We start from the raw sequence: 57153 nt of genomic DNA, 5'->3' as shown, positions 1-57153 counted from the left end.
GCCTATTCGGTGTGATCGCACACATGACGCTTCAGATTAATGACCTTTCTGATGAAATCGGGATGTCGGGCGCATCGGCGGGCTCTGTGAATATTCGGCGGCAATCTGGTCTGTATCGCAATGTTTTCAAGCGTGCCGTAGACGTCCTGGCAGTACTGTTGTCCGGTGTTGTCGTCGTGCCCGTGGTGTTCATCCTGTCGATCGCCGTTGCGCTGGATGGCTCGTCACCCTTCTACTGGAACGAACGCGTCGGACGCGGCGGGCGGACATTCCGTATGCTGAAACTGCGTACGATGGTTCCTGATGCCGAGCGCATGCTGGAAGAATACCTTTCGAAGAACGCCGAAGCGCGGCTCGAATGGAACTCCACGCAGAAACTCAAATCGGACCCCCGCATCACCCGGATCGGCAAGTTGCTGCGAAAGACCTCGATGGATGAATTGCCGCAACTGTGGAATGTTCTGATCGGCGACATGTCTTTGGTCGGGCCACGCCCGATGATGCCCAGTCAGCGGTCACTTTATTCCGGAACCGCATACTACTCTCTCAGGCCCGGCATCACTGGTCCGTGGCAGGTATCCATACGCAACGAAAGTGAGTTTTCGCAGCGCGTGGCATTTGACACGGCATACGATCAGGAACTTTCCTTCATGACTGATATAAGACTGCTTCTTGCGACCGTCCGCGTGGTGATCAAGGGAACGGGGTATTGATTTGACCGTTTCACACGTTTGTGACGACATGGCGTAAAACCATCCAACAAGGTCTGCTAATGGGTCTTTCCAAGACAATTGCCGTTCTAACTCTGACTGCCGGACTCACGGTTCTGGCGGCATGTGATTCTTCTGAAGAACGCGCAGAAAAGCACTACCAGTCGGGTCTTGCCTATCTTCAGGCTGGTGATGTGGACCGCGCCCTAGTCGAGTTTCGCAATGTTTTTGACCTGAACGGCAACCACACCGAAGCACGCCGTACCTATGCGGAGGTCGAACGGGGCCGTGGCAATCTGCGTCAGGCGTTTTCGCAGTATCTTCGACTCATCGAACAGCAGCCCGAGGATATGGATACAGCCCGAGCGCTTGCCGAGATCGCGGCCGAAGGCAATGACTGGGAAACTGCAGCCCGATTCTCGGCGAAGGCACTGGAAAAGGCGCCGGGCGACGCTGAGTTAACGGCGATCCGGATCGCGGCGGATTACGGACGCGCCATCGTCGACAATAACGTCTCGGTATTGATCAAGGCAGCGGCCGAAGCGCGGGACCTGCGCAAGACCATACCGGACAACCTGCTGTTGCGGCGTGTCGTCATCGACGACCTGATGCGGGCACAGGATTATCAGGACGCACTTGAGGAAATTGACCTTGCCCTCGAAGTCGCGCCGGATGACCGACCGTTGAGGGCGCAGCGATTGCAGGCACTGGCGGCGGTCGGCGACGACGCCGGGGTAGAGGCTGAGCTGCGTGGCCTTGTCGCACGTTTTCCGAACGCGCCGGAAATGGCGACGACTCTCGTCCGCTGGTTTTCCTCTCGCCAGGAGTTGGACAAGGCAGAAGAATTCCTGCGCAGCCGCATCGATCCGGCCAGCCCCGATCAGGAACGTGTCTTAAATCTCGTTCAGTTCCTTGCTGAGCAGCGCGGACAGCCTGCTGCGGTGGCGGAACTAGAAAAGATCATCGTTGGCGACAATGCCGCACCGGCATATCGTGCGACCCATGCTGCATTCATCTTCGACCTCGGGCGGCGGGACGAGGCAATCGCAGCAATGCGGGAGATTCTGACAACTGCATCGCCCTCCGTCGAAACCCGACGCACAAAGATCGGGCTGGCGAAGATGCTGCTGATCACCGGCGACGCGGATGGCGCACATAAACTTGTCGACGAGGTCCTGGCCGACGATGCCGGCGAGGTTGAAGCACTGAAACTCAAGGCCGGGTGGCTCATCCTTGACGATGCTGTCGGGGACGCAATCGCAATACTTCGTAAGGCAGTCGACGAAAATCCGCGCGACGCGGCCATCCTGACCTTGATGGCGCAAGCCTATGAGCGCGACGGAAACCGTGATCTGGTGCGCGAAAGCCTTTCACGGGCGGTCGAGGTAGCCAACCGGGCACCTGACGAATCCCTGCGTTATGCTCAGTTTCTGGCAAACGAGGGCAAGCTTCTTCCAGCCGAAGGTGTTCTCATCGACGCATTGCGCCTGTCGCCCGGCAGTATGAATCTTCTGACGGCTCTGGGTGAGGTGTATTTGCGTGTTCAGGACTACCCGCGTGCGACCGCGGTCGCCAATGCCCTGATGTCGCTGGAATCCCGCGAAGCCAAATTGGCTGCACAAAACATACAAACAGCGGTCGTCACGGGCCAGGAGGATACCGACAAAGCGGTCTCGTATCTGGAAAAACTGGTCGAAGACGGCAGCGGAGGCCTGCCTGCACGCATTGCCATTCTGAGAACCCATCTCGACAACGGCGAGAACGAGAAGGCTAGAGCCTATTCCAGCAAGCTTTTGGAGTCTGAGCCGGATAACAGGAACCTTCGTTTCATCGACGCCTCAGTGAGGACGCTGACCGGAGATGCAGCGGGTGCAGAGGCAATCCTCCGCGATCTGGTCGATGCCGACCAGCAGCTGTTGCCAGCATGGATCTCGCTCATCCGGATTATCGCGTCTGATGATGACCGCCTGAATGAGGCCTCAAAACTTGTCGCCGAGGCGCTAGAGGTTTCGCCTGAATCTGGCGACCTAAAATGGGCGAAAGCGGGCCTGCTTGAGAGGCAGGGCGACATTCCCGCTGCCATCGCGGTCTACGAGGAAATGTACAAGGATAACAGCGCCAATCCGATCATCGCCAATAACCTCGCCAGCCTGCTGTCAAACCATTATTCCGACCCCGACAACATCCAGAGGGCGGAGGTGATCGCCCGCCGCCTGCGCGACAGCACAGTTCCGGCCTATCAGGATACCTACGGTTGGATTGCATTCCTGCGCGGCGACCACGATGCGGCGCTTGCGGATCTGGAAAAAGCCGCCGCCGCGCTGCCTGACGACCCGGCAGTTCAGTACCATCTTGCCATGGTCTACGACGCAACCGGCCGCGCGCCCGACGCACTCGCGCGCTTTCACAAAGTGCTTGAACTCGTCGACGCGGATCAAAAAAGCCCTGTCGGCGAAAAGGCCCGTCAGCAGGTTCAACGACTTGAAGCCGATGGCGTGACAGTCGGGAATTAGCAGGCAGGATTGTTGCCCGACGGGCACTCTTCGCGTCGCTCATGGGCGACGCCGGTCCGGATTTCCAAGTTAACAGTTTGATTCATAACCGATCAGCCGTAAACTTGAATGGAATCGGGGAATTATTGGGTGTCAAGATGTTCAGAATGTTGCTCGGCTTTATCCTGGCCGTTCTTGTTGTTCCGGCTGCGTTCGCGCAAAGCGGGTATCGCATTCAGTCCGGCGACGTACTTCAGATGGAAGTTCTTGAAGACCCAAGTCTGAACAGAAGCCTTCTTGTCCTGCCGGATGGCACTGTTAGCCTTCCGCTGGTCGGAACCGTAAAGGCCTCCGGACGAAGCCTTGACACCATGCGCAGCACGATCGCAGGGGCGCTTGCACCGAACTTCGCCGCGCCCCCGACGATATTTCTGACCGTTGGACAGCTGAACCCAGTCACGAATGCCGTCAACAATGCGGCCGCCCAGGCGGCGGCATCGCAAGTCCGGCCCTACGGGACGATTGCCGTCTATGCAGTCGGTGAGGTTAACACGCCCGGTCGTATGGACGTTGAAACAGGCACGACGTTGCTGCAATTTCTCGCGGAAAGCGGCGGTATGACCAAATTTGCGGCCACCAAGCGCATCCAACTGCGCCGCGCTGATCGCAAGACCGGAACCGAGACAGTCTATCGCTACAACTACAAAGCCGTTCAATCGGGCGCGAAATCGCCGGTGATCGTCCTGCGTGAAGGCGACGTGATCGTGATCCCGGAAAGACGGTTATTCGAATGACGTTCGAACGATAAAAAGGCAGATGCGGTGGGCACGAGCAGAACTAAGATCGCGGTAATCGCGGCGCTGACTACCATTCTTCCAACCGCGGCGCTCTCTCAGCAAGGGGGCGCTGCCGGTGGTTTGCAGGTGGATATCGGCGTTAATTCGCGACTGACGGTTGATGATAATTTCACGTTGCGCCCCGGCTCTACCGGTACGTCGACGATCTTTGACAACAAGCTGACCTTTGGTCTCAGCAGCACTACCGGAACGCAGCAGTTCCGGCTGAACGGCTCAGGCATATTCCGTTACGCGGACATTCCCGGACGGACAATATCGGGATTCGAAGATCCCAATCTGCGCCTGAGGTACAAGATCGAGAATTCGAACAGCCGCCTCACGGTGTCCGGCAACTACCGGAGCGTCGATCGCGAGTTTCTGGACCCGTTTGCAGTCGAACAGGAAGAGGAAGCGTTCAACGCCACTAACAGCCTGATCAACCCCGGCGCGCCCGAACTCGACACAGACGGTGGTACCAGGACCACCCGCAACGCTGCGGTCCGGTACGAGACGGGCCTGAACGCACCTTTGGGTTTCAGCTTCGGCATGTCGCACGACGAACAGGAGTATTCGGGTCTCGTCATCGTCAACCCGCGCCTTTTCGACACCAGGACCGACCGGATCAACGCGACCGCAACAGCCAAGCTGTCGCCCGTCACAACACTCAGATTTAATGCCGGCCTTACCCGGTATGAAGCGGATGACTCGGTTCAGACCGAACGCGAGACAGTCGACTATTCCGTCGGCCTGACACAAGACATCAATCCTGTCCTTGTTCTCGACGCGCAGATTGGGTGGACAGACGTCGATACCGACACGACCGGCGGGAGCAGCAACCGCAGCGGTACCAACGGGTCTTTGAAACTGTCAAAAACTTTGTCGCGCGGATCGATCTTCGCCGCACTCGACTCCAGCCTGAACCAGAACGGTACACGCACCTCATTGCGCTTCGGACGCGATCTGCAACTGCCAAACGGGAACCTGTCGGCCTCACTTGGCCTGACCCGTACACCGCAGGGCAATACCGATTACAATGCGGCGGTCACGTATGACCACACACTGAAATCGAGCAATATCACCGTCGCGCTCAAGCGGGACGTATCAACCAACAACATCGACGAGGAGATCCTCGATACGCGCCTTACGGTTGGCTATGGCTACCAGATCGATGCGGTCTCCAGCCTCAATCTGTCGATGAACTACGGTCGCACCGAAAGCGCCGATGCCCTAAGCGGTATACCCACCAGAACCCGTGCGACACTCAGCGCAGCCTATTCGAGGGCGCTGACGCAGGACTGGAACATGACCGGTGGCGTCACCTGGCGTCGCAAGACGGATGACACGGCCGGCGATGCGACGTCCAATTCGGTTTTCCTTAGCCTCGACAGGAATTTCAGTTTCCGACCATGATCCAATCGGGATGGTGGCGGAGAGTCGTCGCCGTCCCGTTCACCATGGGACCGGTTGACGCCAAGGTGACCGGGCCAATTCTGAATCCTGTCGTATCGCCGCAAAATTTCGCTTAGGTTGCAGACTATTGTAGCCGAGACAGGACATGACGCATTCAACCCGCCCGGACAGATCATTTGGGACCGATAGCCTGAGTGTGAACCCGGTTGGTTTCACACTCTTTGCGCTGCTCCTCGCGGTATCGGTGCCAATCTTCTGGATCGGATTCGTCTCTCTTGCCGAAGCCTGGTCCACGGCTGAGTACAGCCATGGGCCGATCATTCCGCTGGTCTCACTCTACCTTTTCCTGCGCGAGTTGCGCCGGATGCCGAAAACGGTCGATGGGCCTGTGGTCCGTTGGCCTGGCGTTCTGGTGATCGTGCTTGGACTTGTGGTTGCGACCTTGGGGAATCTGATGCGGGTCCCCGATATCGTGACCTATGCGCTGATTATCTGGGTCGGCGGCGTGGTCCTGACGGTCTTCGGCTGGGATCGCGGGCGACGGCACCAGCTTCCGGTCGTGCATCTCGTCTTCATGCTGCCGCTTCCACAAATCCTCTACTGGAAACTCACGATCTTCCTGCAATGGGTGTCTTCGGCAATCGGCGTCTGGTTCGTGAGCCTGATGGGCGTCGCGGTCTATCTGGAAGGCAATGTAATCGATCTGGGCGTTTACAAGCTCCAGGTCGCCGAGGCCTGTTCGGGCTTACGTTACCTTTTCCCGATCCTCAGCTTTTCATATCTTTTTGCGATCCTCTATCGGGGGCCACTCTGGCACAAACTCGTGCTGCTGCTTTCTGCAGCCCCGCTGACGGTGCTGATGAACTCATTCCGCATTGGCGTGATCGGAGTTCTCGTCGACCGCTACGGAATCGAACAGGCCGAAGGGTTCCTGCATTTCTTTGAGGGCTGGGTCATCTTCATCCTCTGCATCGGCATCCTCTTCCTGATGGCCATTGGCCTGCAACGCCTGACGCCCAATCCGATGCCGCTTGCGGATGCGATCGACCTGGATTTCCAAGGGTTCGGCGGAATATTCGCCCGTATCTTTGCAATCCGGTACTCGGCGGGACTTCTGCTTGCTGTCCTTCTAACCGGTGCGGCGTCACTTGCCTGGAACACGCTACCCGCCCCGCCCGCGACCCCCGTCGCACGCGACCCGCTTGTGCTATTCCCGCGCCAGATCAACGACTGGCAAAGCTATACGGTGGCATTGGAATCCGACATTGCCGGTGTGCTGGGCGCTGACGACTACCTGAACGCGTTCTATCAGCGGCCCGGCGGCGACATGGTCAACATGTTTGTCGCCTACTATTCAAAACAGACCGAAGGACAGGGCATCCATTCACCCGAGGTCTGCCTGCCAACCGGCGGCTGGGAGGTCTATTCCTTTGAGGAAGTGCCGGTGGATATGACCGAGGCCGGATATGGCCGCTTTACCGCCGTGCGGGCGGTCATCCAGAAGGGGCTGGCGCGCCAAATCGTCTATTACTGGTTCGAAGGCCGCGGTAAGCGGGTATCGAACGATGTCCGGGCCAAGCTCAGCGTCCTGAACGACAGCCTGACCCTTGGTCGCACGGATGGCGCGCTCGTGCGCTTTGTCACCCCGATTGGCGGAAACGAGAGCGAAAGCCAGGCGGAGGAACGCCTGCTTGGCTTCATGCGCGAAAGCCTGACAACCCTTCCCCGCTTCGTGCCGTTCTGACTGCGCGGGACCCGAGCCCTTGACCGATGCAGGACCAGACGCATGAATCGCAAGACCCAGCCGCCGCGCGGTCCCGCCATTCGGGTTCCCGTCGGCGTGTGGATTCTGGCCGTAGTCATCGTCGTCCCTGAACTGCTGCTGACCGGCGCCGATCTTGGCCTGTGGGGTAGCGCCTACACGCGGTTGAACGCTTTTCAGTACGGCGGATTCTGGGCCGGGCTACTGGATGACTGGCTGCCGAATTATCGCGGTCAGGCCGTGGTCATGTTCGTGACCTATGGGTTCCTGCATGCGGGGCTGTGGCATCTTGCCCTGAACGTGATGGCCTTGCTCACACTCGCCCCGGACCTGTGGGTCCGATACGGAGCACGGAGGTTTTTTCTTCTCTACACCCTTTCGCAGCTCGGCGGCGGCTTGGGTTTTGGCCTGCTCGGACCAGCAGATGTGCCCATGATCGGCGCGTCCGGCGCGCTCTTTGGTCTGGCCGGTGCCTATTTGGCAAACGGTTATGTCCGTCGCACGCGGTCGGGTTTGCCACTCCGGCCGATATTGCGGGCGCTGCTATTGCTTCTGGCCATCAATCTCTTGCTTTGGTGGGCGCTCAACGGTCAACTCGCTTGGGAAACCCATATGGGCGGCTTCATCACCGGTTGGGTCTTTGCTGCAACCGCGTTCAGACGGTGAGGCATTGACCACACGGTGCCACGGCTTACCTTTCGGGCCGGGCAGCGAGAAAGGAATACAATGACGAGTGGAAAGACCGCCAAGCCCAAAACCACCCGTTTCCAGCGGTTTCTGCGACTGCTTCGTTCGGTTCTCGATCCGCGCGCCTATGCACACGGCCTGAAGGTTCTGAACTACTATAACTACACACACGTCGCCGAGTTGCGGCAGACGCAACGCATTGGAACCCAACGCATCAGCCCGACAGCGAGTTTCGCCAACGGCCGCAACATCACGCTGGGGCACGGCGTGACCATCGGCGCCAATACCAGCATCTGGGCCGGTCCCGGCAAGGGCCGTGTCGTAATTGGCGAGGATGTCCTGATTGCGCCGTCCGTCATGATTACCGCCGCAACCTATCGTTACAACGACGGCAGCCCGGTCACCGAACAGGCAATGGATGAGGCCGACATCACGATCGGGCGGGACGTGTGGCTGGGTTATGGTGCTGTTGTACTCGCAGGTGTGACCATCGGCGATTACGCCATCATCGGCGCGGGCGCGGTGGTGCGAAAGGACGTTCCGGCCTGTGCAATCGTGGCTGGCAATCCTGCAAAAGTCGTCGGGCAGCGGCAGATTCACGAAGCCGACACGGGCCACTAACCGCTTTCTCTGGCGAGCTTACCGCTCGCGGCGAAGCAGGGTCCGTATCAGGTAGCCACGCAGATTGGACATCAGTGCCAGAGAGGTGAGCCCACATGCGACGACCAGCCAGAGCGACCCGTGCTGCAATTGTAGGCCGAGATGCGGCTGTGGCGGATAGTTCCAGTCGCTCACAAGTGCGGCGATACAGGTGAGGGCCGCCACTACGGACGGGACGATCAGCGGCGGCAAAGTCAGTTCCGTCCGCTTTACGACCAGATAGACTGAAACGAGGTATCCCAAAACCTCGGCAGCCATGGCGATATAAATCACCGTCATGACCTCTCCCGTCTGGATCAGTGCGACCCAGGACAGCGGCAACGAGATGACGCGGAACAGGTTCGATATTGCCGAGTTGCCGGACATCTTCTTGGCCAGAGCCACCGTCGAACTGCCCGATTTCATCACTCGGATCGCCTGAACGACCGCAATCGGAACCAGGATATTCAGGATCGGCAGGTATTTGTCCCCGAGCAGCAGATGGACCAGCGGCCCGCCCAAAAGGACAACGCCCAGAATCAACAGAAGACCAATGGCAAGCCCTGCCTCGATCGAGGCAACACCAAGCCAACGGAACGACCCCGGTTTATCGAGAGCGCCAGAAAGTTGTGGCAAAAACAGCGACTGGCAAGCCCCGGCAAGCACCAGCGTCGGCGTCAGTGTCAGTGTCATGGCCATGGAAAAGATCGCAAGCTGACCCATCCCGAGCTCCCGGCCAACGATCAGCCTTTCGCCGTTGAAAACGCCGAACAGTAGTATGCCGTTCAGAAGAAGAGGCCAGCCGAATATCGTCGCACTGCGCATGATCGCGAAATCGAACAGAAGGCGATAGCGCCGTTCAGCCGTAAGGTGCGACAAGACAACCATTGCCACTGCCTGCACCAGCAGTGCCACAAGCATGATCCTGTAGTCGTCGTAGATCAGCGCCAGCGGCCATAGCGCAAGCACCGAAACAAGCGGCGGAACGGCCTGCGCGATGACGGACGGGCCGAACTTCAGATGCCGCTTCAGGCGGTGCATGTCGTAGTGCTGAAGCCCGCTGATCAACGGAATGAACGCGATAACCTGATAGGCCCATGCGACGTGTTCGATATCCATAAACCGCGCATAGGGCACGGCGATCAGGAACAGGACCATACTGGAAAATATTCCGCGCAAAAGCTGGAAGCCCTGCAACGCGTTTTGCATGTGTTCATCGTCGCCATCCTTGTCGACGACAATCATCTGGTTGAGACCGAGATAAGAGAGCATCTCGACCAGAGACATGGAAATCGCAAACGTCGCGGCAATACCGTAGTCCTCGGGGCTGATCAGGCGCGCGACGATCAGATTGCGCAAAAGAAGAAGCGCCGACCCGAAGGCATTGCCCGAAACGAGCATGAGGGCTTTCTTCAGCATCTCAAACGTATTTGTCCCAATTCACTCCGGTCATGATGGTTGTCAGCGCTATTCCGCCAAACCGCAAGCATTCTCACGAGATTTGGCGGGCTTTGATTTACAAACCCCTCCGGAAACTACTTATTCGTCATCGATCTTGCCGCGCAGCGCCTTCACCTGACCCCGCGCCGTCTTCGCCGCAAGCCGCCTCCGCTGGCTTCCCAATGTCGGCTTTGTCGCGATCCGCCTTTTGGGTGCAACCAGTGCCGCACGCACCAGTTCGGCAAGACGCTCACGCGCAATCTCGCGGTTGCGGGCCTGGCTGCGGGTTTCTTCCGCGCGAATTACAATCGCGCCGTCCAATGTCCAACGCCGCCCGGCGAGACGTTTCAGCCGTTTCTTCACCGCGTCGGTCAGATTGGGGCTGCGCTCTGCCTCGAATCTCAGCTCAACTGCGGTCTCGACCTTGTTCACGTTCTGCCCGCCGGGCCCGGAAGAGCGCGAGAAGCTCTCGGTCAGTTCCCAGTCAGCCAGAACGATATCCTCACTGATGCGCAGCATGGTTCCGGTCATAAGCCGGACGGCCGCGGCTGTCCATTTCCGCATGGCCCCAGCGGATCATTCGGGGCCGGATCGCGGCCCCGAACGGCAGTTGTCACGCTACGTCGAACACCAGCGGTTTGACCTGGCTGAACTTGCCGGTGGCCTCAAGCGCGCGCAGCACCTCCGCCTTCGGCGCTTCATCGAGATAGAGAAGCGCGATGGCATCGCCACCCTGCCCTGCACGACCAAGGGTAAAGTTCGCAATGTTCACACCGGCGTCGCCAAGCGTGTGGCCCAGCGTCCCGATGATGCCCGGCACATCCTCGTTCGTCGTATAGAGCATATGCGCCCCGATCTCGGCGTCGATGTTGATGCCCTTGATCTGGATGAAACGCGGCTTGCCGTCGCTGAAGACGGTGCCCGCGATGGAGCGTTCGCGCTTGTCCGTCACCACGGTCAGCTTCATGTAACCGTCAAAGACCCCACCCTTTTCCTGATGCGTTGTGGAGATTTTTACACCCCTTTCCTTGGCGATGATCGGGGCAGAGACCATGTTCACGTCCGGGTTCGTGGCTTTCATGATGCCCGCGATGGCACCGCAATTCAGTGCCTCTAGGTTCATCTTGGCGACGGTACCGTCGTAAAGGATGTTGATCGCCTTCACCGGCTCATCCGTCATCTGGCCCGCGAAGGCGCCGAGATGCTGGGCAAGCTTCAGCCACGGCCCCATGACGGCGGCTTCCTCGGCCGTGACCGAGGGCATGTTGAGCGCGTTCTGCACCGCCCCGGTCAGAAGGTAGTCCGACATCTGCTCGGCCACCTGAAGGGCGACGTTTTCCTGCGCCTCGGTTGTGGCTGCCCCCAGATGCGGGGTGACGACGACATTGGGAAGATGGAAGAGCGGGCTGGCCGTTGCCGGTTCGGTCTCAAACACGTCGAAGGCCGCGCCCGCGACATGGCCCGCTTTCAGCGCCTCGGCCAGAGCCGCCTCATCAACCAGTCCGCCCCGCGCGCAGTTGATGATGCGCACGCCCTTTTTGGTTTTGGCGATGTTGTCCTTCGACAGGATGTTGCGGGTCTTGTCGGTCAGGGGCACGTGCAGCGTGATGAAATCAGCGCGCGCCAGCAGTTCGTCCAGCTCGACCTTGGTCACGCCCATCGCCTTGGCGCGCTCCTCGCTCAGGAACGGGTCATAGGCCACGACCTTCATATGCAGGCCCAGCGCCCGGTCGCAGACGATGCCGCCGATATTGCCCGCACCGATCACGCCCAGCGTCTTGTTGAACAGCTCCACCCCCATGAAGCGGTTCTTTTCCCACTTGCCGTCATGGGTGGAGGTGCTGGCCTCCGGCAGTTGCCGCGCGACCGCGAACATCATCGCGATGGCATGTTCGGCGGTGGTGACCGAGTTGCCGAAAGGCGTGTTCATAACGATCACGCCCTTTTTCGAGGCGGCGGGGATGTCGACATTGTCGACCCCGATCCCGGCGCGGCCGATGACCTTCAGATTGCCGGCGGCAGCGAGGATCTTTTCGGTGACCTTGGTCGCCGAGCGGATCGCAAGGCCGTCATATTGGCCGATCACCTCCAGCAGGCGATCCTTGTCCTTGCCGAGATTGGGGTCGAAATCCACCTCGATCCCCCGGTCGCGGAAGATCTGCACGGCGGTTTCGCTGAGCTTGTCGGAAACGAGTACTTTCGGTGCCATTTTAGCTGTCCTGTCATGCCCGCATCGGCGGGTATCGGTGGAAGGCCCCCGCTTGCGCGGGGGTCACAATTCGATGGGGGTCAGGCCGCGACAGATTGCGCGGCGATCTCGGTCTGGAAGGCCCATTCAATCCAGGGCATGAGCGCCTGAATGTCCGAGGTTTCCACCGTCGAGCCGCACCAGATGCGAAGGCCCGGGGGCGCGTCGCGATAGGCCCCGGCGTCGAGCGCCACGCCTTCCGCTTCCAGCCGTTTCGCGACTGCCTTGGCGAAAGTCGCACCATCGGCGATGCGCTGATCGGTGAACTTGAGGCAGACGCTCGTCGTGGATGCCGTCGCCGGATCGGCTGCCAGATCGGCGATCCAGTCCTTGTCAGCGATAAAGTCGCGCACCGCTTTCGCATTGGCATCGGCCCGCGCGATCAGCGCTTTGCGACCACCGATCGACTGCGCCCATTTCAGCGCGACAAGGTAATCCTCCACACACAGCATCGACGGCGTATTGATCGTCTCGCCCTTGAAGATGCCCTCGATCAGTTTACCGCCCTTGGTCAGGCGGAAGATCTTCGGCAGGGGCCAGGCGGGGGTGTAGCTTTCCAGCCGCTCGACGGCGCGGGGGCTGAGGATCAGCACGCCATGCGCGCCTTCGCCTCCCAGCACTTTCTGCCAGCTGAACGTCACCACATCGAGTTTCTCGAAAGGCAGATCCATCGCGAAGGCGGCAGAGGTTGCGTCGCAGATGGTGAGGCCCTGACGCTCCGCCGGGATCGCATCGCCGTTCGGCAGCCGCACGCCCGAGGTCGTGCCGTTCCAGGTGAAGACCACATCGCGGTCGAAATCGACCGTCGTGAAATCGACGATCTCGCCATACGGGGCTTTCTTCACCACGGCGTCCAGCTTCAACTGCTTGACCACATCGGTAACCCAGCCGTCGCCAAACGATTCCCAGGCCAGCATCTCGACCGGCCTTGCGCCCAGAAGCGACCAGAGTGCCATCTCGACGGCCCCGGTATCCGAGGCGGGTACGATGCCGATGCGATAATCGGCGGGCACGCCCAGCACCTCGCGGGTCAGGTCGATGGCCTCGGCCAGCTTGGCCTTGCCCACGGCAGCACGATGCGAACGGCCCAAGGGCGCATCGCCGAGCATATCAAGGGAGAAACCGGGAATCTTCGTGCAGGGGCCCGAAGAGAAGCGCGGATTGACCGGCCGCGCGGCCGGGATCGTAAGGTCTGTCATGCTATCCTTCCAGATAAGCGCCCCTCGTTGGGGAGGGGTGTCCCGCCGCCAGCGATAGAGCGGCGCGAGGGCTGGCACAAGCGGGAAAAGTGGTCTAGTGCGGCGCTTGAGTGACTAAAACCGACGCCAACAGTCCACTATCGGAAACCTGCCATGTACATCGCCACCCTATTGGCCAACCCCGAACGGGCCGATCTTGACCGTACAACAGTCGAGTCGCTGCGCGACGCCTGGGGCGGGGGTGGGGCGGTCTGGCTCAATCCCGGCATCGCGGCGGAGTTCGCCGTGGCAGAGGTCCCCGCGAACCGCTGGGAGGTATGGCAGGGCTTGCAGGGGATCGGTGTCGATCTGGTGTTGCAGCAGGCCGAGGGGCGGCGGAAGCATATGCTGCTGGCAGATATGGATTCGACCATGATCGGGCAGGAATGCATCGACGAACTGGCCGATATGGCCGGCGTCGGCGCCCGGGTCGCCGATATTACCGCACGGGCGATGAATGGCGAACTGGACTTTGAAGGTGCGCTTTTGGAACGTGTCGGACTTCTCAAGGGTCTGCCCGAAGACGTCATCGGGCAGGTTCTGGCCGAGCGGATCACCTATACGCCGGGTGGGCGCGAGCTGATCGGGACGATGAAGGCCAATGGCGGTTATGCGGCTTTGGTCTCGGGCGGGTTCACGGCGTTTACCTCTGCCGTCGCAGCCCATCTCGGTTTTGACGAAAACCGAGCCAATACGCTTCTGACCGAAGGTGGCCGCCTGACCGGGGACGTCGGACGCCCCATTGTGGGCCGAGAGGCCAAAGTTGCGGCGCTGAAGGAAATCTCCGCTCGGCTGGGCATCACCCACGACGCAGTGATGGCGGTTGGGGACGGCGCCAACGATCTTGGCATGCTATCGCTTGCCGGGGCCGGGGTGGCGCTGCACGCCAAACCATCCGTCGCGGCACAATGCGATATCCGCATCAATCACGGCGACCTGACCGCCCTTCTCTATATTCAGGGTTACGCGGTCAACGATCTCGCCTGATCTGAACGAGTGCGCACAGGCGGGTCAGATCCCCGAGGCACGTTATGCTGCACTGCCAGTCTCAGCCCGTGAATTCGGGGGCGAGCCTTATCTCGGCGGCGGCAATCCTTCGACGATTGAGAATTGGGCCAGTCAGATAGCGGTCGACGATCGGATGGTTGCGGTCGAGCGCACCGGCACGGATCAGCAAAGCGGTGATCGCGGCCTCAGATGCGCGGTCGGCGCCATCCATGATCTTAACCGCGATGCCGCGCTTTTGGTCGGGAAGGATTGCGGTAAACATCGCCTCGGCCCCGGTCTTTACCGCAACACGTCCCCCCATCGCCCGCATCAGATTGGTGCAGGCGCGCCGCTCACCTGCGACCAGTTCGGGATAGGCCTGCATCGCGCCAACGAGCCGCGTGGCCGCCCGGTCCCGCAGGCCATTCCGGCTATAAGCTGTGGCGAAGAACGCCATCGCGCGGGCGAGCCCGTGCATCGTCGTCGCAAAATTCGGTGCGGAACAGCCATCGATGCCGAAGCCGGGTGACAGCAGATCCGTGACCTCCTCGAATGCCGCACGCACAGTGCGCTGCACCGGATGATCCGGGTCGATATATTCGGGACCACCCTTCAGGTGCTTGTTCAGTGTCAGAAAGCCCGTGTGTTTCCCCGAACAGTTGTTATGCAGCTGGCAGGGTTTTTTGTCGGTGCAGATCAGTTTCTTGCGTGCATCGCCGTCATCGGGCATCTGCGGCCCGCAGCGCAGGTCGGCTTCGCCCAGCCCAAGATCGGCCAGCCAACGCGCCACCGGACCGGTATGAATCGCCGCGCCATTGTGGCTGGCGCAGGCAAGCGCGAGTTGGGCGTCACTCAAGCCATATGCCGCTGCCGCGCCGCTTTCGATCAACGGCAGAGCCTGGACCATCTTGCAGGAAGACCGCGGAAAGATGACGGCTTCAGGGTCTCCCCACGCCTCGACGATCCCACCTTTGTCATCGCAGATCACGGCATGCCCGGAATGCATGCTTTCCAGAATACCGCCGCGCCAAAGCTCGACCATCGGAACCGCAGCCATCTTCCTCACCCTTGCGCGATTTTATGCCACCGGGGCTTTCCCAGCCCTTTGTATTTGGGCTAAGACGTCCATATCGAGTTGACGGATGCCCTGCCATTGGAAAACGCCGCGAAGGCAGAACGGCGGACCCCGTGAGAGGCACCAGCAGGAGGCTGCGGAGATGAATTCACCGATGCTGCGCGCCACGGGCGCGGTTCTTTTAACACTGGCACTGGCACCTGCCGCGCAGGCCCAGGTTTCCGCCAACCGCGTTGCGGCGGAAACCGCATGGAGCGTCTTCGTCGACGAGAATCCCAAAGAATGCTGGGCGGTTTCGGCACCGACCGAAACGCTCAACACGAAGGACGGCAGCCCGGTTTCGGTGCGCCGCGGCGATATCCTGCTCTTCGTGACATATCGTCCCGGAAATCCGGTCGAGCTTTCCTTCACCGGCGGGTATCCGTTTGCCGAGGGCTCAACAGTTTCTGTCGATATCGGCGGCACAAAGTTCGAACTCTCGACCTTTACCGACAGCCCGGAATGGGCATGGTCGGGCTCGCCAGACGAGGACGCCAAGATCGTAGCCGCGCTGAAGGCTGGCGCATCGGCTGTCCTTACCGCCCGTTCGTCGCGCGGTACGCAGACGCAGGACACGTTCTCCCTCATCGGTGTCAGCTCGGCGCTGGATCAGGCCGAGAAACGCTGCGCGGGCTGAGCGCGTCACCAGTTAATCAACCGGGAAACCGCCTCTGGGAATCTAATCCACGACCGCGTATTCGAAAGCGCGACGCAGATTGGCGGGGCCGAGGTCCAGCGGCGCCACGGTAACGCCCGATGCGTGGCCGAGATCGCGGGCAAACTGATCCATGCCACCCACCGGCGCGATTAGAATGACCTTTCCGGTCGGAATGCCATCATCCGAGACCATGTAAACGGGCCGATCCGGCGCGATCACAGCGAGATTGCCGAGCACCCAGGTTTGCGCGCAGATGATCGGCAGATCTTCGGGGAGCTGGGCATAGGCCGTTCTGAACTCAGCGTCGCGATAACTTGTCACCATTGTCAGGGCGGCCATCACTGCCAACCACAACACGGCGAAACTAAAGGTCAGGTATTGTCGACCACGCGTCGAGAGCAACGGCCAGAGGGAGACAATAACCAGCGGAACCGACGGCCACAGGAGCGGCATGATCCAGCGGCCCCGGATATTCGTGACGCCACCTACAACGACCAACAGCAGCACGACGATAAAGCCACTGACGACTACGCGGCTGAGATATCGGGCATGGTCGGAATGCCCCAAGCGTATTTGTTTGCGCTTCAGGATGACGGCGGGCGCCAGCCAGAGGATGGCCAGTGCGAAAAACCCAACGAGCATGCCAGCCAGATCCGCGATCCCCTGCAGGCGCGCGCTGAAAAACCCAAGATCGGTCAAGCCGAGCTTCTGCACGCTCCCCGTGGCGCGCTCCGGATGACCAATCACCCAGTAAATATAGGGAAGTACAATCAGGACCGCGATCGCGGCGGATAGTAAAAGGCGCGGCCAGTTCATCGCCGCCCGAAACTCGCGATCGGTTACAACCGCCAGAAGGATTGCGATCCACAGAAGATGGTAATTGTGCTTGGACAACATGCCGAACCCGAGCGTCAGGCCGAGCAGAACGTAACTCGCCCAACGACCGTCCTTCATTACGCGCCGGACGGCGATCAGCGTCAAAGCGGACATGAGAAGCACCAGCGCCGAATGCGTCAGGGCGCGCTGCGCCTCCCACGAAATTTCGGGTAACAGCCCGAGTGACAGGGCCGCCGCCCCGGCGATGGCGGGGGGGCCGAAGGGGCGAAACACCGCGAAAACCGCCATCGAGGTCGCAGCCAGAATGAGGTTTTTCAGAACCGTCAGACCAACGACCGAAGGACCCAAAATTTCAAAGGTGATCCACTGAAGCCAGAAGTAGAGAGGCGGTTGAGCGCCATAGCCCGACGCAAGATCCCGGGAAAACCAAAACGCCTCGGCTTCGTCCAGCTCCAGCGATGGGCCCAGAACCGAGATACGCAAGACGGCCTGAACCGCGAAATAGGCACAGAAAATTCCGAACCACATGCCGCTTGTGATTGTCCCGTCGCGCTGCATACGCTGCTTGTCCTCGACTGCCTCGGCACCATGCTATCAGGACCACCCCACCACCACACGCAACAATGAGCGAAACTGTCCCTATTGTGGGATATCAATCGGAACGTACCCGGCTTACCGTCCGGGTGAAGGTGCTATGGTCAGGAACCAAGAGGTGACGATGGACAGCGAGGAATATCAAAAGCGCGCGACCATCATATCAAGCTGCCTGGAGATGAACCACACCGGGATCAATCAGGGTACGTCCGGCAATATCTCGGTCAGACATGGCGACGGTCTTCTGATCACGCCCACAAGCATGCCCTATGACAGGCTTGAACCTGAGGATATCGTCTTTCTCGCCCCGGACGGTACGCCGCAGGGCCGGAACCGCCCGTCAAGCGAGTGGCGCTTTCATCGCGATATTCTGGCCAACCGTCCCGATGTGAATGCCGTTGTCCACGCCCATCCAACCTATTGCACGACGCTCGCGATCCTTGGGAAAAAGATCCCTCCGCTGCACTACATGGTCGCAGTATGCGGCGGTTCGGACATCCGCTGCGCGCCCTACGCTCTCTTCGGTTCGGCGGAACTCTCGGCCCATGCGCTGACCGCGCTTGAGGATCGCACGGCCTGCCTTTTGCAGCATCACGGTGTGATCGTTGTCGGCTCGTCGCTGGCCACAGCCATGTGGCGCATGGTCGAGGTCGAGACGCTGGCGCGGCAGTATCATGCCTGCCTTGCAACCGGCACCGAGCCGCCGCTTCTCAGTGACAGCCAGATCGCGGACGTCCTTGCCAAGTTCGGTGGATATGGGTTGGACCAACAACACGACGCCTGACTGGCGACGCCGTCGTGGTCAGTGATAGTCGCGGGCACCGAATATGGCCGATCCGACGCGTACATGTGTGGCGCCCGCCGCAACGGCCGCCTCGAAATCGGCGCTCATCCCCATGGACAGGCCGGCAAGACCGTTCCGTTCGGCCATGTCGGCCAGCATCGCGAAATGGGGCGTGCTGTCGGCGTCTTCCGGCGGAATGCACATCAGACCCGAGAGCGGCAGGCCAAGGCCACGGCAATCGACGATGAACCCGTCCACATCACCGGGCAAGACGCCGGCCTTCTGCGGCTCGGACCCGGTATTGACCTGAATGAAAAGCTCAGGACAGGTGCCGCGGGCGTCCGCAAGACGTGCGAGTTTCTGGGCCAGCGACGGTCTGTCCAGCGTGTGGATCGCGTCGAACAGTTCGACGGCGGCTTTTGCCTTGTTGGTCTGCAAGGGCCCGATCATGTGAACCGACACTCCGGCGAAACGCTCCTTCAATGTCGGCCACTTGCCCGCCGCCTCCTGCACGTAGTTCTCGCCAAAGACCCGGTGCCCGGCCTCCAGAACCGCCTCAACCCGCTCAAGCGGCTGCACCTTGGACACAGCGATAAGCGTGACGGAGCCTTCCGCCCGCCCCGCCGCACGTTCGGCAGCGTTCAGCCGCCCGACGATATCAGCCAGGGACATGCCCGCCTTCCTTCAACGCGTCGAGCATCGGCTTGAGATCCTTCTCATAGCGCTGCCAGAGCGCCACGGAAGCCTTTGAGATCGGCTGACGCGCCTGATAGACCGACAAGGTTTCAATCTTGCGCTTGTTTTCATGGAAGTTGAGACAGGCGTCTTCCCATTCAAGCCCACAGGCCGCGATCAGCTTGCGCGTCTCTTCCTCAGGATTGGCGACAAGTTCCTCATACTGAACCTCATAGAACCAATCCGGCACCCGCTCGCGCCAGAAGTCGATCATTTCGACGAAGGTACTGTAATAGGTCGCGAGATCGCGCTGGTCATAGGCGTACAGGTGTGTGTTGTCCGGGAACTTGTTCTTATACATCGACAGAAGATTGTCGCGTGGATCACGCCGCACAACAACAAATCTCGCATTCGGCATCGCGAGCTTCAATATACCCAAGCTCATGTAGCTTTGAATCGACTTGTCCGTGATCCTACCGCTGTCAGGAAACCGATCACGGATTAAGGCTTCGAAATCAAAACCGAGCTTGACCAAATCCTCATTAGGTACTTCGCTGATGTGGCGGTTCCTGCCCCGGCGAATAATCAGATTATGCGCGGTTCTTGCGGCTTCGCCAACCTCGCCTGCCCCCGTGACCGTTGAGTGGCTGGAGATGATCTGTTCGATCAGTGTTGTGCCGGAGCGCGGCATCCCGGTTACGAAGATAGGGGCGAAATCCGTTGTGCCGTCAAGTTTCACTGACTTCCAATCGAAGTCGTCAAACGATTTTTTCACCAGTTCAACATCCCTTAGTCGCTTGGCAATATCGTAGGGATACACCTTGCACATTAAGGCGTTTGCGTCGTTCAGGTATTTGAAGACATGGGTGTAGTCCTTCGTGTCCTCGAGCAACTTGGCTATCGCGAAACCAATGTTCATGCGGTCCATGTCGGCAAGTCGCGGATCGTCGTACTTAGCTTTCATCCTTTCGACGAACGGGTCGCCGGCCTTTGCCTTGTAGGATGCAGAGAACTGCCGATAGTTTTCGCCGTTATTGGGATCGAGATCGAAGGCACGGATGAACAAGTCTCGTGATTCGTCGAATTGCCCGAGTGTTTGCAGAAGCTGTGCTTTGCCCGTGACCGCAATTGGCGAGTCCTGGTTTTTTGATAGCGCGAGGTTAAAATTCGCAAGAGCCTCATCATCTTTTCCGGCTCGCGCCTGAGCCGTTCCGAGCAATGCGATCAGATCTTCCGGAATCGTGCCGTTCCACAATTCGATCGCCTTCTCGAATGCTTTCACGGCCTCATCATGTTTGTTCAATCGGACAAGGGCGTTGCCGAGAGCACGGTGTGGATCCGGCGACGTCCGGTTTATATCGATCGCCCGCTCCAACAAAGGTAATGCAGCCGCGGGGCGTCCAAGCCGCGTTTGTGCACTGGCGAGAGCGATCAGCGCATTGAACATGCCGGGAGCAATCCCAACCGCGGTTCGGAATGATGCTGCAGCGTCCTCAAAACGTTCGGATTCCATGTACAAGCGCCCGAGATTGTCGTGCGCTTCGGCATATCCCGGGTCCAAGTTTATCGCAGTGCGGAAATTTGATTCTGCCTCACGGATCTTGCGCTGACACATTTGTGCTGCGCCGAGGATGTTGCGGGCGATCGCGGATTTCGGGAACTTTTGCGCTACGGTTGACGCCAGTCTTTCTGCCTCCGCATATTTACCCGAGTTCATGGCCGCGACCATGCGATCGATATCGGATGGCTTAACCCCGCCCATCGCCGGCGACGTACTCGAGCGGCGTGCACCGAAGCGGTCTTGCAGGCCAATTCGGAACTCCGTGGAAACCGGGGCAGTCTTGAGTGCGGACAGAAACTCCTCTTCGGTTTTGCGATCACCCCCAAGCGCCACGGCAGTCGCCAGAGCATGCCAGACGGCCTGCTCCTTCGGTCGCAACTCCGTGGCTTTACGAAGATGCTTCAATGCCGAGCGCGCTGCGTCTGTCTGACAAAGAATGCGTCCGATCTGGTAGTGAGCTTCCGCGATATTGGGATTGCTTTTCAGCAATCTGCCATAAATCTTCAGTGCCTCATCAAAGTTCTTGGCATTCTGGTGCTTCAGCGCTGTTGCATATGTTTTTTGGATCTCTTCGGCTGTCAGCACTGTCGACCTCACCTGGGGCTGTTCCGCAATGCGGCGGACCTTATCCCGGGTTCACGGGGAAGTCGAGTTTAGGACGCTGGTCAAAATGAAAAGAGCGGGCGCAAGGCCCGCTCTCTCCGAAGTTCTGGTTCGTTCGATCAGAACGACAGGCCAAGGCCAATCGAGAAGGTCTCGGTGCCATTGCCGTTGCCGCTGCCGTAGTCGGCACCGGTGCTGTCGGAGCCGCTGCTGGCACCATACGAAGCCATGGCAACAGCGCCGCCGCCGAGGTCGTAGTTCGCAACGATACCCCAGCCCGACGGATCGTCGTCACCAGCGGTCGCCGCTTCGTAGACACCGTAGTTCACGCCGATCGTCAGCGCGCTCATGGTTGCCGGCGTGTAAGCAACGCCGATGCCCCACCAGCTGTCGACCGCAGGGTTGACGCCGTCGCCGGTCACGGCATCGCCGGTCCCGTCGAGGTCAGCATAGCCGAGCGCAACCGAGAAGCCGTTGGAGAATCCGGCCGAACCGCTCAGACCCCAAACGGAGTTGGTGCCGTTGTCCTGGTAACCGATGCCAACGCCGAGATCGACGCCAGACATGTTGCCCGACCACTTACCACCGATCGACCAAGTGGTATCACCGGTCGCACGGCCAGAGGTGAAGCCAGACGTTGGGGTGATGATGGTCGTGTTGAAGGTGGCACCGCCGCTGGTGGTGGCGGTAACGGTGCTGGTGGAGAAGCCCGACGTGCGGCCATCGTCCATTTCGGCCGAGACTGCGACGGCGAAGTCACCGAACGAGTACTCGTAGCGCGCGATCTGGTTGTCGTAGCCGCCATCGAGGCCGGTGAACCAGTACGCACCAGCGTGAGTCGAGTGATCGTCCTGAAGGCCGGTGCCGGTGTAGATTTCCGAGAGGGCCCAGTCGAAGGCGCCGTCGGTTTCACCCAGCGTCACCTTGCCGAACGCGCCGGAAACCCAGAAAGCTTCGTCGTCGATGCGGAGGCCACCGTTGATCGAATACGGGCTGTTGCTTTCTTCGATCTGGACTTTACCACCGAACTCGAGGCCGTTGTCGGTCGAGCCGGAGAAGTTGAAGTTGACCTGCCAGTCGTTGTGGAACTGGGTTTCAACGGCTTCGCCGCCGGCGATACCGACTTCTGCGTAGCCCGACAGGGTGATTTCAGCAGCCGACGCGGCGCCGGCGAAGCCGACGATCGCGGTGGATGCGAGAAGGATCTTTTTCATTTCGTATTCCCTCGTTGATCATAAGGTAGGCCCAACTCAGGGGAATCCGAATTGGGTATGCTTCTATTTCCGCCCTGCGCCCCCGCAATGCAACGGAAAGGACCTGAGGGCGGGGAAGACTCGTCGATGATGGTGCAGACTTGCCACAGTTCCCGGCAGCACGGGCCGATTCCCGGCGAAACCCCTGACCTGAAAAGCCTTGTTCACGCCCAGTGGCTCGGTTAGACAGCGTGAAACGGCAGTCGCGGGGTGGGTCATGAAGGTCCTCAACATCATGCGCGGGGCGATTCTGACGGGGCTGATTGTCAGCCTTGGCGCCTGCAATGGAATCGCTTCCGGCGACAGCGGCCTCTTCCGCCGCACTGCGCCGAAGACAATCACCCCCGAAGAAGCCGAGGCCCGCCTGGCCCGGCGGCAGTCTGCTGCCGATCAACAGCGCGGCGTCAATGAAGGCCTTGCCATCAAGTCAAAATCGCGCACGGAAAGCGCGCGTGCGAACCAGAAGCGTAAAAAGCTTTTTGACCTGTTCAGGAGCAATACGGATCCGAACAATACGGTCGAGGTTAACTCTTACCTCTGGCAGGCTTCGCTCGAAATTCTTGATTTCCTGCCGATCCAGACGGTCGACCCCTTCTCGGGCGTGATTGTCACCGGCTACGGCACGCCACCCGGCGGCGGACGGGCCTATCGCGCGACGATTTATGTGCAGGACCCCGCACTCGACGCGCGCTCGCTGAAAGTGGCGCTGGCAACGCAGTTAGGTCCCGTGGATCCCGCGACCCAGCGTGCGGTTGAGGATGCGATCCTGACCCGGGCGCGGCAGTTGCGTATTCAGGACAGCAAGCTTTAAGGCCATTTCCTACGCCTGAACACGTTCAAGGACAGAGGGAAACTCTGGACCTTGCCCACGGCGCTTGTATAACCGGCGCGGACCAAGCGCCGAGGATAGATGATGTCGCGTTACGACCCCGCCCAGATCGAACCGAAATGGCAGAAGGCCTGGGACGAGGCCGGATGCTTCACCGCGTGGCGCGATCCGGCCAGGCCGAAATATTACGTGCTGGAGATGTTTCCCTATCCGTCGGGCCGCATCCATATCGGCCATGTGCGCAATTACACGATGGGCGACGTCGTGGCGCGCTACAAATCCTCCTGCGGCTATTCAGTCCTGCACCCGATGGGCTGGGACGCCTTCGGCATGCCCGCCGAGAACGCGGCGATGGAGCGGGGCGGCCACCCGAAGGACTGGACCTATGGCAATATCGCGCAAATGCGCGACCAGATGAAACCGCTGGGCCTGTCCATCGACTGGTCCCGCGAATTCGCCACCTGCGACCCCGAATATTACGGCCAGCAGCAGTCGATGTTCATCGATTTCATGGAAAAAGGGTTGGTTTACCGCAAGAACGCTGTGGTGAATTGGGACCCGGTCGACATGACCGTTCTGGCGAACGAACAGGTGATCGACGGCAAGGGCTGGCGGTCGGGCGCCGAGGTGGAGCGGCGCGAACTGACGCAATGGTTCTTCCGCATCTCGGATTTCTCGGGCGAGTTGCTGGACGCCATCGACGGGCTGAAGGACTGGCCCGAGAAGGTGCGGCTGATGCAGGCCAACTGGATCGGCAAGTCGCGCGGTCTGCAATTCGCGTTCTCTACCGTGGATGCGCCCGAGGGCTTCGACCGGCTGGAGGTCTATACGACCCGGCCCGACACGCTGATGGGGGCGAGTTTCGCCGCAATCTCGCCCGACCATCCGCTGGCCAAGCATCTGGAACGGCACGACAAGAAGATCGCGGAGTTTGTCGCCGAATGCCGCCGCATCGGCACGTCGGAAGAGGCCTTGGAGAAGGCCGAGAAAAAGGGGTTGGATACCGGAATCCGTGTTCGCCATCCCTTTGACGAAGCGTGGGAATTGCCAGTCTATATCGCCAACTTCATTCTCATGGATTACGGCACCGGTGCGATCTTTGGCTGTCCTGCGCACGACCAGCGCGACTTCGATTTCGCGACTAAATATGGCCTGCCGATCCCGCCGGTCTTCGTGGCCGAGGGCGCGGAGGAAGCGGCGCTGACCGAGGCCTATGTGCCCATGAAATCCGAACGCGTCCGTTACGTGCGCGGCTTTGCGGGCGATGACGTTCAGACCGGTGAGGCCGCCGTCGATGCCGCCATCGCGTTTTGCGAAGGCAAGGGTGTGGGCCGGGGCGTCACCAATTACCGCCTGCGTGACTGGGGCGTCAGCCGGCAGCGCTACTGGGGCTGCCCGATTCCGGTCGTGCATTGCGAAACGTGCGGCGTGGTGGCCGAGAAAAAGGAAAACCTGCCCGTCGAACTGCCCTATGATGTCAGCTTCGACCAGCCGGGCAATCCGTTGGACCGCCACCCGACATGGCGCGACTGCGCCTGCCCGAAATGCGGAGCCCCGGCAAAGCGCGAGACCGATACGATGGACACCTTCGTCGATTCGTCCTGGTATTTCGCCCGCTTCACCGCGCCGCACGCGAAGACGCCAACCGTGGCCGAGGATGCCGAGTACTGGATGAATGTGGACCAGTATATCGGCGGGATCGAGCACGCGATCCTGCACCTTCTCTATTCCCGCTTCTTCGCCCGGGCGATGCATATCTGCGGCCACCTGCCGAAGAAGGCGATCGAGCCGTTCAATGCGCTCTTCACCCAAGGGATGGTGACGCATGAGATCTACCAGACTCGCGACGCGAACGGCCGACCTGTTTATCATCTGCCGGAACATGTTTATCGCCTCAATCTCTATGGTGAGGACGTAGCAGTTCTAAGACCTGACAATTTCGATGCGATGACGGACGAAGAAGCCGTTGAATTCGCAAGTGATCCAGCTAACCGGATTGAGATCATACCGTCTGCCAAGATGTCGAAGTCGAAAAAGAACGTCGTCGACCCGATGGACATCATCGCCCGTTACGGCGCCGATACCGCGCGGTGGTTCGTTATGTCCGACAGCCCTCCGGAACGCGACGTGGAGTGGACAGCCGCCGGGGCGGAGGCGGCGCAGAAGCACCTGAATCGGGTCTGGACGCTCTGCGACCGGATCGCCGCGCTGCCCGAGGGCAAGCCGGGCACGGGCGACGAGGATCTGGCCCGCGCCATGCACCGGGCGGTGAATGACGTCACGCAGATGATCGAGGGCTTCGCCTTTAACAAGGCCATCGCGAAACTGTACGAATTCGCCAATGCGGTCCAGAAATCCGACGCCTCCAAGCAGGTCCAGCGGCAGGCGATCATGGTGCTCGCCCAGCTCATGTCGCCGATGACCCCGCATCTGGCCGAGGATATCTGGGCCCATCAGGGGGGTGAGGGGCTGATCGCGCAAGCGCCCTGGCCCAAGGCAGATCCGGCGATGCTGGTTGACGACACCGTCACCCTGCCGATCCAGATCAACGGCAAGCGCCGCGCGGAAATCAGCGTTCCGAAGGATATGGCCGCATCCGAGGTTGAAAAGATCGTGCTGGCCGACGAAGCTGTGATCCGGGCGCTGAATGGCGGCGCGCCGAAAAAGCTCATCGTCGTGCCGGGGCGCATCGTCAATGTCGTCATCTGACCGCAGAACCTTTCTGATGCTGGCCGCAGCCCTGCCGCTGGCCGCCTGTGGCTTTGCGCCGGCCTATGGACCGGGCGGTCAGGCCTCGGGCCTTCTGGACCGAGTGACGGTTGATGCCCCTGAAAACAAGGACGGTTTCGACCTTGTCGAGCGGCTTGAGGAACGGTTGGGGCGGCCGGCCGCGGCCGCCTTCCGGCTGTCTTACCGGGTCGAAGTCGAGGTCGAAGGCCAGGCCATCGCGCAGGACAGCCGCATCAACCGCTATCAGGTGATTGGCAAGGTAGCCTATACGCTCCACCACGCAGGGACAGGCGAGGCCCTGAGTTCGGGCAAGGTGTCCTCCTTCACCGCCTATTCGGCCTTTGGCACCTCGGTCGCCGCCGCAGCCTCCGAATCCGACGCCCGGACAAGGCTCATGCGCATTCTCGCCGACAAAATCGTCACCCAACTCATCGCCACATCGGCGGAGTGGAACCGGCCGTGAAACTGTCCGGCGCCGCAGCGACCCGGTTTTTCGCGCAGCCCGAACCCAATCGCGCCGGCCTTCTGATCTTCGGTGCTGATGCGATGCGGGTTGCCATAAAACGTCAGGAGGTCATCGCGGCTTTGATTGGCCCCGAAGGCGAGGCCGAGATGCGCCTGACCCGCATTTCGGGAAGCGACTTGCGCAAGGACCCCGCACTGGTCGCCGATGCGCTGAAGGCACAGGGGTTCTTTTCCGGCCCGCGGGTCGCGTTCATCGAGGATGCGACGGACGGTCTCGCCCCGGTTCTGAAATCCGCTCTGGCCGACTGGCACAATGGCGACGCGATGCTGGTCGTGACCGCCGGATCCCTGAACAAGTCGTCAGCACTGAAAAAAGCCTTCGAGGATCACCCGAACGCCTATGCGGCGGGCATCTATGACAACCCGCCGAGCCGGGAGGAGATCGAGACCGTGCTGGACAGGGCCGGGCTCAAGGACATCGGGCGCGAGGCGATGAAGGATCTTCTGGCGCTCGCCCGCGACCTTGACCCCGGCGATTTCCGACAGACGGTGGAGAAGGTGGCGCTTTACAAGTTCGGCGATACGACGCCGCTGACACCCGCCGATGTCGCCGCCTGCGCGCCGGTGACGATCGAGGCGGAAGTGGACGATATCCTGCATGCCGCCGCCGAGGCGCGGGCGGGCGATATCGGCCCGTTGATGCGGCGGCTTGAGGGGCAGGGCGTGAACCCCGTGACCCTTTCCATCGCCGCGATGCGCCATTTCCGCACCCTGCATGTCGCCGCCTCCGCCCCCGGCGGTGCAGCCGAGGGCATCGCCCGCATGCGACCGCCGGTCTTCGGCCCACGCCGCGAACGGATGCTGCGGCAGGCGCAGAACTGGGGGATGCACCGGCTGGAAACCGCAATCGGGCTGTTGACCGATACCGATCTGACGCTTCGGTCCACCTCCCGCGCGCCGGCCATGGCGGTGATGGAGCGCGCTTTGATCCGGCTGGCCATGCTGAACCGCCGTTAGGCCTCTTGCACCTTCCGTCGGCGCGTGGCTCCATCGGCCTATCTCGGGGAGAATGAACCGCATGTATACCGTTGTTGGAACAGTTCAAAGCCGCGCGGCACGGGTTTTGTGGATGCTGGAAGAACTGGGATTGACCTACGAACATGTCCCGGCACCGCCACGGTCCGAAGGAGTGTCCCAGTTCAATCCCGCAGGAAAGGTGCCGGTCTTGATCGACGAAGGCACGCCTATTACTGATTCCACGGCGATCATTCAGTATCTCGCCGACAAACACGGGAAGCTGACTCATCCCGCCGGGACACTTGCCCGGGCACGGCAAGACAGCCTCACTCAGTTCCTGCTGGATGAGTTCGACGCTAACCTCTGGATGGCCGCTCGGCACAGCTTCGTCTTGCCCGAGGAATTGCGCCACGCCGCAATCAAAAACACGCTGCGCTGGGAGTTCGAGCGAAGCCAGAAAACACTGATGCAACGCATGGGCGAAGGCCCATTCGTGATGGGTGAGATGATGACGGTGCCTGATATCATCCTAACTCATTGTGGAAACTGGGCTTTGTCGGCACGTTTCCCGATCACTGAGCACCGGCTGACCGAATATCTCACCCGAATGCGCGCACGGCCCGCCTATCAGCGGGCCATGGCACGCTGACGTTTACGGGCAGGCCGCGACATAACGGCGTCCATAGGCATCCTCATAGACACAGTCGCCCGGTTTCTGGGCCTGTCCAATCAGTGTGCCCACAAGCGCGCCGGCTGCACCACCGACGATGGCGCCCTCCAAGCGGTCGTCGTCATCGGCAACAGCCGCACCGATCGCCGCACCCGCAAGCGCGCCTGTGCCGACGGCGCGTTGTTCGGCGGTCTGGCATGCCGCGAGGGCGAGCATGATCGGCAGACTAAGCGTTAACTTTTTCATAGAAGCCTCCAATAACCATCTTTTGATTTTACACCAGTTGGCCTCGTCGGCCCCTGACCTGTATCAAGACGTCAGCCATTAACCGCCTATGAACAGGCGACGTTCCCCGGCGCAGACTTTCAAGTCCAGTGGAAAGCGGTTTAATCGCGGCCTGCAAAAGCTACTTCGATATCGATCAGTTTCTGCTTTCGCCACAGCCCGCCACCATAACCGGTCAGGCTGCCATCCGCACCGACGACCCGATGACAGGGCACGATCAGCGCGATCTGGTTGGCACCGTTTGCGCGGGCGACCGCTCGGACGGCCTCGGGCCTGCCGATTGCCCTTGCGACGTCGCCGTAGCTCCGGGTTTCGCCGGGCTTTATCCGTTGCAATTCTTGCCAGACCGAACGTGTGAATGCGCTGCCGTGAAAAACAAGTGGCGCGGTAAATTGCGCCGAACGCCCTGCAAAGAACGCGGCCAGTTCGTTGGACACGAGGTCATGGATCGGTGTTCTGTCGATGCCCAGCGATCCGCGAGCAGCGATTGTTAGCCGCTTCAACTCAGAAGGAAGGGCTTTGCGGTCGACAAATTCTAGAAGGTGCAACGCGTGTTGGTCCGCGACTGCGATCATGGCGCCCAACGGCGTATCCACCCAGTCGGCCCGCAGAGTTGGCTTGGCTGAAAGCCGTCCCGGCGCCTCTCCGATCAGTCGCGCGAAGGCCTCGCGAAAGGCCGAAGGTGATGAGAAGCCCGCTTCCAGTTGCGCATCAATGATCCGTCCGCCTGCGTTCAGGACGTGAAACCCCCGGCGCAGCCGATCAAGGCGCGCCATCTCAAGGAATGTTATCCCATACTGCCGCTTGAACGCGCGTCGGACGGTCGAGGGGTCATGTCCCATCCCAACGATATCCGCCTCACTCCAGCGATGATCCGCACGTTCCTCCATCGCCGCCAACAGGTCGCGGATGATCGGGTCTGCTTCTGCGGCGGGCCTCATCGGGTGACACCGCTTGCAGGGTCGAAACCCGGCGGCAAGGCATTCCGCAGCGTTTTGGAAGAACCGGCAATTTTCGCGCTTCGGTTTTCGCGCCGGGCAGGTCAGTCGGCAAAAGATACCGGTCGACGTAACACCGACGAAGACGTGACCGTCATAGCTCTCATCTGACGCAATGAGTGCGGCGTAGAGTTCACTTTCTGACGGCTCAAACAACATGACCAATTTGTAGACCGACAGGCGGGACCGTGCAGCCGGAAATCGGGCAACGCATCAGATTCGTCTGTTTGCTCTCGTCCGTTGGATTGTGCAATTGGTGTGCATTGACTGACATCACACGAAGCACGACCGCATGTTCACATCCCCCAAAGGCCGCTGATCTCGGTAGCAATGCGAACACAGCACCCCTTCAGAGCGCATGTGCAACGCAATTGGTTTGGGCGAGGTTACGTTCTTGGTTGAAGCGGTTGCAGACGGATGCGTGCACGGCGGCGAACTTCTGCAAAGTCGCATGCGCCGAAAACGATGCATCGCGCTTTAACGTCGTCGGAACACGAGTTGGGAGTTCTCTGCGCGATTGTTGAGACAACGGCCGGCTTCCTGTCTTTCGACGGCGCTGATCTCTTTAAGGGCCGCGCCCTAAAGCCGGGGCCGGTCAGTCACGATCACATCCGGCCTGCCATGCTTGCACATTGGTTTTCTTGGGAATTTCAGAGTGACTTCCTTGTTTCGGGTCTTCGTGACGAAGCTTTCTAACACCTCGCCTTCATGATCCACGGCCCGCCAGAAGTAGTGCCGTTCACCGTTTATCTTCATGAGCATCTCATCGAGGTACCATTTCCAGCGGCTCTATTTCATGCCCGCAACACACCGCTTCCGGAACTCCGCAGCAAGCATCGGGTCGAACCGATACCACCAGAAGCACGCATTTTCGTGCCTGATGTCGATGCCAAGCTCGTGCAGCAGGTCCTCAACCTTACTAACGGAAAGCGGAAATCTTACTTAGAGCATCACCGCTGGGCGAATGATCTCAGGCGAAAACGTGAAGTATTTGCAGTGGGAGCGTTTGGTCACGTCCAAAGGCTAGCCACCACCTCGCACCGTCTCAGGCCAACTTTCTCTGATAGTACCATTTGAAGCAGCCGGCTGTGTCACTCGCTAAGGCTATGCGGCGCCCATCCTTGCCTCAAGGCGCGTTTCTCTGACGGGCGTGCAACCGCAATTATCCGCTCTGCCGCCAGATCGACGCCGTTTGCGGGGACCATGCGGCCGGCATTGGCCGCCAGCCTGTCGCGCATCTTTGCATCTTCAAGTGCCGATCGCATCGCCACCGCCAGTTCCTCCGGCGTCCAATGGGCGCGATGGAGCCACCTGCCTGTTCCGGTTTCGACCGCGCGGCGGGCGTTGTCGTGCCCGTCCCAGCAATAGGGCATGATCAGCGACGGAACACCGCAATACAGAGCCTCGCAGAAGCTGTTATTACCGCCGTGGTGGATGAAGAGATCCGCCTTGGCCACGACGCTCGGCTGCGGGAACCACTGATCGAGGATCACATTGTCGGGCACAGCGCGATAGGCCTCCCGGAACGCGCCGACATTGATCAGGAAACGGGCGGGAAACTCGGCAAAGACGGCGATCAGCCGCTTGATCAGAGCGGTATCCAGCGCACCGAGACTGCCGAAAGAGACATAGACCAGCGGCCCCTCGCCGGTCGCGAATTCCGGAACGTTGTACGGTGCTTCCTGCCGGACGCAGCCTTCGAGGAACGTGAAACGGGCCGGGTCCAGCCCGACCTCGCGGTCATGACGCAGGATCGAGGGCGCCAGCAGCAGATTGTGCCAGGGCGAGGGTTCGAGGAACTGGCCCGCATCCAGCGGTGGCAGCCCGTGTCGGGACCGGAACCTGTTGAACCGGGCATGGACCGGTCCGACTGCGGCGTTGTAGCGGTCGGCGAAAGCCTGCCATTGGGTGCGGTCATCGCCCGGAAGACCCGACAGGTAGGGCGGTACATTCGGGTCCGGCAACTCGGTTTCGGCGCAGGAGATGACCCTCACCCACGGGCAGCCCGCGCGCAGGATCGCGGGAAACATCACGACATTGTCGAGAACGACTGCATCGGGCCTCAGTCTTTGCAGCAGGGCGAAGAGCGGCGCCTCGGCCTGTTTGGCCGTCTCCACGATCGCCTCCCATGTCGGGGCGACATAGGTTTCGATCTGGTCGGCCGGATCGAGATTGAAATGGGGCTGGTGGCGGCTGATGAAATCCTGCCAGTAGGTTTCCGGCACCGGAGCACCGGCCAGTGGCAGGTGATATTCCTGAAACCCGTATTCCGCGAAGACGCCGGAAAACCCCGCATGACAGATGAAGACCGGCCGCGCACCGCGTTCCTTCAGCGCGCGGGCGATGCCGACGCAGTTGAGAGCGGCGCCGAAACTTGCCTCAGGAAAGAAGGCGATGGTGGGGGTGCCGTTCATCTTCCGGGTGGCACGTTCATGCCGAAGAGAGGCGGCGCGCCGCGGTTGGCGGCCTGCGGGCGCTGGCTGCGCGACAGCCGCAGATGGACCCGCAGCAAGTCGGCGGCGACGGCAAGCTGACCACTTTCGAGATGGTCGAGAATGCCGAGATGTTCCTGCATGGCCTGCCGAAGCCGGACGACGTTTCCACGCACGGTGGCGCCGGGCAGTTCGCGCAGACGGTGATGCGCAAGAAGCGCCTCGGCAACGAAGCGGTTCGCGGCGCCGCGCGCGATCAGCAGGTGGAAATCCGTGTCGAGCCGCTGGAACGCGCGCGGGTCGAGCCGGTCGTCGGGTTCGGCGAGGAACGCCACCATCGCCCGGCGCAGCGCGGCGGACCGGTCCTCGTCCAACCGGAAGCCCGGAGCGGTCAACGCGGCGGGCTCCAGAAGCAGGCGATACTCGAAACTGTCGGCCTGCGATTCGGGACTGTCGGGCAGGCTGGCAAAAACCCAGGACTGGCCCGGCGCGCGCGTCAACAGCCCGTCCTCGGCCAATGTGCCAAGTGCCTTCAGCACCGTCCGGCGCTCGGCCCCGTAGCGGCGCATCACCTCGCCCACCGTAATCGTCTCGTCAAGCCGCCGCGCCGAGCGGTCCCGGATAATCCGCTGGGCGAGCGCACCTTCCTCGGCATCGGGCAGCGGTTCGGAGAAGGCGGAGCTCGGGGTGAAATCGCCCGATAGGCGATAGCCGGCATCGGCCTCGTGCACCGCAAGCCCCTGATCGGCCAAGAGTTTCAGCGCCGCCCGGACCGGCGTGCGCGAGACGTTGCACTGCGTCGCAATCAACTGTTCCGGCAGATGCGCGCCCGGACCGAACCCACGGTCGCGGGCGAGGTCGAGAATGCGCCGCGCGAGGTCCAGGTGGTTCTGGCGTGGCCGGCGTGTTGCCGATTTCTTGTCTCGTTGTGTCATGGTTCTGGGTTCTGACGCCGGGGGCGCACGCCCTCGGCGCAAATGACTATTGACGTATTTTTTCGCGTAATAATACTGTTTGGTCAAGGTGGGGGCCACAACGCTGCCCATCAATGGGCCGAAATACCAAAATAAAACCGGCACATCCCAACGGACGACCAACAGAAGAGGAACCGATATGCCACAGTCCCCTGCCCCGTTGCGCATCGCTGCAACGCTTGCGGCCGGCCTTGTCGCCGCCGGCCCTGCTGCCGCAGAACTCGTCATCTCCAACTGGGATGGCTACATGGCCCCCGACGCCGTGGCGAATTTCGCCACCGAGAGCGGCGAGGCGGCCGAGATGGTCGTCCATGCGACGAATGAAGAGATCATGGGCAAGCTCATCGCCTCTGGCGGACAGGGCTATGACGTGGTCTTCGTCTCGTCGCCCTTTGCCGAGGTGCTGAACAATCTCGACCTGCTGGAACCGATCGACGCCGCCAAGGTCCCGAACCTCGCCAACCTTTACGCTGAGGCGGCGGCCCTGCCGCACGATCCGGGCAACACCTTCTCGGTGCCCTACGCCTGGGGCACGACAGGGCTGTGCTACCGCTCCGATCTCGTCTCGCCCGAGCCGGCATCGTGGCACGATCTGCTGCATCCCGCCGAGGCACAGGCGGGCAAGGTCACGCTGCTCGGCACCGACCGCTGGCTTTTGGCGGCGGGGTTCCTTGCCAAGGGTTACTCGGTCAACGAGACCGACCAGGCAAAGCTTGACGAAGTCGAGGCCGAACTGATCGAGGCGAAGAAGACGATGCTCGCCTTCGACGACACGACCTTCTACTCCAAGCTCGTCTCGGGCGAGGCAACCCTGGTTCATGCGTGGGATGGCTGGTGCAACTACGGCATCGCCGAAAACCCGGACATCAAGTTCATGATCCCGTCAGAAGGTTCGGACCTCTGGGTCGACACGATGGTGGTGATGAAGGCTTCCGAGAACAAGGACGGCGCGTTCAAGTTCATCAACTACATCCTCGACGCCAAGAACCACGCCTGGGCGGCCGAGAACATCCTTTACAAGGTGCCTAACAAGCCGGCGATGGAGAGCCTTTCAGCGGACATGGCCGCGACCTATCCCAATATGGGCATGGCACCGGCCGATCTCGTCGCGCTGGAACAGCTTCGAGACGTGGGCGATGCGAGCCGCGCCTATGCCAAGGCCGTCAGCGCGATCAAGGCCGCGCAGTGATCTGAGATGCGGGGCCATTTGGCCCCGCACCGTTTCCCGGAAAAGACCCGTCGCGTGCAGAGCCCGAATACCCGCTCGACCCTCCTGATGGCGCCGGCCCTTATGTGGCTGACGGCATTGATGGTTGTTCCCTGCGGGCTGATCCTCGCGCTCGGCTTTTTCCGGCGCGGACTTTACGGCGGGATCGAGTATACCTTCACACTCGAAAACTTCGCGCTGATCGTCGATCCGCTCTATGCCGGGATCTTCCTGACATCGGCGCGGATCGCGGGTCTTGCGACCCTGATCGCGGTCGTCATCGGCTATGCCGCCGCCTATGCCATCGCCGCCGCACCGCGTCACCGACAGCCGCTTCTCCTCTTCCTGGCCGTCCTACCCTTCTGGTCGAACTACCTGATCCGCACCTATGCCTGGATCGTTCTGCTGAACCGCGAGGGACTGATTACCCAAGGCTTGCGGATGCTGGGTTACGAGGGCGAGCCGCCCTCGATGCTCTATACCGAAGGGGCGGTGATCACCGGGCTCGTCTACAACTACCTGCCTTTCGTGATCCTCGCCTGCTACGCGCCGCTTGCACGGCTGAACCCGGAACTTGCCGAGGCGTCGCGCGATCTCGGCGCCTCGGCCTTTACCACGTTCCGCCGCGTGATCCTGCCGATGACCGTTCCGGGGATCGCAGCGGGCGCTGTCTTCGTCTTCGTCCTGTCCATCGGCAATTTCATCACCCCCGCCCTTCTCGGCGGCGGGCGGTTCCAGATGATGGGCAACTTGATCTACGCGCAGTTCCTGACCGCGAACGACTGGCCCTTCGGGGCGGCGATCTCGATGGTGCTGATCGCGATCATGATGGGGCTTCTGACGATTCAGGCGATCGCCGCCGAGAAGGGCGCGGGCGAAAGGCGGGAGGGCACCGATGGCTGACCGTTCGCCCGCTACTCGCCGCAGTCTGACCGTTGTGCTCTTCGCGGTCTTTGCTTTCCTTTACATCCCCATTGCGACCCTCGTCGCGCTCAGCTTCAACGAGGGCGGGTTGCCGACCGCCTGGACCGGGTTTTCGGTCAAGTGGTACGGCGCATTGATGGCGAACCGCGACATCCTCTCGGCCGCTCTCAACACGCTGATAGTCGCGATGATCTCGACAGCCATCGCGGTGGTTCTCGGCACGCTGCTCGCGCTTGGGATCGAAACCCGGCGGCGAAAGGGCCGCGCCTTGGAGGCGCTGGTCTTCGCGCCGATGATCATTCCCGACATCGTACTCGCCATCGCGCTTCTGAGCTTCTTCTCGCTTCTGAAAGTGCCGATGGGGCTGCACACGATCATCCTTTCCCATGTCGTCTTCAACCTTGCCTTCGTCTCCGCCGTCGTCCGGGCGCGGTTGAAAAGTTTCGACTGGTCGGTGACCGAGGCCTCTGCCGACCTTGGCGCCTCTGCCCTCACCACCTTCCGCCGGGTGACGCTGCCGCTGATCCTGCCCGCCGTGATCGCGGGCGCGCTTCTGGCCTTCACGCTATCGGTCGACGAATTCATCATCGCCTTCTTCACCGCAGGGGCAGGGCGCGCCTCCACCACCCTACCGATGCAGATCTTTGCGATGATCCGCTTCGGCGTGACGCCCGAGATCAATGCGCTGGCAACATTGGTGATGATCGTTTCGGTCACCGCATTGACCCTGTCGCAACGGCTTAACAAGGGGGTGATCGCGCCGTGACCGCGCTTCTGTCCATTGATGGCGTGACCAGACGCTTCGGCGCCGTGACGGCGGTCGACAGGCTCTCGCTTGAGATCGTGGAAAACGAGTTCTTCGCGCTTCTCGGCGCATCGGGCTCGGGCAAGACCACACTGCTGAGAATGCTCGCGGGGTTCGAGACGCCGGATGCGGGCGCGATCCGCCTCGACGGCGCCGACATCTCCCGGATGCCGCCGAACCGGCGGCCGGTGAACCTGATGTTCCAGAGCTATGCGCTCTTCCCGCATATGACGGTCGAGGGGAACATCGCCTACGGGCTGGAAATGGAGCACCTGCCCCGGTCGGAAATCGGCGCGCGCGTGGGCGAGATCATGGAAATCACCGAGCTTTCGCCGATGGCGAAACGCAAGCCTGACCAGTTGTCGGGCGGCCAGCGGCAGCGCGTGGCGCTGGCCCGGGCCCTGGTGAAACGGCCACGGCTTCTGCTGCTCGACGAACCCTTGGGCGCGCTCGACAAGAAGCTGCGGGCGGCGATGCAACTGGAACTCAAGCGGCTCCAGCACGAGGTCGGCATCACCTTCATCGTTGTGACCCACGACCAGGAAGAGGCGCTGGTCATGGCCGACCGCGTGGCGATCCTGAAGGACGGGCGGCTGTTGCAATGCGGCACCCCGCACGAGGTCTACGAACATCCCGCGAACCGCTTCGCCGCCGACTTCATCGGCGTGATGAACTTCATCGAAGAAGGTGGCCGCACGCTGGCCATCCGGCCCGAGCGCATCCACCTCTTCCCCGACCGGGCCGACCGCACGGTCGAGGGCCGCGTGACGGCACGCGCCTATCACGGGCTCGACCTCCAGCTTCACGTCGCAACCCCGCTGTCGCCAAAGCCGCTTCTCGTCCGCCTGACCGCCAACGCTGCCGACCGGCGTCCCGTGGCCGAGGGCGATACCGTCACGCTCGGCTGGAACGAGGCCGATACACGCCAATTCAACGATTAGAACAGGGAGACAATCATGGCCCAGAAAACCTTCGCCTTCTTCCCCGAAGCCGCCTTTGGCCCGGCACTGAACTCCGTCGGCATCGCGCAAGCGGTCGAGGCGCTTGGCCACAAGGCGGTTTTCCTGTCCGATCCCGGTTTCGTCGAGGTCTATCAGGGCTACGGGTTCGAGGCGCATCCCGTGGCCTTGTCCGAACCGATGCCGCCCGAGCAGATGGCGAAGTTCTGGGAGGATTTCATCAACGGCCACATCCCGAACTTCCGCAAGGCACCGATCGATCAGATCGACAACTACGTGAAGGATTGCTGGGAAGCGATCGTCGACAGCGCGAAATGGGCGCAGAAAGACCTGCCGGGCGTTCTGGCCAAGGTGAAGCCGGACGTCATCGCCGTTGACAACGTGATCCTCTTCCCGGCGATCAAGCAATACGGCGTGCCCTGGGTGCGCGTCATCTCCTGCTCGGAAAACGAGATTGAGGAGGAAGGGATCCCACCGCACCTATCGGGTTGCGGGGAGAACGACACGGCCTGCCACGAGGCGTTCAGAAACAAATTCAACAGCGTGATCAAGCCGATCCACGACGACTTCAACGCATTCCTCGCCGAATGCGGTGAGGATGCCTATCCGATCGGGCAGTTCTTCGAAGCCTCGCCCTACATGAACCTCCTCCTCTACCCCGAGCCGGTGAAGTTCCATCGCAAGGAACCGCTCGACCCGCAGCGGTTCCAGTATCTCGAAGGCTGCGTCCGGAAAGAGGAACCCTATGAGGTTCCGACATTTGCCAAGAACAACGACGGCCCGCTTCTCTACGTTTCGTTCGGCTCGCTCGGTGCGGGCGACACCGACCTTCTGAAGCGGATCATCGCGGCGCTGGCGAAGTCGCCGTACCGGGCGCTCGTGAACATCGGCGACTATGCCACCGAATATTCCGATCTGCCCGGCAACGTGCATGTGGCGGGCTGGTTCCCGCAGCCTTCGGTCATCCCACAGGTCGACGCGGTCATCCACCATGGCGGCAACAACTCGTTCACCGAATGCCTCTACTTCGGCAAACCCGCGATCATCATGCCCTATGTCTGGGATGGACACGACAACGCGACACGCGTGCAGGAGACCGGCCACGGCTTCAAGATGCCGCGCTACGACTGGACAGATGCGGAGCTTCTGGCGAAGATCGAGACCTGCCTGACCGACAAGGCGATGGCTGCGAAGCTTGCCGCGACGTCGAAGCACATGCAGGGACAAAGCGGTCCGGCCAAGGCTGCGAAGCTCCTCGAAGGGCTCGCGAAGTGAGTTCGGCGCCGCACCTTCATGACGCATCCACTCGGGTCGACCTCGTCGACTGGGGTGCCCAGCCTGACGCGATCGCGGGTGCGTCGCATTCGTCTGGCAAGCTCGTCCACAAGGGGCCGGGGAACCGCCCCGAAATCGGCATCTGGGTCTGCACCACGGGGCGCTGGAGGCTCTCCATACCGCGGGACGAGTTCTGCAATTTCGTCGCGGGCCGCGCCACCTACCGCTCCGATGCGGGCGAGGTGATCGAGGTCACGCCAGGCACCGCCGTGATGTTCCCCTCCGGCTGGACGGGGGAGTGCGAGGTGCACGAAACCATGCGCAACACTTATTACCTTTCGGATCGCGAGGCCAACGAATGACAACGCCCAACTGGCCCGACGCGGCCAAAGTCACGCTCGACGACTGGGGGCCGAGCAAGAACGTGATCGAAGGCGCGCCGCACCTTTCGGGCAAGGTGATGCATGCCAACCCGGACGGGTCGAGCGAATGCGGCCTCTGGTCCTGCACACCCGGCAAGCGGCGCGTCACCATCCCCGCAGACGAGTTCTGCTATTTCGTCGCGGGGCGCGGCATGTATGTCGCGGACGACGGGCAGGAGATCCCCATCGCCCCGGGCGCGATGGTCTTCTTCCCCGCCGGCTGGACCGGCCTCTGCATCGTCACCGAAACCGCCACCAAGGCTTTCATGAGCCGCTAGGAGCACCATGACCACCACACCTTTGATGCGCAATCCGCTGGACCAGACCGACCTCGTCGACTGGGGCGTCATCCCAACGATGATCGAGGGGGAATCGCGGGTCTCGGGCCGGCTCATCTCGCGCAACCCCGACGGGTCGAGCGAATGCGGCCTCTGGATCTGTACGCCGGGCAAGTGGTTCTGTCATGTGACGAAGGACGAGTTTTGCCACTTCCTCGAAGGCCGCAGCACCTATGTGCATGAAAACGGCGAAGTCATCGAGATCACGCCCGATACCGCCGCGTTCTTCCCGCAGGACTGGAAGGGCATCTGTACCGTCCACGAGACCATCAAGAAGGTCTACATGATCCGCTGAGGCCAGAATGGACTTCGATCCCGCCCACCCCGCCTGCTTCGTCACCCCCGGTTTTCGGCCGATGGCAGGCGCACCACGCGATGTCATCGACCCCGCAACGCTGGGCGTCGTGGGCCAGATAACCGAGGCCGACGAGAGCGAGACGGCAGCAGTACTCGACGCGGTTTCCGCGGCACAGGCCAAGTGGAAGCGGATGGATGCAAAGTCGCGCGCAAAGGTCCTGCACGATCTGGCCAATGTGATCGAAGCAACCGACCACCAGCGCGCCGCGATCCTGATGAGCCGCGAGATGGGTAAGTCTTATCCGGAGGCCATCGGCGAGATTGCGAACTGCGCGCCGATCTTCCGCTACTATGCCGAAATGGCGCGGGACGAGGCGGGAAAGGTCGCTGGCACAACGCAAGCGGGATCGTTCCAGTATGCGCGATATGAACCGCTCGGCGTGTCGGTCCATATCATGCCGTTCAACTTCCCTGTCCTGCTCATGTGCTGGACGGTTGCCGCCTCACTCGCCGCCGGGAACGGCTGCATCGTGAAACCCGCGCCGGCGACGACACTCTCGACGCTGGAATTCATGAAGTGCTTCCGGGGATTGCCCGTAGGCCTCGTCGCCTGCCTGCCGGGCGGCGCGGCGCTGGCCGAAAAGCTCATCGCCTCGCCCCGCACACATGCAGTCGCCTTTACCGGCTCCGTCGCGGCGGGCAAGGCCGTGGGGATGGCGGCGGCAGCGGCGATGAAGCCTGCGGTGATCGAGGCGGGCGGCAGCGATCCGATGATCGTCTGCGAGAGCGCCCCGATAGACATCGCGGCGGCAGGTGCCGTGACGGCTGCTTTCCACCTCTCAGGTCAGGTCTGCACTTCGGCTGAGCGGTTTTACGTGGTCGATGCCGTGCATGACGCTTTCGTCGAGGCTTTTGCTGAAAAGACGCGCACATTGCGGGTCGGCAATGGCCTGATGAAATCCGAGATCGGACCGCTCGTTTCCGAGGCCGCGCGCGACCGGGTGGCGGCGCTTGTTGAAGACGCAATCGCGAAAGGTGCGGAGGTCGTCACCGGCGGACGCGTGCCGCCCGATCAGAACCGGGGCTGGTTCTACGAACCGACCATACTTACCGGCTGCACAGAAGATATGGCGCTTCTACAATCCGAGTGTTTTGGCCCCGTTGCCGCCGTGGTCCGCGTCCCCGACTTCAACGACGCAGTCGCGCGCGCCAATGCCTCCCCCTTCGGACTGGGCGCCTCTGTTTTCACCACCAACTTAAATGAGGCGATGGAAGCGGCCGAACGGCTGGAGGCTGGGATGGTCTGGGTAAACAACCCGCTCATCGACAACGACGCGCTGCCTTTCGGTGGCTGGAAGGCCTCGGGCCTCGGACGCGAACTCGGACGGCAGGGGCTCGACGCATTCCGTCGCACGAAGATGGTCATCATCGACCACAAGCCGACGGTTCAGGACTGGTGGTATCCCTATCCCGACGACTGGTTTCTCGATGGCGGCGGCCGCCCGCTGGGCTGATGTCAGGCCTTCGACCATTCGCGCAACGCGCCTGCCAACAAAAATGCTAACGCACGCGGTTTTGTCAGACGGATTCGAATCCATCTCTGCAAGGACAGTGACGCTGTCGGTGAACGTGGCCGCGCGGTTCAGCCCGAATTTCTATCGTGATCAGAGGCGGCGCTCCTTGTTGAAATGATTGTGGACTGAGGCGTGAACGGTCGCGAATTTCTGAAAACTTCGCACCCGGCAGAACCGCGGCATCGCCCGTTCTCCGACGCGCTCGCACTGCCCCTTATGCCGAGCAAACACGCCTCTTAACCGATCAGTTCAGCGCAAAGCGCATCAGTCGTCAGCTGACGGCAATAGCCCTTGATGGCGTTGATCGACGCAGTCTGCCGGGCCTCGGTATAGGTCATGCAGGCGTCCGTGACCTGGGTGACCAGATAGCCCAGGTCGCAGGCGTCACGGATCGCGCTTTCGACGCACTGGTCGGTTACGAGCCCGGTGATAACCAGTTGCCGCACCCCGAGGTTTCGCAGCACGTAGTCGATATGGGTCGAGACGAAGACCGAGGACGACGATTTCGGTAATACGATCTCGTCTCCCACGGGTGCAATCTCGTCCACCACCTTGCCGTCCCATGAACCCTTGGGCACGTTGAAGCCGGTGATCTTGTAGTCCAATGAACGGTCACGACCGTCCAGCGTCAGGCTTTCGATCGTTGTGAACATGACCTCCACGCCCGCCGCCCGGCAAGCGTCCTGAAGGCGGCGGATGTTGGGGATTGTCTCGGACCAGATCCGATCAAAAAACGCGCCGTACTTTTCCCGGAACTCGGCATCCGGGAGATGGCCAAACTCTGCTCCCTGACGCTTGGCGCTGAAGTTCTGCACGTCGACGACCAGAAGGGCGGATTGCCCGGGAACAAGCGGCACTTCTCTGGTCAGGGTCGCGGGGTTGATGGTCGTCACAGGTCTGTCTCCTTACGGGTCTGGAACAGGGCGGCCAGCCTGCCGGCCCAGAGGGTTTGGCCCGCCTCGTCGGCGATCTGGTCGTTGCGGATCTCGATCAGGGCGTGGGCAATGCCGTGGGGCTCTGCGACGCGCGGAATGAACCAGTCGGTCTCGTCGTCAATCTGGTAGGGTTGGTTCTCAGCAACGGTCAAGTTTGGATGTGCCGCGCCGAAACGCCTAGCCAGATCGCCTCCGCTGTTCGCCTGCCTAAAACAAAAGCCAATGTGCCATGGTCGCGCGAATCCGTTCATGCAGGGCGTAAAGCTGTGGATCGAATATGCGCCCCGTATCCGACGGTCTGAGATGGCTGCCTCGCAGGCCTCCGCGAAGGGGCGGAAGATCTCGGCCACCCGCGCGGCGCCGTCCTCGTTCGAGAGATTCTGGTTGCCGGGAACCTCTGCCCCGTCGCTTGTCTCCGGGACCGACTGCATGCCGAGCGGCGGTCTATTGCAGTCGATCACTAGACGACTGTAGCGCTGGAGGATCAATCCGGCCCCAAGAGCGGCGGCCAGTCGCCGCGCGACGCCCTCGGCGCCGATATCCCACGCAATATGCCTGTCGATTTCACCCGGAGCGAGTCCGAGATCGCCCAGCGAACGGGGAATCAGGCGTCCGGCATGTTCGCAGACGAACAGCAGGTCCGGTCGTGCGGTCGCGGCGACATATTCTACCGGAGCGGGATCCACCCCGGGGTCAAGAAGCCTCGCAGCTATCCGATCCATCTCCTGCATACTGTCTCCGCCTGTTTGTCGGGCGACATGCACCCCAATGGCATTCTGAAAGAAGAAAATCAATCGCTGCCGTTTGGCAAGAGTTGACATGCAATTTTCATCAGCCTTACGCTCGCGAACATGACTGCTGCAACCACCGATACCTTGCGCGTGCGAGAAGCGATGGACGCCAGCTCGGGTAGCCTCACCCCGAGCGAGCGGCAACTTCGTTCGGTCATACTTGCTGATTATCCATTCGCAGCTCTGGGGCCGATCCAGGACTTAGCGGAACGTGCCAACGTCTCGGCCCCATCGATCTCGCGGTTCGTGAACAAGCTGGGCTATCGGGGCTTTCAGGATTTTCAGCAAAGCCTGCTGAATGAACTGAGGGATTCGCAGTCCTCTCCGATCGAACTGCACCAGACGCGCACCACGTCTGTACCTGCCCCGCTTACCGATTACGTGGAGCGCGCGGTCGCACTGAGCCGCGATCTTGCCCAGCGTATGCCAACGGACCAGTTCGACCGGATCTGCGCGATGCTGGGCGACCCGAAGCGCCGCGTTTTCATGCTGGGTGGACGCATGAGCGACGCCATCGCCGAGTTCTTCCTGCGCCATCTGCGGCAGATCCGGGCAGACGTATTTCACGTGCCGCCCGACCCGGAGGCCTGGCCTGAATACCTGTTGCGCATGAAGCCCCGGGACCCGGTCGTTCTGTTTGACTTCCGCCGCTACGACGCGAAGCTGGCCGAGTTTGCCGCTGCCGCCCGTTCGCGCAAGGCACAGACCATTGTCATAACCGATCCCTGGATAACGCCTGCCGCAAAAGGGGCGACGGAATTGATCACTGTTCCAATCGACTCCGGCACACTTTGGGACAGCTACGTGCCTGCATTCGTTCTTGTAGAGGCGCTGCTCGTACCCCTGGCTGAGAAGGACTGGGAAGCAACGCGGACACGGATAGAGGCATGGGATGTGCTGAGAGGCCGCGCCCGGAACGGAGAAAGCGCATGAGCGAAGATGGAAAGCTTGTGTTCGTGGGGACGACCGATCTTGCGGGGCTTCTGCGTGGCAAGGCATTCCCGGCTTCAGAGCGTGATGCGCGGATGCGGAAGGGCGTGGGATGGACCCCAACCAACGTACAGATCAACTGCTTTAACGCCATCGCCGAAACCCCGTTCGGCGCACTGGGTGATCTGGCCCTCGTCCCCGATCCAAATGCCCGAGTGCTACTGGAGGCCGATGACACCGCGCCCGCGCTTGACCTGATGCTCGGCGATATCCTCACGCTTGAGGGCGAGCCATGGGGTTTCTGCACGCGATCGCACCTGAGGCGCGCTCTGACCACGCTGCGCGACGAAGCCGGACTTGAGATATTAGGCGCCTTCGAGCACGAGTTTATGCTTCGGGATTTGGTGCCAGTGCCGGGCGATTCATATTCGTTCCGCGGGTTCCGCGGCGCACAGGGCTGGGCCGAAGCGTTGATCGCCGCAATGCGCCACGCCGGAATGGGGCCCGACACGTTCATGAAGGAATACGGTGCGCGGCAGTTCGAGGTGACCTGTGCGCCGGCGATGGGCGTGGCGCCAGCGGACCACGCAGCACTGCTCAGGATGCTGGTGCGCGACATCACTCACCGCTTCGGCCATGCGTCGAGCTTTGCCCCGATCCTCGACCCAGTGGACGTGGGCAACGGTGTGCACATCCACCTCAGCCTTCGCGACGCGGCGGGCCACCCCGCAACGCACGATGCAAAGGATCCGCATGGGCTGAGCAAGGCGGCCCGGCATTTCATCGGTGGTATCCTCGCGCATCTGGACCAGATCATCGCGATCCTTTGTCCGTCCGAGATCAGCTATCTGCGCCTGACGCCCCATCGCTGGAGCGCGGCCTTCAACAATCTCGGTTTCCGAGATCGCGAGGCGGCGGTGCGCATCTGCCCCGTGAGCAGCCTCGACCCCGCGAAGGTTGCGCAACAGTTCAACTTCGAGGTCCGCGCCTGCGATGCTGCCGCCAGTCCGCATTTGGCGTTGGCAGCATTGGTACTGGCTGGCGCGGCGGGTCTTCGCAATGCGATCGAACCCCCGGCCGTCACCGAGGACGATCTGTCGTTATGGCCCGAGGATCGGCTGCACGCGGCAGGCATGATCCGTCTGCCACAGTCGCTTGCCGAGGCGCTTGAGCGGTTCGAGTCGTCGGACGCAGTGCGCGACTGGTTCGGCGCGGATTTCGTAAAGGTCTACTCCGATCACAAGCGATCGGAGTTGAAGTGCCTCGAAGGCCTCGACACGGCGCAGAAATGTGCCCGCTACGGTGAGGTCTACTGATGCTGCGCGTCGAAGGTGTCTCAAAAAGCTTCGGCGGGGTGCAGGCGGTGGACAACGTGTCATTCACGGTCACCGACACCGAGATTCACGGGCTTATCGGGCCGAACGGAGCCGGTAAGACCACGATGATTAACCTGATCTCGGGGTTCCTCCGACCCACGCAGGGCCGGATCCTGCTCGGCGATCGCGAGATCCAGAATATGCCCCCCGAGACTGTGGCCCGGTCGGGAATTGCGCGCACGTTTCAGAACCTGCGACTGTTTCGAAACCTCTCGGTTCGACGCAATATCGAGGTGGCCGAAAGCCACGCCGCCGAAGCCTGGGACCCCTCGCTGATCGACGATGCCATCGACCGTTTCGGGCTCGGGCCCGTCTTGGGTCTTGCGCCAGACGCACTGTCCTACGGCCATATGCGACGGCTTGAAATCATCCGGGCACTGGCCCTTCGGCCACGCGTGCTCCTTCTGGACGAACCGGCCGCTGGCATGAACACCGAGGAGACGGAAGAACTGTTTCGCAACCTTCTCTGGCTCCGCGAGCGCCATCCCTGCGCAATCCTTCTTATCGATCACGATCTGAAATTCATCATGTCGGCGTCAGAGACGCTGACAGTCATGAACATGGGCAGGCTTTTGGCCTCGGGCCTGCCACAGGACGTCACCAAAAACGAAGAGGTCATCCGGGCCTATCTCGGGCACGGGGAAACCGTCTGACAGGAAAGGATGAACACATGAGAACCTTACTGACCCAATGCGCACTGGGCGCGCTGACCGCTGGACTGGCAGCCTTGCCCGCAATCGCCCAGGACGACACCGTAAAGATCGGTTTCGCGGTCCCGCTCACCGGCGATTTCGCGCCCTACAACGAAGTAGACGGCGCGCGCTGCATGGCCGAGATGATCAATCGGGAGGGCGGCATCGGCGGTCGCCAGATCGAACTGATGGTGCAGGATACCGGTGCCGACACCCAGGCTGCCATTTCGGCGGTCGAGCGGTTCCTCGGCGACAATCCGGTTGCCATCGGAACGATCCCCTTCTCTGACACGATGATCCCGGTGGCCCAGATCGCTGGCGCGCAGGGCGTGTCCATTGTGCAGGCCCAATCCACCCAGGTGGAGATGCACACGGGTGTCGTGGACAACTTCCTGACGAACGTGGCGCCAGACCCCTACACCGCCACGGCGGCGGCGAACTACGCCCTGTCGCAAGGCGTGAAAAACGTGGTGATCTTCACCTCTGACGAGGGCGGGTCGTGGTCGGCGCGCACGCCCGAATGGTTCGCCCAAGTAATCGAGGCAGGCGGAGGCACGCTGCAGGCGACGCTGAACTATACCGGCGGCACCACTGACTGGAGCCCGCAGATCGCCGAGCTTCGCGCACTCGATCCGGCGCCCGACGCGATCTACATTTCCTGGGGTGTGCCCGACATCGCCGTGCTGATCCGCCAGGTGCGCGCAGCGGGGCTCGACGCATGGGTCGTGGGGTCCGACGGCTTCGACGACCCTTCGCTTGACGCGCTCGCGGGCGAGGACGTGTCGCTTCTCGACCGGGTGTTCTTCGGCACGCTCGCGCCCTCTCAGGGTGGCAGCAAGATCGCCGAGTTCCAGGACGCCTGTGCCGCAACCGGCATGCCCGTGAACGGCCTCTTCCCCGCGCTCGGGGCGGATACGATCAAGATCGTTGCTTACGGCGTGGAGGCTGCGGGCTCGACGGATCCGGCAGCGGTGCGCGACGCGATCCGCGCCGCGGATGCGATCCCGGTCATGTCGGTGGAATCGATCTCGTTCAAGGACACCAACAGCTACGCGCTGCGCGAGATCCCGGTGATCGGGTTCGAGAACGGCGAGCGCAAACTCCTGAGCCTTGAAGTGCCCGGCAACGTGCCGTCCTGGCCGTAAATCTCAGTACATTCCGCGCCTCCGGCCCGATCCGGGGGCGCGCCACAATCGTAACAGGGGCAGTCGTTCCGTGCTCGAAATCAGCGGGTTGAAAGTCTTCCACGGGCCGATCGAGGCAGTGCATGGCATCGACATTTCGGTGCCGGAAGGGTCCTGTGTCGCGCTCCTGGGCCCGAACGGTGCAGGCAAGACCTCGACGCTTTCCGCGATCACTGGCACGGCGCGAGCCACAGGCACAATCCGGCTGGAAGGCCGCGACCTTGCAGGGCTCGACATCGAGGACCGGTTCCGCGCCGGCATCTCCATTGCGCCCGAGGGGCGGCGGATCTTCGCGAACCTCACGGTTTTCGAGAACCTGCGCATGGGTGCGGCGACCCGAACCGACGGCGGCATTGAGCGCGATATCGAGGAATGGCTGTCCCGATTCCCAATCCTTGGCGAACGTCGGTCGCAAAGCGCCGGTACCCTTTCTGGTGGCGAACAGCAGATGCTGACAATCGCGCGGGCCCTTTTGAGCAAGCCGCGCATCCTTCTTCTCGACGAACCCTCGCTGGGTCTTGCACCGAAAATCATCGGGCAGGTTTTTGCTCTGATCGAGGATCTCCGGCACGAGGGTATGACGATCCTTCTGGTGGAACAGAACGCCGGCGCCGCCATCGAGGTGGCAGATTATGTCTACGTATTGGCGAACGGACTTGTGACCCGCCACGGCCCCTCGGGGGAATTCGGGGACGGATCAGGGCTGATGGGTGAATTGACTGGAGTGCATGACTGATGGACTACGCGGCACAACAGCTTCTGAATGCCCTGTCCTTCGGGGCAGAATACGCCCTGATCGCGGTTGGGCTCGCTATCGTCTTCTCGATCATGGGACTGGTCAACTTTGCCCACGGTGAGGTGATCGCCTTTGGCGGATACTCGATGGCCGTGGTGGGCACTGTCGTAACGGGAAACCCGCTCGTACTCATGGCCGCGGTGCTGATTGCCTGCGTGTCGGTCTCGCTCCTGCTCGAACGGGTCGCTTTCCGGACGGTTCGGAAAGCAGACATCACGACGGGGCTGCTCACGGCTTTCGGGGTCAGCATCATCCTTCAGAATCTCTACCTCCTCCTTGGCTCGCCGAGACCGATCTCGGCCACGCAGTTCATCTTTCTGGACCGCACGCTTCTGATCGGACCGGTCCACGTCTCTTCGCTCCAGATTTATGAGACGGTGACGACCATCGCGGCGATCCTCTTCCTGACGCTCTTCCTGAAGCGAAGTTACCTCGGTATCGCAATGCGTGCTGCCTCCCGCGATTTCCAGATGGTACGACTTTGCGGCATTCGAGCGAACCGGGTGGTCGCCACAGCTTTCGCAATCTCGGGTCTACTGGCGGGGCTCGCCTGCATCTTCATCATGGCACGCAGGGGCAGCGTGACCCCGCACATGGGCTTTGACCCGGTGCTCACGGCGTTTATCGCCTGCGTTCTCGGCGGGTTCGGCAGCCTGCCGGGCGCGGTTCTCGGTGGGTTCATCCTCGGGTTCCTCGAAGTCGGCGTCCTCGTTCTCCTTCCTCAAACGGCAGGCGGGCTTGCTCAGGCGGCGGTGTTCCTCGTGGTGGCGCTGCTTCTCTTCTGGCGGCCCGACGGCATCCTGACTCCCGCCACGGAGAAGGGTGACAAGCTGTGACGCGTCGGCTTCTAAACCCCGACCAAAAGCGTGGACTGATCGGGTCGGCCATGCTGGCCGTCCTCATTCTTGTCATCGTGGGCGCTTACGCGCTCTGGGGCGAAAGCTACCAGGCCCGCATTCTTTACGCGACTTTCGTTAACCTGATCGTCGTCGTCGGGCTTCAGGTCTTCATGGGAAATGGCAACTACGCGACCTTCAGCCATGCGGCCTTCATGGGCATTGCGGCCTATGCGGCGGCGATCTGCGTGACGCCCGCCGCGGTGAAAGCGCTTTCGCTTCCGGATGCGCCATGGGGCCTCAATGCCTTCGAGATGCACCCCCTCTCGGCTGCACTTGTCGCACTTGTCATCACCGGGGTCATCGGGGCGCTTACCGGTCTCTTCATGTCGCGATTGACGAACGTGTCGATCACCATCGTTTCCATCGCAATCCTCGTGATCGTCCATTCCATCTTCCTGCACCGGACCGACATTTTCAAAGGCAACCAGGCTCTGTTCGGCATTCCCCGCGTCTTCGGGCTGGGCCATATAACCGCGCTCGTGATTCTCGCCATCGTTGCCGCTCGGCTGTTCCGCGAGAGCCGACTGGGCCTCAGGCTCCGCGCCGTGGCGGACGACGAAGTGGGCGCGCGGGCTATGGGCGTGAACGTCGTGCGCGCGCGGATGATCGCCTGGGTCGTCTCAACCCTGTTTTTCGCAACGGCGGGTATCGCCTACGCCTTTTACCTTGGCACAATCTCGGCGCGACCGTTCTATTTCAACTACGTCTTCCTTACCGTCGCCATGCTGATCCTCGGCGGGCTCCGGAGCGTGACCGGCGCGGTCTTCGGTACACTCCTCATCTCGCTTGGGCTTGAGATCATCCGCTGGCTGGAGACCGGTCCCACGCTCGGCGGCGTCAAGCTGCCCGAGATGCTGGGGCTTTCGGGTCTGCTTCTCGGCATTGTCATCGTGGGCGTAATGGCGTTCCGGCCCCACGGGCTCATGGGCAACCGCGAGATCGAGGATATCGTCTTTCGCCGCAAGAAGACCACGGAGGTTTCCAAATGACCTGCACACACACGATCCACAAGCATGACCACCACCTCGGTTGGGACAACACCTTCGAGCCGGTTCTGTCTGTGAAACCGGGTGAAACCATCGCGGTCGAGACCATCGACGCCTCGGGCGGGCAGCTCGGGCCCAAGAGCGGGCTCGACGACTTGGCGGCTCTCGACTTTGGGCAGGTGAACCCGGTGACCGGTCCGATCTTCGTCGAGGGAGCCGAACCCGGCGACGCAGTGGCGATCACATTCCGCAGGTTCAATCCCTCGGGTTGGGGCTGGACGGCGAATATTCCGGGCTTCGGTCTTCTCGCCGAGGATTTCCCAGACCCGGCGCTCCATATCTGGAACTACGATACAGTCGCGGCGACGCCTGCCGCCTTCGGGCCGGGTGGACGGGTGCCACTCAAGCCGTTCGTGGGTACCATTGGCCTTGCGCTCGCCGAAGTCGGGCATCACAGCGTTGTCCCGCCCCGCCGGGTGGGTGGCAACCTCGACATCCGTGACAACGCTGTGGGAACCACGCTCTACCTGCCGGTGGAGGTTGCGGGCGGGCTCCTGTCCCTTGGCGACACTCATGCTGCCCAGGGCGATGGCGAGATTTGCGGCACGGCCATCGAAAGCCCGATGGATGTCGAAATAGAGATCGGCCTTCTGAAGGGCGCAAACTTTGCCTTTCCGCGGTTCGAAACCTCCGGACCTGTCACCTCGCACCTAGATAAAAAAGGATACTGGGTAACGACGGGAATTGGGCCGGACCTGATGCAGGCGGCAAAGGACGCGGTCCGCGGAACGGTGGAAAGGGTTGCGCGAGAGACAGGCATGTCGGCAGTGGAAGCTTACATGCTGGCTTCGGTTGCGGGCGACCTGCGGATTTCCGAGATCGTGGACATGCCTAACTGGACGGTGAGCTTCTATTTCCCGAAGGTGGTGCTGGAGTAGACGGCGCGCAGCAGGAGGCTGTCGGACGGTTTCCGATTGATCTCCACAAGGGCAGTGACGCTGTCCCTTACCCCTCGCAAAGACCGCGCCACTCGACTAGAGCGGCGGCGCGGTGGGCCTTTAAGAGGTGTCGGCTGTAAAGGCTGCGGCCCGTGTTGAAGAGGTTGTAGACTGAGGCCTGGACGACAATGCCGTCTCTGACAAGAGTCTCTGCATGGGCGATGGAGGCGTAATGCACGGAAGAATCGACTGAAAATTCGGTATTTTTTCGAACAATATAGATGACTTATGTGGTGGCGGTGCTGGCAGACAAATGCGAACCAGTCTCCACAAGGACAGCAGACCTGCCCCTTATGCTGCGCAAAGACTACGCCACTCGGCGAGAGCGACGGCGCGGTAGGCCTTGAAGTGGTTTCGGCTGGAGAGGCCGCGCTCCGTGTTGAAGAGGTTGTAGACCGAGGCGTGGACGGCGGCGAACTTCTGCAACGTTCGCATTCGCCGGAAGCGGAGCATTGCGCGTTCCCGTCGTCGGAATGGCAGGTGCGAATTCTCCGCCCGATTGTTCATCCACCGTCCCGTTTCTTGGCGGTCGACCGCGCCGAGATCCCTCAAAGCAGCACCGTAGGACCGAAGCTTGTCCGTCACGAAGATATCGGTGCGGCCGTGCCGCTTCATTGTTTTCTTGAGGAATTTCAGGGCAGCCTTCTTGTCCCGGGTCTTCGTGACGAAGCTTTCCAGGACCTCGCCCTCGTGATCGATGGCACGCCAGAGGTAGTGCCGCTCGCCGTTGATCTTCACGAAAATCTCGTCGAGGTGCCATTGCCAGTGGCTCGATTTCATGCCCTCGATCCGGCGTTTCCGGATCTCGGCAGCGAACATCGGACCGAACCGATGCCACCAAAACCGAACCGCCTCATGGCTCACGTCGATGCCGCGCTCGTGCAGCAGATCCTCGACATTTCTCAGCGAGAGCGGGAAACGAACGTAGAGCATCACCGCCAGGCGGATGATCTCCTCGCTCGTCTTGAAGTATTTGAACGGGTCACGTTTCTTCATCCGGGGACGCTACCCAGCCCCCTGCCGCGCCTCAAGCCAAGTTGCTCTGACAATGCCCGCCGAACGGTTCCAGTACAACAACACCATGTCCGAAGGCCGGGCGATCGAAGGCATCAAGGCGCTTCAGGCGGCGGGCAACGCGCCAGCCAAGATTTCCATGCTTCTGACCGATGGCGCCATCGGCCAGATCACCAATCCGTTCCCCGAGGGCGCGCCCTCGGCCAAGGAAGTCTGGGAGCGTGAGACCGGAATCGAGATCGACATCATCGGCGCCCCGGCCGAGGACATCTTCAAGAAGGTGATGCAGGATGTCACCACCGGGGGCGGCACGTTCGACATTTATACCGGCCCGTGGAACTCCACCGGCGATCTGGTGTCGTCTGGGGGCGCGGTCAACTGCTCCGACTTCGTGGCGAAATACCAGCCTGACTGGGGCGCTCCCGAACGCGGCACGACGACGCCGGAAAACGAAAAGCTCCTCTATACCTACGCGGGCGATTACTATTCCTTCTCGCTCGACGGCGATTATCAGACCTGGTTCTACCTCAAGGGTCTTTACGAAGACCCGCGCGTGCAGGAGGCCTTCCTGACCGAAACCGGGGCAGAGCTGAAGACGCCCGACACATGGGAAGAGGTCGACCGCATTTCGAAATTCTTCACCGGCAAGGATTTCGGCAACGGTCCGATGTACGGCAACGGCAACCTGATGAGCCCGTTCTGGGGGCTTGCGACCTTCTATGCGCGCTTTGCCTCGATGGATTTCCCGAACTTCTTCTTCTTCAACGAGGATGGCAGCCCGAACCTGAACAGCGAGCTTGGCCTGCAATGCGCCGAGGAGCATGTCCGCTCCTTCGAATGGAGCCCGCCGGACGCGCTGACCTTCACCTGGGCCGAAGCCTACGCCACCATGTGGAACCTGCAGATCCCGCACACAGCGATCTACACCAACCTTGTGAAGTTCGGTGACGGGTTCAACCCCGACGGCACGCCGAAATCGAAAGCCACCGGCATGATCGGCAGCCACCTGCCGGTCGGGCGCCGCTTCGGCGATCAGATCAACCGCCGCTCGGTGCTTTATTACAGCATCACCGCGTGGATCTCGTCGCAGTCGAAACATCCCGAGGCGGTCTATCTGTTCCTGCAATGGCTCAGCTCGACCCGCACCTATACCTGGATGGCCGGCAATCCCGGTGGCTACTTCGACCCGTTCCAGCAGGCGAATTTCAAGGAACCGCTCGTGGCCCAAAGCTACCAGCCCTATTCGATGGAGACGATCCCGGCGACCATCGCCCGATCGGTTCCCTCGATCAACTTCGCCGGCCAGACCGCGCTGGATAACGCGCTGGACGAAGAGCTGCAGGCCGCGATCACAGGCCAGAAATCGGTGCGCGACGCCATGGATGCGGCGCAGGGCAAGTGGGAGAAGATCATTAAGCGGCAGGCACGCAACGGCATCGTCGAGGCGATCCAGGCCAGCCGCGCCACCTGGCCGACGCTCGTCGATCCGGCCTGACCCGGCTCTGGCGGGGCGGGTCGGTTCCGCCCCGCCAGACCATCCCACGATCTCAGGGAGACAGCGATGAAACCGTCACCGGGCGCTCTGGCGCTGAAATATCTCTTTATCCTTCTGGCCTGCGCGGTCGTGCTGTATCCGCTTCTTTGGATGGTCACGATGGCCTTCAAGCCCTATCCGGAATGGACCACCGTTGCCGGACTGACCTGGCTGCCGCAAGACCCGACCTGGCAGAATTTCGAGTTCATCTTCCGTGGCCATGCCGAAGGTCTGGTGGTCAGCCTTGACCGCACCATCACCGGCCCGCTGATCGCAAGCCTCGTCACCTCGATCTGTGGCACGGCGCTTGCGGTCGTTTCGGGCACGCTCGCCTCCTATGCCGTCGTGCGTTTTGGGCTGGCGCAGTCGCTGCCGCTCTCGGTCCTGCAACTGCGGCTCTTCCCGCCGCTTGCGGTGATGATCCCGGTCATGGTGATGTGGGCCTTCATCGGCGCGGTCGATACCTGGTGGGGTCTGTCGCTGATCTACGGCATCGTGACTTTGCCCTTTGCCTTCTGGTTGATGAAAACCTTTTTCGAAGAGGTCCCGGTCGAGATTGAGGATGCAGCCCGTGTATCAGGCTGTTCCTACTGGCGGGTCTTCTACCGCATTACCCTGCCCATCGTGAAACCGGGGCTGGCGACCTGCGCGCTTTTCGTCTTCATTCTGAACTGGTCCGACTACCTGCTGGCGCTGATGCTGACGCAAAAGGAATGGGTCACGCTGCCGGTCTATATGGCGACGCTGACCTCGGCCATGGGCGGGCAGATGTACGGCATGAAAGCCGCGCTCGGCGTCATCGCCGCCATCCCCCCTGTCGTCTTCGGGCTGATGATCCAGAAACATCTGGTACGCGGCCTGACCTTCGGAGCACTCAAACAATGACCGATCAAGCACATACCGGCGCAACCCGGACAATCAGACCACAGGGCTATTGGGTAGGCGTGGCCCGCGACGGGCAGAAGATGGGGTTCTGGTTCATCCTGCCGACCTTTCTCCTGCTGCTTTTCATCGTCATCTTTCCCTTTTTCATGCAGCTCTATCTCAGCGTGACCTGGTGGACGCCGCTGGAAGGCATCCCCTGGTACAGCGCGTGGGAGGTCTTCAGCTGGTTTGACAACTACCTGACGCTTGCCACCGATCCCCGGCTTTGGGGCGCGCTCTGGCGCACGGCGCTGATCATGATCGTCGCGGTTCCGGCGCAGTTCTTTCTGGGCATGGCGCTGGCCTATCTGTTCATCGACCAGTTCCCGGGCCGCAAGCTTTTCTATTCGATCCTGCTGACGCCGATGATGATCGTGCCGGCGGTTGTGGGGCTTATGTTCTTCCTGCTCTTTCAGGGCACCGGGCCGGTCAACGCGCATCTGGGGCTTCCGGCGGATTTCTCGTGGCTGACCGACGTGAACCGGGCGATGATCTCGGTCATCATTGCCGATATCTGGCAATGGACGCCGCTGATGTTCCTGATCCTGCTCGCGGGCATGCTGGGCGTGCCGTCGGACCAGCTTCTGGCGGCGCGGCTTCTCGGCGGGTCGAACTGGCAGAACTTCGTCAAGATCATCCTGCCGCGGATGAAAACCGTGATCATCATCGCGCTGGTGCTGCGCACGGTCGAATGTTTCAAGATCTTCGACCTCATTTACATCATGACCAAGGGCGGTCCGGGCGTTCAGACCGAGACCATCTCGGTCTTTCTCTACAAGCAGACCTTCGGCGATCTGGAATGGTCCTATGTGGCCGCAATCGGCCTGACGATCCTGATCGTCCTCTCTGTCATCGCCGCCAAGGGCCTTGCCTATATGGCAAGGAAACAGGGGTAACGCCATGTCATCCATCCAGATCAGAAACGTGACCAAGCGGTTCGGCGAGTTCACTGCCGTGCGCGACCTGTCCATCGACATCGAAGAGGGCGAATTCGTCGCCCTTCTGGGGCCATCGGGCTGCGGCAAGACCACGACGATGAACATGATCGCCGGGCTGGAAGACCCGACCGAAGGGCAGATCCTGTTTGACGGACAGGACCTGTCGGGCCTGCGCATCCAGGACCGCAACATCGGTTTTGTCTTTCAGAATTACGCGATCTTCACCCATCTGAGCGTCTACAGGAACCTGTCCTACGGGCTTGAGGTCAAGAAGGTTCCGAAACCTGAGATCGAACGCCGGGTGCAGGCGATGGCCGAACGGATGAGCATCTCGCATCGCCTCGATCAGCCCGCGTCGAGCCTTTCGGTGAACGAGATGCAGAAACTGGCGATCGGACGCTCGGCCATTGTCGAGCCGCGGATCTTCCTTTTGGACGAACCGCTCTCGAACCTCGATGCTGGCTTTCGCGCCTATATGCGGGCCGAGCTGAAAGTGCTTCAGCACGAGTTTGGCCAGACGATGATCTACGTCACCCATGACCAGATCGAGGCGATGAGCCTCGCCGACAAGATCGCCATCATCGACCGGGGCCGCCTGATGCAATACGGCGCGCCACTGGACATCTACAACGACCCGCAGAACCGGTTCGTCGCCAATTTTGTCGGCAGCCCGCGGATGAACCTTGTCGATGGTGAATTGCGCGAGGAACGCGGTACGTTGAAGTTGATGCTGCATGGCGGGGCTGAAATCCCGCTGTCGGGCAAGGTGCGTGTGGATTTTACCTGCGACGGATCGGTGCATGGCGGATCCTTCGGGGTGCGCCCGCAGGACATTTATTTCGGCGAAAAGCGTGGCGGCGACGACATCACCATGACCGGCAAGGTCGAGGTTCTGGAACGTGTCGGCCCCAAACGTCTGGCTTATCTTCAGGTGCAGGACACGCTGTTTGTAGCCTTCGACGATCTCGACCGGCTTCGGGTCGGGGACGAGGTGCCGTTCTGCCTGCCCTCGGACAAGAGCCTGGCATTTGACATAGATACTGGCCGCAGGCTGGGAGGGGCGTGAGAATGGAAGCGATCAGGATTACCGAAGCGGTCAAACGCTACCCGGAATTCACATTGGGACCGATCAGCATGTCGGTCCGGCAGGGCGAGTTCTTCGGGATCTTCGGTCCCCCCTCGACGGGCAAGACCTCGATCCTTAAGCTGATCCTGGGTCTGCTCAGCCCAGATGAAGGGAAGGTCGAAATCGCCGGCAAGGACGCGGCGGAGCTGGATGTTTCGGCGCGCGGCATTTCCATGGTGTTCCAGAACCTGGCGCTGTTTCCGCACATGACCGGGCGCGAGAACATCATCTTCCCGCTGAAGGAACGCGGTGCTTCGGACGCAGAGATATCCGAGCGGCTGGACTTGGTCTCCGAGGTGCTGCATGTCAGCCATATCCTGCACAAGAACCCGGCGCAGATGTCGGGGGGCGAACGCCAGCGCATCGCATTGGGCCGCGCATTTGCCGCGCAAAGCCGGGCCATGTTGCTGGATGAACCCATTGCCGCGCTTGATGCCCGCCTGCGCGAGGAAATGCGCGTGGAACTCAAACGTCTGCAACGTGAGAACAACCAGACCTTCGTCTATGTCAGTCATGACGAGGAAGAGGTGATGGCGATTTCCGATCGTGTTGCGGTCATCATCAGCGGCAGGATCGCCCAGGTTGGAACCCCGGACGAGGTTTATGCTCAACCATGCTCGATTGATGTCGCTGGGGTGATCGGGTCGCCCCCGATGAACTTCTTCAAGGGAAGGTTCTCGGACAACGCCTTGCATTTTGAAAGCGATGCTCTTGGCACACGCATCCCGGTTGTCGGCACGACGCAGAAGGGCGGGGTCGGAACACTGGGAGTGCGCCCCGAGGATATCTGGCTGGGCGAAACCCAAGGTAACCCGTCCTTGAAGGTGCGCATCGTCACAGTGGAGCCTTTGGGTGGCTACACAATTGTCAATGCACGCGCCGGCAAACAGATCGTCAAAATCCGCGCGCCGGGCCAGGTGGTTCTGGAAGAAGGCGCCTGGCAGTCCGTCAGCGTGGATGCCAGGCGGCTGCACTTTTTTGGCCCAGATGGTGTGCGGCTGTAAGCGCCGCACCGAATCTGACACAGAAATCGCGCCCTCGCAGGTCGCTCAATACCTCAGCCGCAAGAGCCATTGCCGCGCAGCGGCTTCGTCCTTGTCCGCTATATTGCCGGTCGACCGACGGAAATGCTGCAACCAAGCGCTAACGGCTGCTTCGCGGATGCTGCGCCGTGGCGTCGAACCCCGTCGCGAATGTCGCTTATGGGCCGTCTTCGCATGGCGCGGCTATTTTTCAACCTCCCAGGCCCCTGCGAAACGGAGATCAGCCGGTCTGAGCCCAAAGCAGCAATAGACTATGGT

53 protein-coding genes and 2 pseudogenes are annotated in these 57153 nt (G+C 61.3%); 37 read left to right on the top strand and 18 right to left on the bottom strand.

Features of this window, described 5'->3' with window-relative positions; translation table 11 throughout:
* The first annotated feature begins 23 nt into the window (after window positions 1–23).
* The 7 genes from QKW60_RS19845 to QKW60_RS19815 all read left to right on the top strand — a co-directional run bounded on the left by QKW60_RS19845 (window position 24) and on the right by QKW60_RS19815 (window position 8518).
* Window positions 24–713: a sugar transferase gene (locus tag QKW60_RS19845; protein WP_282371316.1), complete on the top strand. Its 690-nt coding sequence runs from the start codon at window positions 24–26 to the stop codon at window positions 711–713.
* A 59-nt stretch (window positions 714–772) separates the two neighbouring features.
* Window positions 773–3223 (top strand): tetratricopeptide repeat protein, encoded by a 2451-nt coding sequence (locus QKW60_RS19840; protein ID WP_282371314.1) that lies wholly within the window; start codon window positions 773–775, stop codon window positions 3221–3223.
* A 41-nt stretch (window positions 3224–3264) separates the two neighbouring features.
* A complete protein-coding gene (locus tag QKW60_RS19835; RefSeq protein WP_282371312.1) occupies window positions 3265–3996 on the top strand; it encodes a polysaccharide biosynthesis/export family protein in 732 nt (243 codons plus the stop codon).
* A gap of 27 nt (window positions 3997–4023) precedes the next feature.
* Window positions 4024–5448, top strand: a complete 1425-nt coding sequence (locus QKW60_RS19830) for a TonB-dependent receptor (protein ID WP_282371310.1) — start codon at window positions 4024–4026, stop codon at window positions 5446–5448.
* Between the two features lie 145 nt (window positions 5449–5593).
* Window positions 5594–7192 carry a VPLPA-CTERM-specific exosortase XrtD gene (gene xrtD / locus QKW60_RS19825; protein ID WP_282371308.1) on the top strand — a complete coding sequence of 533 codons (1599 nt, stop codon included), beginning with the start codon at window positions 5594–5596 and terminating at the stop codon, window positions 7190–7192.
* 42 nt (window positions 7193–7234) lie between these two features.
* Window positions 7235–7876 (top strand): rhomboid family intramembrane serine protease, encoded by a 642-nt coding sequence (locus tag QKW60_RS19820; protein ID WP_282371306.1) that lies wholly within the window; start codon window positions 7235–7237, stop codon window positions 7874–7876.
* A gap of 60 nt (window positions 7877–7936) precedes the next feature.
* Window positions 7937–8518, top strand: coding sequence for an acyltransferase (locus QKW60_RS19815; protein ID WP_282371299.1), 582 nt, complete (start codon window positions 7937–7939; stop codon window positions 8516–8518).
* 18 nt (window positions 8519–8536) lie between these two features.
* Here the strand turns inward: QKW60_RS19815 and QKW60_RS19810 are convergent, their stop codons facing one another.
* The 4 genes from QKW60_RS19810 to QKW60_RS19795 all read right to left on the bottom strand — a co-directional run bounded on the left by QKW60_RS19810 (window position 8537) and on the right by QKW60_RS19795 (window position 13423).
* The gene (locus QKW60_RS19810) at window positions 8537–9955 is read right to left on the bottom strand and encodes an oligosaccharide flippase family protein (protein ID WP_282371298.1); all 1419 of its coding nucleotides are present in this window, start codon (window positions 9953–9955) and stop codon (window positions 8537–8539) included.
* A gap of 120 nt (window positions 9956–10075) precedes the next feature.
* Window positions 10076–10495, bottom strand: coding sequence for an alternative ribosome rescue aminoacyl-tRNA hydrolase ArfB (gene arfB, locus QKW60_RS19805; protein ID WP_282371297.1), 420 nt, complete (start codon window positions 10493–10495; stop codon window positions 10076–10078).
* A 94-nt stretch (window positions 10496–10589) separates the two neighbouring features.
* Window positions 10590–12185, bottom strand: coding sequence for a phosphoglycerate dehydrogenase (serA, locus tag QKW60_RS19800; protein ID WP_282371296.1), 1596 nt, complete (start codon window positions 12183–12185; stop codon window positions 10590–10592).
* Between the two features lie 80 nt (window positions 12186–12265).
* Window positions 12266–13423 (bottom strand): phosphoserine transaminase, encoded by a 1158-nt coding sequence (locus QKW60_RS19795; RefSeq protein ID WP_282371295.1) that lies wholly within the window; start codon window positions 13421–13423, stop codon window positions 12266–12268.
* A gap of 153 nt (window positions 13424–13576) precedes the next feature.
* Here QKW60_RS19795 and serB point away from each other — a divergent pair, with 153 nt between their 5' ends.
* Window positions 13577–14449, top strand: a complete 873-nt coding sequence (gene serB / locus QKW60_RS19790; RefSeq protein ID WP_282371294.1) for a phosphoserine phosphatase SerB — start codon at window positions 13577–13579, stop codon at window positions 14447–14449.
* Between the two features lie 61 nt (window positions 14450–14510).
* Here the strand turns inward: serB and QKW60_RS19785 are convergent, their stop codons facing one another.
* Window positions 14511–15506, bottom strand: a complete 996-nt coding sequence (locus QKW60_RS19785) for an asparaginase (RefSeq protein WP_282371293.1) — start codon at window positions 15504–15506, stop codon at window positions 14511–14513.
* Window positions 15507–15666: 160 nt separating this feature from the next.
* Between QKW60_RS19785 and QKW60_RS19780 the strand changes: the two genes are divergently transcribed.
* On the top strand, window positions 15667–16200 hold the full coding sequence (locus QKW60_RS19780; protein ID WP_282371292.1) for an invasion associated locus B family protein: 534 nt from the start codon (window positions 15667–15669) through the stop codon (window positions 16198–16200).
* Window positions 16201–16242: 42 nt separating this feature from the next.
* Here the strand turns inward: QKW60_RS19780 and QKW60_RS19775 are convergent, their stop codons facing one another.
* On the bottom strand, window positions 16243–17616 hold the full coding sequence (locus QKW60_RS19775; protein ID WP_282371290.1) for an ArnT family glycosyltransferase: 1374 nt from the start codon (window positions 17614–17616) through the stop codon (window positions 16243–16245).
* Between the two features lie 160 nt (window positions 17617–17776).
* Here QKW60_RS19775 and QKW60_RS19770 point away from each other — a divergent pair, with 160 nt between their 5' ends.
* Window positions 17777–18436 carry a class II aldolase/adducin family protein gene (locus QKW60_RS19770; RefSeq protein ID WP_282371288.1) on the top strand — a complete coding sequence of 220 codons (660 nt, stop codon included), beginning with the start codon at window positions 17777–17779 and terminating at the stop codon, window positions 18434–18436.
* 18 nt (window positions 18437–18454) lie between these two features.
* Here the strand turns inward: QKW60_RS19770 and QKW60_RS19765 are convergent, their stop codons facing one another.
* From QKW60_RS19765 to QKW60_RS19755, 3 genes are all read right to left on the bottom strand, one after another.
* Window positions 18455–19108 carry a YggS family pyridoxal phosphate-dependent enzyme gene (locus tag QKW60_RS19765; RefSeq protein ID WP_282371286.1) on the bottom strand — a complete coding sequence of 218 codons (654 nt, stop codon included), beginning with the start codon at window positions 19106–19108 and terminating at the stop codon, window positions 18455–18457.
* Window positions 19095–21257, bottom strand: a complete 2163-nt coding sequence (locus tag QKW60_RS19760; RefSeq protein WP_282371284.1) for a tetratricopeptide repeat-containing sulfotransferase family protein — start codon at window positions 21255–21257, stop codon at window positions 19095–19097. Before QKW60_RS19760 ends, QKW60_RS19765 begins: the two co-directional genes overlap by 14 nt.
* A gap of 137 nt (window positions 21258–21394) precedes the next feature.
* Complete coding sequence (locus QKW60_RS19755; RefSeq protein ID WP_282371282.1) at window positions 21395–22489, bottom strand: porin; 1095 nt, start codon at window positions 22487–22489, stop codon at window positions 21395–21397.
* Window positions 22490–22745: 256 nt separating this feature from the next.
* On the opposite strand from QKW60_RS19755, the gene QKW60_RS19750 reads away from it, so the two are divergent.
* From QKW60_RS19750 to QKW60_RS19730, 5 genes are all read left to right on the top strand, one after another.
* Window positions 22746–23339: a DUF3576 domain-containing protein gene (locus QKW60_RS19750; RefSeq protein WP_282371280.1), complete on the top strand. Its 594-nt coding sequence runs from the start codon at window positions 22746–22748 to the stop codon at window positions 23337–23339.
* A 102-nt stretch (window positions 23340–23441) separates the two neighbouring features.
* Window positions 23442–26066, top strand: a complete 2625-nt coding sequence (leuS, locus tag QKW60_RS19745) for a leucine--tRNA ligase (protein ID WP_282371278.1) — start codon at window positions 23442–23444, stop codon at window positions 26064–26066.
* The gene (gene lptE / locus QKW60_RS19740) at window positions 26053–26550 is read left to right on the top strand and encodes an LPS assembly lipoprotein LptE (RefSeq protein WP_282371276.1); all 498 of its coding nucleotides are present in this window, start codon (window positions 26053–26055) and stop codon (window positions 26548–26550) included. Before leuS ends, lptE begins: the two co-directional genes overlap by 14 nt.
* Window positions 26547–27569: a DNA polymerase III subunit delta gene (gene holA, locus QKW60_RS19735; RefSeq protein WP_282371275.1), complete on the top strand. Its 1023-nt coding sequence runs from the start codon at window positions 26547–26549 to the stop codon at window positions 27567–27569. The genes lptE and holA overlap by 4 nt, the downstream gene beginning before the upstream one ends.
* Before the next feature lie 61 nt (window positions 27570–27630).
* Window positions 27631–28218, top strand: coding sequence for a glutathione S-transferase family protein (locus QKW60_RS19730; RefSeq protein WP_282371273.1), 588 nt, complete (start codon window positions 27631–27633; stop codon window positions 28216–28218).
* Window positions 28219–28221: 3 nt separating this feature from the next.
* Here QKW60_RS19730 and QKW60_RS19725 read toward each other — a convergent pair whose 3' ends face one another.
* The 5 genes and pseudogenes from QKW60_RS19725 to QKW60_RS19705 form a co-directional block, all read right to left on the bottom strand.
* Window positions 28222–28485, bottom strand: a complete 264-nt coding sequence (locus QKW60_RS19725) for a glycine zipper domain-containing protein (protein WP_282371271.1) — start codon at window positions 28483–28485, stop codon at window positions 28222–28224.
* Between the two features lie 140 nt (window positions 28486–28625).
* On the bottom strand, window positions 28626–29681 hold the full coding sequence (locus tag QKW60_RS19720) for a bifunctional transcriptional activator/DNA repair enzyme AdaA (protein WP_282371269.1): 1056 nt from the start codon (window positions 29679–29681) through the stop codon (window positions 28626–28628).
* A gap of 223 nt (window positions 29682–29904) precedes the next feature.
* Window positions 29905–30536: pseudogene (locus QKW60_RS19715) on the bottom strand (IS6 family transposase); the annotation flags it as partial.
* Window positions 30537–30613: 77 nt separating this feature from the next.
* Window positions 30614–31936, bottom strand: a complete 1323-nt coding sequence (locus QKW60_RS19710; RefSeq protein WP_282371267.1) for a glycosyltransferase — start codon at window positions 31934–31936, stop codon at window positions 30614–30616.
* Entirely contained in the window at window positions 31933–32889 is a 957-nt protein-coding gene (locus QKW60_RS19705) for a GntR family transcriptional regulator (protein WP_282371265.1), read from the bottom strand. The genes QKW60_RS19710 and QKW60_RS19705 overlap by 4 nt, the downstream gene beginning before the upstream one ends.
* 178 nt (window positions 32890–33067) lie before the next feature.
* Between QKW60_RS19705 and QKW60_RS19700 the strand changes: the two genes are divergently transcribed.
* Genes QKW60_RS19700 through QKW60_RS19660 form a run of 9 tightly spaced genes read left to right on the top strand, consistent with a single transcriptional unit; the run spans window position 33068 to window position 40669 of the window.
* Window positions 33068–34117 carry a polyamine ABC transporter substrate-binding protein gene (locus QKW60_RS19700; protein WP_282371263.1) on the top strand — a complete coding sequence of 350 codons (1050 nt, stop codon included), beginning with the start codon at window positions 33068–33070 and terminating at the stop codon, window positions 34115–34117.
* Window positions 34118–34171: 54 nt separating this feature from the next.
* Window positions 34172–35038 carry an ABC transporter permease gene (locus QKW60_RS19695; RefSeq protein ID WP_282371261.1) on the top strand — a complete coding sequence of 289 codons (867 nt, stop codon included), beginning with the start codon at window positions 34172–34174 and terminating at the stop codon, window positions 35036–35038.
* Window positions 35031–35825 (top strand): ABC transporter permease, encoded by a 795-nt coding sequence (locus QKW60_RS19690; RefSeq protein WP_282371260.1) that lies wholly within the window; start codon window positions 35031–35033, stop codon window positions 35823–35825. The genes QKW60_RS19695 and QKW60_RS19690 overlap by 8 nt, the downstream gene beginning before the upstream one ends.
* Window positions 35822–36805: an ABC transporter ATP-binding protein gene (locus tag QKW60_RS19685; protein WP_282371259.1), complete on the top strand. Its 984-nt coding sequence runs from the start codon at window positions 35822–35824 to the stop codon at window positions 36803–36805. The genes QKW60_RS19690 and QKW60_RS19685 overlap by 4 nt, the downstream gene beginning before the upstream one ends.
* A 15-nt stretch (window positions 36806–36820) precedes the next feature.
* Window positions 36821–38098 carry a glycosyltransferase gene (locus QKW60_RS19680; RefSeq protein WP_282371257.1) on the top strand — a complete coding sequence of 426 codons (1278 nt, stop codon included), beginning with the start codon at window positions 36821–36823 and terminating at the stop codon, window positions 38096–38098.
* Window positions 38095–38460: a cupin domain-containing protein gene (locus QKW60_RS19675; RefSeq protein ID WP_282371256.1), complete on the top strand. Its 366-nt coding sequence runs from the start codon at window positions 38095–38097 to the stop codon at window positions 38458–38460. Before QKW60_RS19680 ends, QKW60_RS19675 begins: the two co-directional genes overlap by 4 nt.
* Window positions 38457–38798 (top strand): cupin domain-containing protein, encoded by a 342-nt coding sequence (locus tag QKW60_RS19670; protein WP_282371255.1) that lies wholly within the window; start codon window positions 38457–38459, stop codon window positions 38796–38798. The genes QKW60_RS19675 and QKW60_RS19670 overlap by 4 nt, the downstream gene beginning before the upstream one ends.
* A gap of 7 nt (window positions 38799–38805) precedes the next feature.
* Complete coding sequence (locus tag QKW60_RS19665) at window positions 38806–39153, top strand: cupin domain-containing protein (protein WP_282371254.1); 348 nt, start codon at window positions 38806–38808, stop codon at window positions 39151–39153.
* A 7-nt stretch (window positions 39154–39160) separates the two neighbouring features.
* On the top strand, window positions 39161–40669 hold the full coding sequence (locus QKW60_RS19660) for an aldehyde dehydrogenase family protein (protein WP_282371253.1): 1509 nt from the start codon (window positions 39161–39163) through the stop codon (window positions 40667–40669).
* A 153-nt stretch (window positions 40670–40822) separates the two neighbouring features.
* On the opposite strand, the pseudogene QKW60_RS19655 reads toward QKW60_RS19660, so the two are convergent.
* The 3 genes and pseudogenes from QKW60_RS19655 to QKW60_RS19645 form a co-directional block, all read right to left on the bottom strand.
* Window positions 40823–40930 (bottom strand): annotated as a pseudogene (locus QKW60_RS19655) (IS6 family transposase); the annotation flags it as partial.
* A gap of 35 nt (window positions 40931–40965) precedes the next feature.
* Window positions 40966–41622, bottom strand: a complete 657-nt coding sequence (locus QKW60_RS19650; protein WP_282371252.1) for a cysteine hydrolase family protein — start codon at window positions 41620–41622, stop codon at window positions 40966–40968.
* Window positions 41619–42395 (bottom strand): N-formylglutamate amidohydrolase, encoded by a 777-nt coding sequence (locus QKW60_RS19645; RefSeq protein ID WP_282371251.1) that lies wholly within the window; start codon window positions 42393–42395, stop codon window positions 41619–41621. Before QKW60_RS19645 ends, QKW60_RS19650 begins: the two co-directional genes overlap by 4 nt.
* Before the next feature lie 162 nt (window positions 42396–42557).
* Between QKW60_RS19645 and QKW60_RS19640 the strand changes: the two genes are divergently transcribed.
* The 8 genes from QKW60_RS19640 to QKW60_RS19605 all read left to right on the top strand — a co-directional run bounded on the left by QKW60_RS19640 (window position 42558) and on the right by QKW60_RS19605 (window position 50256).
* A complete protein-coding gene (locus QKW60_RS19640; RefSeq protein ID WP_282371250.1) occupies window positions 42558–43388 on the top strand; it encodes a MurR/RpiR family transcriptional regulator in 831 nt (276 codons plus the stop codon).
* Window positions 43385–44701: a type I glutamate--ammonia ligase gene (locus QKW60_RS19635; protein ID WP_282371249.1), complete on the top strand. Its 1317-nt coding sequence runs from the start codon at window positions 43385–43387 to the stop codon at window positions 44699–44701. Before QKW60_RS19640 ends, QKW60_RS19635 begins: the two co-directional genes overlap by 4 nt.
* Complete coding sequence (locus QKW60_RS19630) at window positions 44701–45414, top strand: ABC transporter ATP-binding protein (protein WP_282371248.1); 714 nt, start codon at window positions 44701–44703, stop codon at window positions 45412–45414. The genes QKW60_RS19635 and QKW60_RS19630 overlap by 1 nt, the downstream gene beginning before the upstream one ends.
* Before the next feature lie 17 nt (window positions 45415–45431).
* On the top strand, window positions 45432–46598 hold the full coding sequence (locus tag QKW60_RS19625) for an ABC transporter substrate-binding protein (protein WP_282371246.1): 1167 nt from the start codon (window positions 45432–45434) through the stop codon (window positions 46596–46598).
* A gap of 70 nt (window positions 46599–46668) precedes the next feature.
* A complete protein-coding gene (locus tag QKW60_RS19620; RefSeq protein ID WP_282371244.1) occupies window positions 46669–47373 on the top strand; it encodes an ABC transporter ATP-binding protein in 705 nt (234 codons plus the stop codon).
* Window positions 47373–48269, top strand: a complete 897-nt coding sequence (locus QKW60_RS19615) for a branched-chain amino acid ABC transporter permease (RefSeq protein WP_282371242.1) — start codon at window positions 47373–47375, stop codon at window positions 48267–48269. Before QKW60_RS19620 ends, QKW60_RS19615 begins: the two co-directional genes overlap by 1 nt.
* Complete coding sequence (locus QKW60_RS19610) at window positions 48266–49321, top strand: branched-chain amino acid ABC transporter permease (protein WP_282371240.1); 1056 nt, start codon at window positions 48266–48268, stop codon at window positions 49319–49321. Before QKW60_RS19615 ends, QKW60_RS19610 begins: the two co-directional genes overlap by 4 nt.
* Entirely contained in the window at window positions 49318–50256 is a 939-nt protein-coding gene (locus QKW60_RS19605) for an acetamidase/formamidase family protein (protein ID WP_282371239.1), read from the top strand. The genes QKW60_RS19610 and QKW60_RS19605 overlap by 4 nt, the downstream gene beginning before the upstream one ends.
* 351 nt (window positions 50257–50607) lie before the next feature.
* Here the strand turns inward: QKW60_RS19605 and QKW60_RS19600 are convergent, their stop codons facing one another.
* Complete coding sequence (locus QKW60_RS19600; RefSeq protein ID WP_282371237.1) at window positions 50608–51312, bottom strand: IS6 family transposase; 705 nt, start codon at window positions 51310–51312, stop codon at window positions 50608–50610.
* Between the two features lie 52 nt (window positions 51313–51364).
* On the opposite strand from QKW60_RS19600, the gene QKW60_RS19595 reads away from it, so the two are divergent.
* From QKW60_RS19595 to QKW60_RS19575, 5 genes are all read left to right on the top strand, one after another.
* Window positions 51365–52825: an ABC transporter substrate-binding protein gene (locus tag QKW60_RS19595; RefSeq protein WP_282371235.1), complete on the top strand. Its 1461-nt coding sequence runs from the start codon at window positions 51365–51367 to the stop codon at window positions 52823–52825.
* A 66-nt stretch (window positions 52826–52891) separates the two neighbouring features.
* The gene (locus tag QKW60_RS19590; protein ID WP_282371233.1) at window positions 52892–53749 is read left to right on the top strand and encodes a carbohydrate ABC transporter permease; all 858 of its coding nucleotides are present in this window, start codon (window positions 52892–52894) and stop codon (window positions 53747–53749) included.
* Window positions 53746–54684 carry a carbohydrate ABC transporter permease gene (locus QKW60_RS19585; protein WP_282371230.1) on the top strand — a complete coding sequence of 313 codons (939 nt, stop codon included), beginning with the start codon at window positions 53746–53748 and terminating at the stop codon, window positions 54682–54684. Before QKW60_RS19590 ends, QKW60_RS19585 begins: the two co-directional genes overlap by 4 nt.
* Before the next feature lie 4 nt (window positions 54685–54688).
* Window positions 54689–55792, top strand: a complete 1104-nt coding sequence (locus QKW60_RS19580; RefSeq protein WP_282371229.1) for an ABC transporter ATP-binding protein — start codon at window positions 54689–54691, stop codon at window positions 55790–55792.
* Between the two features lie 2 nt (window positions 55793–55794).
* Window positions 55795–56856, top strand: a complete 1062-nt coding sequence (locus QKW60_RS19575) for an ABC transporter ATP-binding protein (protein WP_282371227.1) — start codon at window positions 55795–55797, stop codon at window positions 56854–56856.
* Window positions 56857–57153 lie beyond the last annotated feature (297 nt).

This window comes from Albidovulum aestuarii, from assembly GCF_029961185.1.
GTDB classification, from domain to species: Bacteria; Pseudomonadota; Alphaproteobacteria; order Rhodobacterales; family Rhodobacteraceae; genus Albidovulum; species Albidovulum aestuarii.
Note: the sequence above shows the minus strand (reverse complement) of the source record. Positions and strands in the feature narration are given on the sequence as shown.

Bases quoted from the DNA above. Each gene is read 5' to 3' on its own strand.
- QKW60_RS19845 (WP_282371316.1), top strand. From the start codon at position 24: ATGACGCTTCAGATTAATGACCTTTCTGATGAAATCGGGATGTCGGGC.
- QKW60_RS19840 (WP_282371314.1), top strand. From the start codon at position 773: ATGGGTCTTTCCAAGACAATTGCCGTTCTAACTCTGACTGCCGGACTC.
- QKW60_RS19835 (WP_282371312.1), top strand. From the start codon at position 3,265: ATGGGCGACGCCGGTCCGGATTTCCAAGTTAACAGTTTGATTCATAAC.
- xrtD (WP_282371308.1), top strand. From the start codon at position 5,594: ATGACGCATTCAACCCGCCCGGACAGATCATTTGGGACCGATAGCCTG.
- QKW60_RS19820 (WP_282371306.1), top strand. From the start codon at position 7,235: ATGAATCGCAAGACCCAGCCGCCGCGCGGTCCCGCCATTCGGGTTCCC.
- QKW60_RS19815 (WP_282371299.1), top strand. From the start codon at position 7,937: ATGACGAGTGGAAAGACCGCCAAGCCCAAAACCACCCGTTTCCAGCGG.
- QKW60_RS19810 (WP_282371298.1), bottom strand. From the start codon at position 9,955: ATGCTGAAGAAAGCCCTCATGCTCGTTTCGGGCAATGCCTTCGGGTCG.
- arfB (WP_282371297.1), bottom strand. From the start codon at position 10,495: ATGCTGCGCATCAGTGAGGATATCGTTCTGGCTGACTGGGAACTGACC.
- serA (WP_282371296.1), bottom strand. From the start codon at position 12,185: ATGGCACCGAAAGTACTCGTTTCCGACAAGCTCAGCGAAACCGCCGTG.
- QKW60_RS19795 (WP_282371295.1), bottom strand. From the start codon at position 13,423: ATGACAGACCTTACGATCCCGGCCGCGCGGCCGGTCAATCCGCGCTTC.
- serB (WP_282371294.1), top strand. From the start codon at position 13,577: ATGTACATCGCCACCCTATTGGCCAACCCCGAACGGGCCGATCTTGAC.
- QKW60_RS19785 (WP_282371293.1), bottom strand. From the start codon at position 15,506: ATGGCTGCGGTTCCGATGGTCGAGCTTTGGCGCGGCGGTATTCTGGAA.
- QKW60_RS19780 (WP_282371292.1), top strand. From the start codon at position 15,667: ATGAATTCACCGATGCTGCGCGCCACGGGCGCGGTTCTTTTAACACTG.
- QKW60_RS19775 (WP_282371290.1), bottom strand. From the start codon at position 17,616: ATGCAGCGCGACGGGACAATCACAAGCGGCATGTGGTTCGGAATTTTC.
- QKW60_RS19770 (WP_282371288.1), top strand. From the start codon at position 17,777: ATGGACAGCGAGGAATATCAAAAGCGCGCGACCATCATATCAAGCTGC.
- QKW60_RS19765 (WP_282371286.1), bottom strand. From the start codon at position 19,108: ATGTCCCTGGCTGATATCGTCGGGCGGCTGAACGCTGCCGAACGTGCG.
- QKW60_RS19755 (WP_282371282.1), bottom strand. From the start codon at position 22,489: ATGAAAAAGATCCTTCTCGCATCCACCGCGATCGTCGGCTTCGCCGGC.
- QKW60_RS19750 (WP_282371280.1), top strand. From the start codon at position 22,746: ATGAAGGTCCTCAACATCATGCGCGGGGCGATTCTGACGGGGCTGATT.
- leuS (WP_282371278.1), top strand. From the start codon at position 23,442: ATGTCGCGTTACGACCCCGCCCAGATCGAACCGAAATGGCAGAAGGCC.
- lptE (WP_282371276.1), top strand. From the start codon at position 26,053: ATGTCGTCATCTGACCGCAGAACCTTTCTGATGCTGGCCGCAGCCCTG.
- QKW60_RS19730 (WP_282371273.1), top strand. From the start codon at position 27,631: ATGTATACCGTTGTTGGAACAGTTCAAAGCCGCGCGGCACGGGTTTTG.
- QKW60_RS19725 (WP_282371271.1), bottom strand. From the start codon at position 28,485: ATGAAAAAGTTAACGCTTAGTCTGCCGATCATGCTCGCCCTCGCGGCA.
- QKW60_RS19720 (WP_282371269.1), bottom strand. From the start codon at position 29,681: ATGTTGTTTGAGCCGTCAGAAAGTGAACTCTACGCCGCACTCATTGCG.
- QKW60_RS19710 (WP_282371267.1), bottom strand. From the start codon at position 31,936: ATGAACGGCACCCCCACCATCGCCTTCTTTCCTGAGGCAAGTTTCGGC.
- QKW60_RS19705 (WP_282371265.1), bottom strand. From the start codon at position 32,889: ATGACACAACGAGACAAGAAATCGGCAACACGCCGGCCACGCCAGAAC.
- QKW60_RS19700 (WP_282371263.1), top strand. From the start codon at position 33,068: ATGCCACAGTCCCCTGCCCCGTTGCGCATCGCTGCAACGCTTGCGGCC.
- QKW60_RS19690 (WP_282371260.1), top strand. From the start codon at position 35,031: ATGGCTGACCGTTCGCCCGCTACTCGCCGCAGTCTGACCGTTGTGCTC.
- QKW60_RS19680 (WP_282371257.1), top strand. From the start codon at position 36,821: ATGGCCCAGAAAACCTTCGCCTTCTTCCCCGAAGCCGCCTTTGGCCCG.
- QKW60_RS19670 (WP_282371255.1), top strand. From the start codon at position 38,457: ATGACAACGCCCAACTGGCCCGACGCGGCCAAAGTCACGCTCGACGAC.
- QKW60_RS19665 (WP_282371254.1), top strand. From the start codon at position 38,806: ATGACCACCACACCTTTGATGCGCAATCCGCTGGACCAGACCGACCTC.
- QKW60_RS19660 (WP_282371253.1), top strand. From the start codon at position 39,161: ATGGACTTCGATCCCGCCCACCCCGCCTGCTTCGTCACCCCCGGTTTT.
- QKW60_RS19645 (WP_282371251.1), bottom strand. From the start codon at position 42,395: ATGCAGGAGATGGATCGGATAGCTGCGAGGCTTCTTGACCCCGGGGTG.
- QKW60_RS19640 (WP_282371250.1), top strand. From the start codon at position 42,558: ATGGACGCCAGCTCGGGTAGCCTCACCCCGAGCGAGCGGCAACTTCGT.
- QKW60_RS19635 (WP_282371249.1), top strand. From the start codon at position 43,385: ATGAGCGAAGATGGAAAGCTTGTGTTCGTGGGGACGACCGATCTTGCG.
- QKW60_RS19630 (WP_282371248.1), top strand. From the start codon at position 44,701: ATGCTGCGCGTCGAAGGTGTCTCAAAAAGCTTCGGCGGGGTGCAGGCG.
- QKW60_RS19625 (WP_282371246.1), top strand. From the start codon at position 45,432: ATGAGAACCTTACTGACCCAATGCGCACTGGGCGCGCTGACCGCTGGA.
- QKW60_RS19615 (WP_282371242.1), top strand. From the start codon at position 47,373: ATGGACTACGCGGCACAACAGCTTCTGAATGCCCTGTCCTTCGGGGCA.
- QKW60_RS19605 (WP_282371239.1), top strand. From the start codon at position 49,318: ATGACCTGCACACACACGATCCACAAGCATGACCACCACCTCGGTTGG.
- QKW60_RS19600 (WP_282371237.1), bottom strand. From the start codon at position 51,312: ATGAAGAAACGTGACCCGTTCAAATACTTCAAGACGAGCGAGGAGATC.
- QKW60_RS19595 (WP_282371235.1), top strand. From the start codon at position 51,365: ATGCCCGCCGAACGGTTCCAGTACAACAACACCATGTCCGAAGGCCGG.
- QKW60_RS19590 (WP_282371233.1), top strand. From the start codon at position 52,892: ATGAAACCGTCACCGGGCGCTCTGGCGCTGAAATATCTCTTTATCCTT.
- QKW60_RS19585 (WP_282371230.1), top strand. From the start codon at position 53,746: ATGACCGATCAAGCACATACCGGCGCAACCCGGACAATCAGACCACAG.
- QKW60_RS19580 (WP_282371229.1), top strand. From the start codon at position 54,689: ATGTCATCCATCCAGATCAGAAACGTGACCAAGCGGTTCGGCGAGTTC.
- QKW60_RS19575 (WP_282371227.1), top strand. From the start codon at position 55,795: ATGGAAGCGATCAGGATTACCGAAGCGGTCAAACGCTACCCGGAATTC.